We start from the raw sequence: 52,353 nt of genomic DNA, 5'->3' as shown, positions 1-52,353 counted from the left end.
TCGGTGACGGCGGCGGTCTCGGCGACCACGTCCGCGGTCCCGAAGGCCACGTGGTGCACGCCCTCGCCGTTCTTCTCCAGGAACTTGGCGATCGGCGACTCGGCGTGCAGCGGCTCGAGCAGCTGCAGGTAGGTCGAGCCGCCGTCGTCCGTGCCGTTGATCCGCAGCATGGCCTCACGCACGCCCTGCTGCTCGTTGACCTCCTGGTGGTACACCGTGAAACCGTAGGTCCGCTCGTAGAACGCGATGCTCGCGTCCAGGTCGCGGCAGGCGATACCGATGTGATCGACGCGGGTGATCATCTTGAGGTGCCCTTCCTGGCTTTGCTCGTTCGAGCTGGGGATAGGGTCCCCGGCACGGGTGTGTCGGAGATGACAGCTCTAGACCCTACTGGCGGGTAGCTCATTCGGCGATAGTGTGAAGTCACGTCCCCATACCTGAAATCTTGCGATGGGAGTCATCCGCATGACCACCTCCGTCATCGTCGCCGGAGCCCGAACCCCGATGGGTCGGCTGCTCGGTTCGCTCACGCCGTTCTCCGGCGCGGACCTGGGAGCGGCCGCCATCAAGGCGGCCCTGGAACGCGCCGGGATCACCGGCGACCAGGTCCAGTACGTGATCATGGGGCAGGTGTTGCAGGCCGGCACCGGTCAGATCCCGGCGCGCCAGGCCGCGGTCAAGGCCGGCATCCCGATGAGCGTGCCCGCGCTGACCGTCAACAAGGTCTGCCTCTCCGGCCTGGACGCGATCGCGCTGGCCGACCAGCTGATCCGGGCCGGCGAGTTCGAGATCGTGGTCGCGGGCGGCCAGGAGTCGATGACCAACGCCCCGCACCTGCTGCCGAAGTCGCGTGCCGGGTTCAAGTACGGCTCGATCGAGATGCTCGACGCGATGGCCTACGACGGGCTGACCGACGCCTTCGAGAACATCGCGATGGGCGAGTCCACCGAGAAGCACAACACCCGGCTCGGGCTCACCCGTGCCGAGCAGGACGAGGTCGCCGCGGCCTCGCACCAGCGCGCGGCGGCGGCGCAGAAGAACGGCCTGTTCGACGCGGAGATCGTGCCGGTGGAGATTCCGCAACGCAAGGGCGACCCGGTGGTCTTCGGCAAGGACGAGGGCATCCGCGCCGAGACGACCACGGAGACGCTCGGCAAGCTTCGTCCCGCGTTCAGCAAGGAGGGCACCATCACCGCGGGCTCTTCCTCGCAGATCTCGGACGGCGCGGCGGCGGTCGTGGTGATGAGCAGGGCCAAGGCCGAGGAGCTGGGCCTGACCTGGATCGCCGAGATCGGTGCGCACGGCAACGTCGCCGGCCCGGACAACTCGCTGCAGTCGCAGCCCTCGAACGCCATCCGGCACGCCCTCGGCAAGGAGGGCCTCGAGGTTGCGGACCTGGACCTGATCGAGATCAACGAGGCGTTCGCGGCGGTCGCGGTGCAGTCCGCCAAGGACCTCGGCCTGGACTTCGAGAAGATCAACGTCAACGGCGGCGCGATCGCACTCGGCCACCCGATCGGCATGTCCGGCGCGCGCATCGTGCTGCACCTCGCCCTCGAGCTCCGGCGGCGCGGCGGCGGCGTGGGCGCGGCGGCCCTGTGCGGCGGCGGCGGTCAGGGCGACGCGCTGATCATCCGCGTTCCGGCGGCCGGCTGAGCCGCGGCGCGCGGTCAGGACCCAGGCGGATCACGAGTAAGGGACCATAGGTAGCGTGCGTTCCGGAAACACGACCATCGATGTCCCCGACCTCGTCGACCGCGCGCGGGGCGGCGATCCGCGCGCGGTCGCCCGGCTGATCTCCCAGGTGGAGGACGGCTCGCCGCAACTGCGCGAGGTGCTCGCCGCGCTCTCGCCGTATGCGGGCACGGCGTACGTCGTCGGGCTGACCGGTTCGCCCGGCGTCGGCAAGAGCACCTCGACGAACGCGCTGGTCACCGAGTATCGGGCGCGCGGCAAGCGGATCGGCGTGCTCGCGGTGGACCCCTCGTCGCCGTTCTCCGGCGGCGCGCTGCTCGGCGACCGGGTGCGGATGCAGGATCACGCGACCGACCCCGAGGTGTTCATCCGCTCCATGGCCTCCCGCGGTCATCTCGGCGGCCTCGCCGCGGCCACTCCGCAGGCGGCCCGGGTGCTGGAGGCGGCGGGCTGCGAGGTGATCCTGATCGAGACGGTAGGCGTCGGCCAGTCCGAGATCGAGGTCGCCTCCGCCGCGGACACCACCGTCGTGCTGCTGGCCCCCGGCATGGGCGACGGCATCCAGGCGGCCAAGGCCGGAATCCTGGAGATCGGCGACGTCTACGTGGTCAACAAGGCCGACCGGGACGGCGCTGACGCCACCGCGCGCGAGCTGAACCACATGCTCGCGCTCGGCGAGCGCCGCAACCCGGGCGACTGGCGCCAGCCGATCGTCAAGACCGTGGCCGCGCGGAGCGAGGGCGTGGCGGAACTCGTCGAGGCGCTGGAGAAGCACCGCGCCTATCTCGCCGAGACCGGCCTGCTCGCGACCCGGCGAAGGGCCCGCGCGGCCGCCGAGATCGAGGCCATCGCCCTCGGCGTGCTGCGTTCCCGCTACGGCTCCGTGCACGGCGGCCCCGACAGCCCGCTGCGCCGGCTCGCCGAGCGCGTGGCCGCGGGCGAGATCGACCCCTTCACCGCCGCCGACGAACTGCTGGCGGAGAGCTAGTCCCCGTCCGGGTTCGCGGAATCCGGGCAAGCGCCCTCGGCGCCGTTTCGCTCCACCATCTCCGCCCGGGCGTTGGCGCAGCCGGTGGCCGGGTTCATGCCGATCTTGTCGGCGACGGCCCGCAGGCCGGCGGCGAGGGCGGCGACCTGCTGCTCGTCGAGGATGTCGAAGAACAGCTCGCGGACGTCCGAGACGTGGCCGGGCGCGGCCTCGCGCAGCACGGTCCAGCCCTGCTCGGTGAGCTCGGCCCACTGGCCGCGACGGTCGTCCGGGCACTGGGTGCGCACCACGAGACCCGCTCGCTCCATCCGGCCGATCTGATGCGACAGCCGGCTCTTGGACAGCTGCGTGCGGTGCGAGAGCTCGGTCATCCGCAGCCGGTGCTCGGCCGACTCGGACACCTCGACCAGCACCTGGTAGTCCGTCAGGGTCAGGTCATGCCGTTCGTGCAGCCGGTCCTCGAGGTGGTTGGGCAGCAGCCGCATCACCTCGAGCCAGGCGCGCCACGCCCCCTGCTCGTTCTCGTTCAGCCAGCGGGTAGTACTCATGTCTCCCAGTTTACGCGAGATTGTTTAAGCTTGAACAATTTCTTCGGGCGGCTCCCCGAGCGGCATCCGGACGGTCGGCTCGGCGACGCTCAGCGGGAGCGTGGCCGCGTTGTTCGTCAGGGTGTCGCTCGACAGGCCGTCGTCGGGCACGGTCCTGCTCGGCGCGCCGCCGCCCGGCACGCCGTTGTTCGACACGCCGTTGTTCGGCACGGCCCCGGTCGGCTTGGCCGGCCCGACCGGCTCGGTGGGCTCGTGCAGCAGCGACTCGCTGGTCAGCTCGGCCTCGTACGCCCTGCCGCCGCCGCGGACGCCGAACAGCCGCTTCGCCCAGACCAGGTAGACCACCGCGAGCACGTTGAGCGCGAACGTGGCGATCTTGAACTTGGTCGCGTGCTCGGTGAGCTCGTAGATCTCGACCGGCAGGAAGAGCGAGGTGGCCACCGCGGCGAAATACTCGCCCCAGCGCTTCGCCAGCCACAGGCCGATCGCCTCGATCAGCTCGATCACCGCGTACAGCGCCAGCGCCGCGGCCGCGAGGTCCAGCGAGGAATGCTTGTAGGTGAACAGCTTCCGGATCGTCGTGACGACCGAGGAGTTGTCCAGGTCGTAGCCGTAGTGCTGGGCCACCGGCTTGAATATCGTCAGATTCTTCTCGAAGAGCATCTGCACGGAGTGCTCCGAGTTCGAGAACTTCCACACCGCGTACGCGCCGAGGCCGACCAGCAGGAAACGGAAGATCCGCTCGACCGCCAGCAGCCGCATGATGAACCGCGACCGCAGCGCCTTGCCGCGCAACGGCATCGGCGCCTCGGCCACCGGTCCGCTCGCCGTCGGCACGTCGAGGACGAAGTCCCCGCAGCGCAGGCAGCGCCAGGCCGTGCCGATCCCCGTATCGGCCCTGACCTGGCCCTGATACTCCTTCTCCACCGGCTCATAGAGGACGTGCCCCCGCCGCGAGCATGCTCGCCTACTCCAATCCATGCGGTACAGCCTAGAGGCCCGCGCCGACAGTGTGACGAGACTTACGCCGCCGAACGCGGGGGTCGGTGCAATCTTCCCGACCGCGCGTCGGTAAGATATCGGGCATGACTTCTCGCGACACGTTCACCCGCCTGTTCATCCCCGTATCCCTCGCCGAGGGCGTCTCGTTCCTGATCCTTCTCGGCGTCGCCATGCCGCTGCAGATCGTCGGCCACCACCAGATGCCGGTGCAGATCTTCGGCATGCTGCACGGCCTGCTGTTCATCGCCTACGTGATGATCACCGCGTACGGGCACACGCAGCGCAAGTGGACCGGCAAGCGCCTCGCCTGGATCCTGGTCATGTCCGTGCTGCCGACCGGCGCTTTCTTCGCGGAGCGCTCGGTGAGGAACGAGGCCGCGGCCGGCGCCTCCGTCGAGCCCGCGGTCGCCTGACCCGCCGTTCCGTATCTTGAATGCCGGAACCGCTGTCCCGAGCGGCGGACGAGGTGGGAGACTTCTAGCAGTCGGCGGCGCTGCCGACAAGACGAGGCACCATCAGAAACGGAGTGATCCGCAATGCCGGCTCTGCGGTCCCGGACTTCGACCCACGGACGCAACATGGCGGGTGCGCGCGCACTCTGGCGCGCCACCGGCATGACGGACGCGGACTTCGGCAAGCCCATCGTCGCGATCGCCAACTCCTTCACCCAGTTCGTTCCCGGCCACGTGCACCTGCGCAACGTCGGCGAGATCGTCGCCGAGTCGGTGCACGCGGCCGGCGGGGTGGCCAAGGAGTTCAACACCATCGCCGTGGATGACGGCATCGCCATGGGCCACGGCGGCATGCTCTACTCGCTGCCCTCCCGCGAGCTGATCGCCGACGCCGTCGAGTACATGGTGAACGCGCACTGCGCCGACGTGCTGGTGTGCATCTCCAACTGCGACAAGATCACCCCGGGCATGCTGATGGCCGCGCTGCGCCTGAACATCCCGACCGTCTTCGTCTCCGGCGGCCCGATGGAGGCCGGCAAGGCGCACATCCGCGACGGCGTGGCCTACGACAAGCTCGACCTGATCGACGCGATGTCCGCCGCCGCCGACGAGAAGGTCTCCGACGACACCCTCGGCACCATCGAGCGCTCCGCCTGCCCGACCTGCGGCTCCTGCTCCGGCATGTTCACCGCCAACTCGATGAACTGCCTGGTCGAGGCGCTCGGCCTGGGCCTGCCCGGCAACGGCTCGGTGCTCGCCACGCACGGCAAGCGGCGCGCCCTGTTCGAGCGCGCCGGCTCGCTGGCCGTGGAGCTGGCGGAGCGCTACTACGCCAAGGACGACGAGTCGGTGCTGCCGCGCTCGATCGCCACCCCCGCGGCGTTCGGCAACGCCATGGCGATGGACGTGGCGATGGGCGGTTCGACGAACACCGTGCTGCACCTGCTCGCCGCGGCCCAGGAGGCGGGCGTCGGCTTCGGCCTCAAGGAGATCGACGAGACCTCGCGCCGCGTCCCGTGCATCGTCAAGGTCGCGCCGAACCGCGCGTCGGCCGACAAGACCTATTACATGGAGGACGTGCACCGCGCGGGCGGCATTCCGGCGATCCTCGGCGAGCTGCGCCGCGGCGGAGTGCTCGACGAGGGCGTGCACGCGGTGCACGCCGAGTCGCTCGGCGCGTGGCTGGACGAGTGGGACGTGCGCGCGGCCGATCCGTCGGCCGCCGCGGTCGAGCTCTTCCACGCGGCGCCCGGCGGCGTGCGCACGACCGAGCCGTTCTCCACGGAGAACCGCTGGGACAAGCTCGACCTGGACGGCGCGGGCGGGTGCATCCGCGGCCTCGAGCACGCGTACACGAAGGACGGCGGCCTCGCGGTGCTCTGGGGCAACCTCGCCGCGGACGGCGCGATCGTGAAGACCGCGGGCGTGGCCGAGGAGATCTGGACCTTCAGCGGCCCGGCACGCGTGTTCGAGAGCCAGGACCAGGCCGTCGAGGCGATCATGAACAACCGGGTCGTCGCCGGCGACGTCGTGGTGATCCGCTACGAGGGCCCGAAGGGCGGACCGGGCATGCAGGAGATGCTGTACCCGACCGCGTTCCTCAAGGGCAAGGGACTGGGCGCCAAGTGCGCGCTGATCACCGACGGGCGTTTCTCCGGCGGCACCTCGGGCCTGTCCATCGGGCACGTCTCCCCGGAGGCCGCGGCCGGCGGCCTGATCGCGCTGGTCGAGGAGGGCGACACGGTCTCGATCGACATCCGCACCCGCGCGCTGGAACTGGACGTCCCGGCCGAGGTGCTGGCCGAGCGCCGCGCCGCGCTGGAGTCCGGTCACGGCTACAAGCCGAAGGACCGCGACCGGCCCGTCTCGCTCGCGCTCAAGGCGTACGCGCTGCTGGCCACGTCCGCCGCCACCGGGGCGGTGCGCGACCGGGCCATGCTCGAGGGCTGAGACAGGTAGGAAGGGTAAGGGACTCGGGGTGCTCTCCTTCGATCCGGTCCAGCGGGCCTTCGAACTCTGGCAGGACCGCTGGGGCGAGTCGAGCTCGATGCGCGCGGTCACCTCGCTGATGCGCGCGCACCAGCTCGTCCTCGCCGAGGTGGACGCGATAGTGAAGCCGTACGGCCTGACGTTCGCGCGCTACGAGGCCCTGGTGCTGCTGGTCTTCAGCAAGAAGGGCTCCCTCCCGCTGTCGAAGATCGGCGAGCGCCTCCAGGTGCACCCGACGTCGGTGACGAACATCATCGACCGGCTGGAGAAGTCCGACCTGGTCACCCGCAGGCCCAACCCGAACGACGGCCGCGGCGTGCTCGCCGAGATCACCGAGCAGGGCCGCCGCGTGGCGGAGAAGGCGACGGCCGATCTGATGGCCGCCGAGTTCGGCCTCGGCGCCCTGAGCACCGAGCAGCACGACTCGCTCTTCGCCACGCTGCGGGATCTACGCCTGGCCTCCGGCGACTTTGCCGAGGGCTGACACGCTGGAGCCGGCACACGCTCCTCAGTTCGAGGTGATCTTGTTGGTGGCGCTGTCATAGGTGTAGGTCGCGGAGCACTTCTCGTCGGTGGCGTCGTCCTTGTTCCAGACGCAGATCTCCGCTGTGACTTTCCAGGTGCCGACATAGAAGCAGCCGTTGCAGCTGTTCGCGGAGGACTTACCGCCGTCCGAGGCCGAGAGGTCCGCGGTCGTGACGCTCTGGATGGATGAGCTGTAGGTGAATGTGCCCCCGCAACCGGCGGCGGAGCCCGCGGACACGTAGCCGTAGAAGATCGAACTGCTGTAGTCGATCCAGCCCGCGCAGTCGTTCACGGTGACCTCCGAGCCGCTGACCAGGCCCTCGCTGCTGCTCGGACCGGCCGCCGGGCCGCCTGCGGCGGTCGTCCTCGTCGTGGTCTTCGTCACCACCGTCCCGCCGCTCCCCGAGTTCGAGCCGCCTGTGCCGGACGAGCCGCTGCCGCTGCTCGTCGAATGGGAGTCGCTCGCAGCACTCGAATCAGCCGACGCCGATGCTGTTGCCGCCGCGGACGCCGAACTCGATGGATGCGCACTCTGCGACGCCGTGGGCCGAGCGGATGCCGAGGCTCCGGCCTTCGTGCCGGTGTGCGTGTTGGAAACCGAGAAAGTGGGATTGCCGCCGCCCGCCGACGATACGAAAGGCACGTTGTTCGTCGCGATCAGCGTCCCGGCCGTTCCCATGCCCAGGACCAGCGGCAGAATCAGCACCAGCCGCTTCCGCCTGCGATCCTTGCCGTGCGGATTTTCCTTCTCCCTCGCCTGCTTCTCCGCCTCGTCCACGTTCACCGGCTCGAACGCCACCGGCACCGTCTCGGCCTCGGCGTCCACCCCGGCCGACTCCTGCTGCTGCTCCTGTTCCGGCGCTGGTTGCTGTTCCCGCTCCGGCGGCTCGAACTCGGTGACTCCCTCGGCGTCGGCGTGGCTCACCCGGGTCGCGGCGGCGAACTCGGCGCGTATCGCGATCCGCTCCGCGATGACCGCGGGCCACCGCGGACGCCCCGGCGCGACGTGCCGCCCGGCGAGCTCCGCGAGTTCGGCGGCGGACGGCCGTTGCGCGGGGTCCTTCGCGAGACAGGACTCGACGACGTTCGCGAGCTCGCCGTCCAGCGCACGCAGCGCGTACAGATCCGGCGCCTCGTGCACGATGCGGAACAGCAGATCGGTGCCGGAGCCCGCGCCGAACGGCGGTTCGCCCGTCGCCGCGAACGCGATGACGCCGGCCAGGGAGAACACGTCCACCGCCGGAGTCATCGCCTTCACCGCGCGCGCCTGCTCCGGGGCCATGTAGGCGGGCGTGCCGACGATCATCCCGGTGGCCGTCACCGTGCTCTGATCCGCCGCGCGCGCCACCCCGAAGTCGATGAGCGTCACGCCGGAGCCGGTCAGCATCACGTTGGAGGGCTTCAGATCCCGGTGCACCATCTCCAGCGCGGCGACCGCCTTCAGCCGCGCGGCGAGCTCGCGCAGCAGCAGCCACACCGTCTCGATCGGCAGCGACCCGCCGTTCAGGTACACCGAATCGTGCAGCGTGACACCCGGGATGTACTCGGTCGCGAACCACGGCGGCCGCGCCGTCCGGTCCGCCGCCAGCAGCCGCGCGCTGACGCCGGAAGGCAGCCGCGCCTGATTGTCGAGCTCCTGCCCGAAGTGCCGCAGGAAGGTCTTGTCGTTGCTCAGGTAGGGCAGCACCCGCTTGACCGCGGCGTACCCCTCCGGCGCCGCACCGAGATAGACCCGCCCCATTCCTCCGGAGCCCAGTACGGCCTGGATCGGAAAGGCCCCGATCTGCGTCGGGTCCTCGGCCGCCAGCGGCTCGGCGCCGATGCTCGACAGGTCTAAGTGGGATGTCGTCCCCTCATGCGTCACGCGGAGCAGGCTAGTGAGGGCCCGCGGGGACCGGTCCTCAAGCTCGTTCGTACTGCTCAGCGGCCCCCGTCGACAGTTACTTGGACGTCCTAGTACTTTGGAGGCATGAGTAGAGAGCGGTGGCAGGCGGCCTACGAGGCCGCTCGGAAGACCGACCGGGACACCACCACCATCAGCGGTGAGCCCACAGAACCGGTGTACGGACCGGCTACGGACGAGGAAGCCGCAGGTCATCCGGGCTTCGAACGGATCGGCTGGCCGGGGCGGTACCCGTTCACCCGGGGCCTCTACCCGACCGGGTACCGCGGGCGGCCGTGGACGATCCGGCAGTTCGCCGGCTTCGGCAGCGCGGCGGACACCAACGAGCGGTTCCAGGCGATATTGGCGGCGGGCGGCGGAGGGCTCTCCGTCGCCTTCGACATGCCGACGCTGATGGGCCGCGACTCGGACGAGCCGCGCTCGCTCGGCGAGGTGGGGCACTGCGGCGTGGCGATCGACTCGGCGGCCGACATGGACGTGCTGTTCCGGGACATCCCGCTCGGCGACGTGACCACGTCGATGACCATCAGCGGCCCGGCCGTGCCGGTCTTCTGCATGTATGTGGTCGCGGCCGAGCGGCAGGGCTACTCACCTGCCCAGCTCAACGGCACTCTGCAGACGGACATCTTCAAGGAGTACATCGCGCAGAAGGAATGGCTGTTCCCGCCCGAGCCGCACCTGCGCCTGATCGGCGACCTGATGGAGTACTGCGCGAGCGAGATCCCCGCGTACAAGCCGCTGTCGGTCTCCGGGTACCACATCCGCGAGGCCGGGTCGACGGCCGCCCAGGAGCTCGCGTACACGCTGGCCGACGGCTTCGGGTACGTCGAGCTCGGCCTGTCCCGCGGCCTGGACATCGACGTGTTCGCGCCCGGCCTGTCCTTCTTCTTCGACGCGCACATCGACTTCTTCGAGGAGATCGCGAAGTTCCGCGCGGCCCGCCGGATCTGGGCCCGCTGGCTGCGCGACGTGTACGGCGCGAAGACCGACAAGGCGCAGTGGCTGCGCTTCCACACGCAGACGGCCGGCGTGTCCCTCACTGCTCAGCAGCCCGAGAACAACATCGTGCGCACGGCCATCGAGGCACTGTCCGCCGTCCTCGGCGGCACCAACTCGCTGCACACCAACGCGCTCGACGAGGTGCTCGCGCTGCCCTCCGCGAAGGCCGCCGAGATCGCGGTGCGGACGCAGCAGGTCATCCTCGAGGAGACCGGCGTCGCCAACGTCGCCGACCCTCTCGGCGGCTCGTGGTACGTCGAGGCGCTCACCGATCGCATCGAGGCGCAGGCCGAGGAGATCTTCCAGCGCATCAAGGACATCGGCGGCGACGGCACCATCACGTCCGGCCTGTTGCGCGGCATCGACGAGGGCTACTTCACCGGCGAGATCGCCGAGGCCTCATTCCGCTACCAGCAGGCGGTGGAGAAGGGGGAGAAGCGCATCGTCGGCGTCAACGCGCACACGGAGTCGATCGAGGAGCCCCTCGAGATCCTGCGCATCTCGCACGAGGTCGAACTCGCCCAGAACCGCGACCTCGCCGCCCGCCGCGAGCACCGCGACAACGCCGCCGTGCGGGCCGCCCTCGCCGAGCTCAAGCAGGGCGCCGAGGCCGAGGGCGTGAACCTCATCGCCCCGATGCTCGACGCCGTCCGCGCGGAGGCCAGCCTCGGCGAGATCTGCGGCGTCCTCAAGGACGTCTTCGGCACTTACACGGAGCCCGCGCGGTTCTAGCCGCGATGAGCTGACGACGGGCCCCCGGCGCGATCCGGGGGCCCGCGGTTCTTCTAGTACCCGGCGTTGTACGGGTTGCCGTACTGGTCGACCGGCTGGTTGCCGATGCCCTTCGGGTTCTCGCCGTACTTGTTCGGCCCCGGCTTGCTGTCCTGGCAGAGGAACACGATCAGGACGATGATGCCTATGCAGGTGAACACGATCAGGTTCCACCAGCCGCTGCGGCCCGTGTCGTGCAGCCGGCGCACGGACACCGCGAGGCCGGGCAGGAAGACCGCGAGGCCGTAGATCGTGTCGAGCAGCGGGAACTTCACAGCGGCGCCGATGAGCTCGACGACCAGGCTGATGACGAAGTTCACGAGCGTGAACTGCCAGTACTCCGCGCGTCGCGCCCGCCCCTCGAACCCGACGTAGTTTTTGAGCACGCCGGTGTAATAGTTGATCAAGTTCCCCTCCATGGGCATCAGAACGATGAAACCGCGCGGCAGCCGCGCGGTCGCATGAAGCTATTGGCCTGACGCCTTACGTGTCAACAGATACATGTGCACGTATTAGGGAACGTTCGGGGACGAATTCACCCACCCAGATACTTCTGTAGCGCCTCGCGCGCCCGTGCGCTCGACTCCGCGGTCTCGGCGATGCCTCTCGCCAGGGCGGAGATCCATTCGTCCAGGCCGACCTGCTGCCGGGAGAGCACGACGCCGCGCACCTCCTTGCAGATCTCGCCGACGGGTCGGCCGCGGTCCATGCGCAGGCTGAGCCGGACGTCGCCGAGGGATACGTCCAGCGACGTGACCGTGCCCTCGCGGCCGGCCACCCGGTCCGACATGCTGCGCTTGCGCTCCACCTGGACCGCGCCCTGCGGCAGGGACTCGACCAGGTTCACCGACAACACCTTGGCGTAGACGTCCAGGTCGGCGCTGTCCTGGCGCAGCGCGGCGGCCAGCAGTTCCACATCCATGCTGTCGGAGCCGGTCGGCTCCAGTTCTCCACCCATGGAACCCATGGTCTCAGTTGTCCAGCGACAGCACCATGGTGGGCCGGTCGATCACGTGGTCGGCACGCAGCGGGCGCACCGCGGTGCCGATCGCGAAGAACTCGGTGGTGTGGCCGCCCCAGGTGTGTGAGTGCTGCTTCAACTGCACGCCCACGATGCCCTCGGCGTGCAGCGTCTCGGCCTCCGCCTGCATCCGGCTCATCGCGAGCTCACGAGCGTCGTACAGCGCCTGGGTGTACTGCGGGATCTCCACGTTCCTGCCCATGTTGCCGAGCACCTGGCCGAAGCGCTGGTGGGCGATGTGGTACACGCACGAGCCCATCACCAGGTCCAGCGGCGCGTAGCCGGCCCGGATCAGCGTCCAGAAGTCCTGGCCGCTCAGGTCCGAGGTGAACGGCTTGCCCTTGTTGTTGCGCCAGCCGTGCGCGTGGTCGCCGTGGTCCACGCCGTCCTCCGCCTTCACCGCGGTGCCGATGGCGATGAACTCGGCGATGTCCGCGCCGAACTCCTTGAACTCGACGTCGAGGCGCACGCCGACGATGCCGTCCGCGCCGAGCGCGCTGGCCTCGGCCTCCATCCGGCTCATCGCCAGCTCCCGGGCGTGGTACATCGCCTGCGAGAGGACGTCCATCTCCTGGTTCTTCGACCAGCGGCCCAGCTGGATGCCCACGTGGTAGATGCTCGAGCCGAGCACCAGGCCGAGCGGCCGGAACCCGACCTCGCGCACCAGCAGGAACTCGTTGACCGTCAGGTCGGAGGTGAAGATGCCGCCCTTGCCGGGCTGCAGCTGCGACAGCCGGCGCATCGCGTCCTCGGGCACGCCCTCGTCGTGCAGGGTCTTCGCGGTGGTCTCGTCGGTCATCTCACAAACCTGCCGTCTTCTTGTAGTCGAGGCGCATGATGGTGAGGGCCTTGGGAGCGGGTTCCCGGTGGGAGCGCTCGAAGCGGGCGATGGACGTGCCGAGCAGGAAGGCCTCGGCGATGTGGTCGCGTCCCCCCTGGTAAGCCGGGCACTCGCGCTCCCCGATGCGCAGGTCCACCTCGTCCACCACGACGCCGTCGCCGCCGTGCTGGCGCGCGTCCTTCATCAGCTGGTTGCGCGCGTCGTGCCGGGCGTTGTTGATCAGCTGCGTGTAGCCGGGCACTTCCTGGTTGCCGGCCCAGCGGCTCAGCGCCGCGCGGGTGCGGTAGTCGTCGTGCCGGGAGGCGATCGAGATGCCGAGGACCAGTCCGGTCGGCACGTAGCCCGCGTGGATCAGCTTGGCGAACTCCTGGCCGGTCACGTGCGAGGTGAACGGCTTCTTGGGCCGCACCTTCCCGCGGGCCCGCACGGCCGTGCCGAGCGCGGTGAACTCCAGGCCGCCGGTCACGAAGCGCTGCACCTTGAGCGCCGCCCCGACGATGCCGTCCCCGCCGAGCGCCTGGCACTCGGCGACCGCCCTGCCGATCGCGGTCTGCCGGGCCGTGTACATGGCCTGCACCAGCGCGCTGAACGGGGCCCACGCGCGCGAGGAGACATCGGTCGACAGGCCCTGCCCGAGGTAGCCGCTCCAGGCGCCCGAGCAGCCGTATCCGCCCTGGTAGCCGATCTGGTACACGGCAGTACCGAGCACCTGGCCGACCGGGTCGAAGCCGACTCCCTTGATCGCGTTGAACTCCTGCGTGCTCAGCGCCGAGCCCCAGGTCGCCGTGTTCCGGATCTCGTGCATCCGGGCGCGCGCGGCTTCGGGTAGCCCACTCTCCCAGGTCTGCGCCATGATGCCTCCGGGTCGCTTCGGCGGGAACTGAGGTTATCTCCCGTCGCCCAGGGTATTGCATGGGGCGTCCCAGGCGAACGTAGGGAGTGTGCATTTTCATGGCTCGAACCGGGTCGCGGGCCTGGCCCGGGTCCTGGCGTCCGCTGGGTCTCAGCTTCGACGGCCAAGGGGTGAACGCCGCGCTGTGGGCGGCCGGGGCGAGCGGCGTTGACCTGTGCCTGTTCGAGGAGGACGGCACCGAGCACCGGGTCCCGCTGACCGAGTCCACCTTCCACGTCTGGCACGGCTACGTGCCCGGGGTGGAACCCGACCAACGTTACGGCTTTCGGGTGTACGGGCCCTGGGAGCCGGAGCTCGGCCACCGCTGGAACCCGGAGAAGGTGCTGCTCGACCCGTACGCCCGCGCGGTGACCGGCGACTTCGAGCTCGACGACGCCGTGTACGGTCAGAACCCCGGCGATTCGGCACCCTTCGTGCCCAAGGGCGTCGTGGTCGACGAGCGGGACGGCGCCGACACCGGACCCCGGCCGTTCACGCCGTGGTCGGAAACTGTTATTTACGAGGCGCACGTGCGCGGACTGACGATGCGTCACCCCGGAGTGCCCGAGGAGCTGCGCGGCACGTACGCGGGCCTGGCGCACCCGGCCGTGATCGACCACCTGGTCAACCTCGGCATCACGGCGGTCGAGCTGCTGCCGGTGCACCACTTCGTCTCCGAGCCGCACCTGCTCGAGCGCGGCCTGGTCAACTACTGGGGCTACAACTCGATCGGCTACTTCGCCCCGCACGCCGGCTACAGCGCCGCGGTACGGCGCGGCCGGCGCGGCGGTCAGGTGCGCGAGTTCCAGGAGATGGTCGCCGCACTGCACCACGCCGGGATCGAGGTCATCCTCGACGTCGTCTACAACCACACGGCCGAGGGCGGCGAGAACGGCCCGACGCTCTCCTTCCGCGGCATCGACAACGACTGTTACTACCGGCTCGGCGAAGACCCCGCGACGTACCAGGACTACACCGGCTGCGGCAACACGCTGAACGTGACCCAGCCGCACGTCATCCAGCTGATCACCGACTCGCTGCGGTACTGGGCCACGCAGATGGGCGTGGACGGCTTCCGCTTCGACCTCGCCTCGGCGCTCGCCCGCTCGATGCACGACGTGGACAAGCTCTCCTCCTTCCTCACCGTGATCTCGCAGGACCCGGTGCTGCAGGACGTGAAGCTGATCGCCGAGCCCTGGGACGTCGGGCAGGGCGGCTACCAGGTCGGCGAGTTCCCGCCGCTGTGGACCGAGTGGAACGACAAGTTCCGGGACACCGCCCGCGACTTCTGGCGCGGCGGCCGGCCCGACGTGCGCGATCTGGCCTACCGGATCTCGGGCTCGTCCGACCTCTACCAGGACGACGGCCGCCGCCCCTACGCGTCGATCAACTTCATCACCGCGCACGACGGCTTCACGATGCGCGACCTCGTCACCTACGAGCAGAAGCACAACGAGGCGCACGGCGAGGACAACCGGGACGGCAGCAACGACAACCGGTCCAGCAACTACGGTGTCGAGGGGGAGACCGACGACCTGAAGCTGAACCTGGTCCGCCGCCGTCAGATCCGCAACCTGCTGGGCATGATGCTGCTGGCCACGGGCGTGCCGATGCTGGTCGCCGGCGACGAGTTGGGCCGCACCCAGGGCGGCGACAACAACGCCTACTGCCTGGACGACGAGACCAGCTGGCTGGACTGGTCGCTGCTCAAGCATCCCGAGTGGCGCAGCCTGCTCGACCTGACGCGCCGCCTGATCCACCTGCGCAGACAGCATCCCGTGCTGCGGCAGCGCGTCTTCTTCAGCGGCCAGCCGGCGTTCCCCGGCGGGCTGCAGGACATCGCCTGGTTCCGTCCGGACGCCAAGGAGATGACCGACGCGGACTGGTTCGCCCCGGCAAGCGTGCTCGGGGTGTATCTGTCCGGCCAGGACATCCGCGGCCGCGGTCCGCACGGCGAGCGGATCACCGACGACAGCTTCCTCCTGGTGCTGCACGCGGGCGCCGAGGAGCTCGAATTCACCCTCCCGGGTGACCCGTGGGCCCGCTGGTACCAGGTCGTCGTCGACACCACGCTCGACGCCGACCCCGGAGCCCGGGACGACGACGTGCTCGGCGCCGGAACGCCCGTCATCCTGGCGCCGCGCTCCTTGCTGCTGCTCCGCGCCGACCACGAACTGTGGAACCCCACGTAGCCCGCGGCGGCTTCCCCGGCGAATCAGTATTCTTCATCGGCCGTTCATCGCGGCTTCATCTCCGCTGCGTACCGCTCATATGAGCTGTCCTTCACCGCACGGACATCGAACACCGGTACGGTCTTTTTCCGCGTACCGGCGTCTTGCCATCCGGACGCGTGTTGTACGCTGGCGGGTGCTTTCGGAGCGAAGGTCTCCCGGGCCGGCCGATCTACCCGGATTGCGCGGCTCGGTGGGTGATGTGGGCGATTGATCCACTACGCCCCGTGTTCTTCCATTTGCGGTGAGAACAACCTTATGGCCGAGTGATCACGGTTACGCAACGGAGCTCCGCCAGATCTTCCCAAATGCTGGACGCTGGGAGAGGCTTCACTCCGAAAACAGCTGGGACTTTGGCATCAAAACACCGGGCGCGGCGGTGATCCCTGCCGCGAAACGGTGGGAAAACGCCGGTCGAACCGACCAGAAGACAGGACACGACGCGATGACCTTGATCGAGGACGCGGGGGACGCGAGCTTCACGCCCGAAGTCGCGGCCGCCGCCGGTGTCGGCAAGATCGAGGGTCGCTCCCTCAGCCGCATCGCGTGGAACCGGTTCAAGAAGGACCGGGTCGCGGTCGTCAGCGGGATCTTCATCATCGTGCTGATCGTGGCGGCCATCGCGGCGCCGCTGCTCTCCGGCATCGAGGGCTCAGACCCCTACACACTGCACACCAACCTGATCGACCCGAACTACCAGGTCCCGATCGGCGGCGGCGGCGGCATATCCGGGACGCACTGGCTCGGCATCGACATGCCCGGCGGCCGCGACCTGTTCTCCCGCGTCATCTACGGCGCGCGCATCTCCCTGATGGTCGCCGGTGGTTCCACCGTGCTGGCCATCATCATCGGCGTGGCCATGGGCATGATCGCCGGCTACTTCGGCGGCTGGATCGACGCTGTGATCAGCCGCACGATGGACGTGCTGCTCGCCTTCCCGCTGCTGCTGTTCGCGATCTCGCTGGCCGTGGTGATCAACGAGAACCCCACGTTCCTCGGTTTCAGCGGCCTGACGCTCCAGGTCGGCATGCTCTGGGTGATCATCGGCTTCTTCTCCTGGCCGTACATGGGCCGCATCATCCGGGGCCAGGTGCTCGCCCTGCGCGAGCGCGAGTTCGTCGACGCGGCCCGGGTGCTCGGCGCCAAGCCGAGCCGGATCCTCGTCAAGGAGCTCCTGCCGAACCTCGTCGCGCCGATCATCATCTACGCCACGCTGCTGATCCCCACCAACATCCTGTTCGAGGCCGCGCTGTCCTTCCTCGGCGTGGGCATCCAGGAGCCGACCGCGTCCTGGGGACTGATGCTGGACCGGGCCATCAACTACTACCAGTCGGACCCCGAGTTCCTGCTCGTGCCCGGCATCGCGATCTTCCTCACCGTGCTGGCCTTCAACCTGCTCGGCGACGGATTGCGGGACGCCCTCGATCCGAAGGCCTCCCGGTGACTCTCCCAACTCTCGGCACCACGACGTGCTCGACCGTAGAAAAGGGGCTTTGGAGCGCAATGCGTAGAAAGCGAATAGTCGCGAGCTCCGCGATGGTGGCAGCTGTCGGCCTGACGCTCGCCGCCTGTGGAAACAGCTCAGGCGGTTCGAGCTCCGCGGGGGCCGGCTACAACGCCGCGTTGACCAGTGTGGTCAACGCCAGCAGCTCGACCACCGGAAACGTCGTACTGGAGGACGCCTCCGCGCTCCAGTCGGCGGACCCGAATGCCACGTATGACGCCACCGACTGGAACGTCTCGCGGCTCTGGGCGCGGACCATGCTCGCCTTCGACGAGCAGCCGGGCAAGGCGTCCAACAGCATCACCGAGGACCTTTCGACCGGCCTCGGCAAGTCCTCGAACAACAACCAGACATGGACCTACACGGTCCGCGACGGCGTCAAGTTCTCCAACGGAGACCCGGTCACCGCCCTGGACGTCGCGTACTCGATCTCCCGCTCCGGCGGTTGGGGCTCGATCATCACCGGTGGTCCGAGCTACTTCAAGGAGTACATCAACAACACGAACACCAAGGCGGGCACGCTGGAGACCAGCGCCAGCCAGGTGCCGAGCCTGCTGCCGTCGGGCATCACGGTCAGCGGCCAGACGATCACCTTCAAGCTGAACCAGCCGGTGTCGGACTTCGACTACCTGATGACGCTGCCGGAGACCGCTCCGTTCGACATCCAGGCCGGCGCCGACCAGGGCACCAGCTACGCGAACCACGTGATTTCCTCCAGCTCGTACGAGGTCCAGTCGTACTCGCCGGACAGCCAGATGGTTCTGGTCCCGAACCCGAACTACTCGTCCTCGACGGACCCGAACAATCTGCACAAGGTGCACGCGGCCAAGATCACGATCAAGGTCAACGTCTCGCAGACCACGATCGACCAGGACATCCTGCACAGCCGCGCGCAGGCTGACATCGGCGCCGTCGGCGTGGACACCTCCTCGCAGGGCACGATTCTGGGCAACCCGACCGACAAGGCCCTGGCCGACGACCCGGTGGACGGCTTCGAGGACTACCTCGCGCTGAACACCCAGGTCGCCCCGCTGGACAACCTCGACTGCCGCCAGGCGATCGAGTACGCCATCAACAAGGCGCAGGTCCAGTCAGTCGCGGGTGGCGCCATCGGCGCCGGCCAGATCGCCACGACGATCATCCCGCCGACCGTCAACGGCTACGTGGACACCAACGTCTACGCGACCGGCGGCAACATCGGCGACGTGAGCAAGGCGAAGGGCCTGGTCTCCTCCTGCCAGACGGCCGAGGGCTCCAAGTGGAACCCGACGGTGAACGTCAGCGCGTTCTCCGACCAGCCGAAGAACGTCGACATGAGCAACGCGATCGTCACCGAGCTCAACGCGATCGGCTTCACCTCCAGCGTGAAGCAGTTCAAGTTCTCCAACTGGGGTACCACGATCGGTAACTTCAGCTGGGAGAAGAGCAACCGCGTGCTGGTCGCCAACGCCGCGTGGGGTCCCGACTTCCCCGACGGCAACGGCTTCCTGCAGTTCATGGTCGGTTCCGCCGGTGTGAACTACTCGAGCAACGCGTCGAACTACTCGTACTGGTCCGACAACACCTTCATGGGCTACCTGAAGCAGGCCGAGGAGACCAGCGACTCGTCCGCTCGTAACGCGCTGTGGGCCAAGGCCGACGCGTACGCCCTGCAGCAGGCGGTCATCGTCCCGCTGCTGGACGCCACCGCGCTCGACGTCCGCTCGAAGAACGCGACCAACGTCTACTTCATGGACGCCTACGGCGCGTACGACTTCGCCGCGATCGGTGCCACCGGCTGACCTACCGGTCAACAGGCACCGAAGTACGAAGTAACAGCAGTATCCAGCACTAACTCGACCGCTCTTCCCTTAGAGAAGGCAGGTGAAGGCGGGTTAGGTGCGATCGGCCCGGTCCCCACCGGGATCGGGCCGATCGCACCGGCGCCGCATCAGTATGCTCATGTTCATTGTTCGGCGCCTTTTCGCCGCCGTGGGGCTCCTTCTTGTCGTCACCCTCGCGACGTTCTTCATCTTCTACATCCTGCCCCAGTGGGGCGGGGAGAGCATTCAGGAGATGGCGCGGCAGTATGTCGGCCGCAACACCTCCCCGGCCGCTCTGCAGGGCGTGATCGACCGGCTCGGCTTCGACAAGCCCTTCTTCGTGCAGTACTTCGACTACGTCAAGGGCATCGTCGTCGGCACGCAGTACAGCAACGGCACCAGCCTGGTGCAGTGCAACGCGCCGTGCCTCGGCTACTCCTTCCGCAACTACACGCAGGTGTGGCCGACGATCCTGCAGTACTTCCCGGTCACCCTCTCGCTCGCCATCGGCGGCGGCGTGCTCTGGCTCGGCTTCGGCGTCGTCTCCGGCGTGATCTCGGCTGTGCGCAAGGGCTCGTTCATGGACCGGTTCTTCATGGGCATCTCGCTCACCGGCGTCTCGCTGCCGGTCTACTTCGTCGGCCCGCTGCTCGCGCTGGTGCTGGCGTACAACAACAACATTCTTCAGGTGCCCTCGTACACGCCGATCACGCAGAACGCCGGGTCCTGGTTCGCCGGCCTGCTCATCCCGTGGTTCGCGCTGGCCTTCAGCTTCGCGGCCCTGTACACCCGGCTCACCCGCGGCGGCATGCTCGACGCGATGAACGAGGATTTCACCCGCACCGCGCGAGCCAAGGGCCTGCCCGAACGCACGGTCATCTTCAAACACGCGCTGCGCGCCGCGATCATCCCGATCGTCACCATCTTCGGCCTGGACCTCGGCAGCGTGCTCGGCGGTGCCGTGCTGGTGGAGAAGTCGCTGAGCCTCAACGGAATCGGCTCGCTGGCCATCACCTCGATCGGCAACCAGGACTTCCCGACGGTCGCGGGCATCACGCTGTTCGGCGCGTTCTTCATCATCATGGCGAACCTGATCGTGGACGTGCTGTACGCGTCGCTCGATCCGAGGGTGAGGGTCTCGTGACGCCGTCCCGTCATTCCGCCGACCGATCGAAGTCCACCCCGGGAGCACAGTCCATGAACACCGAAGACGCGCGGACCGGCGCGCGCCCCTTCCTCGACGTGCGTGATCTGCACGTGCACTTCGGCACCGAGGACGGCCTGGTCAAGTCCGTGGACGGGGTCAGCTTCTCGCTGGAGCGCGGCCAGACCCTCGGCATCGTGGGCGAGTCGGGTTCCGGCAAGTCCGTCACCTCGCTCTCCCTGCTCGGCCTGCACAAGCGGGCCGACCGCAAGGGCAAGGGCGGCGCCCGGATCACCGGCGAGATCCTGCTGGACGGCGAGGACCTGGTCTCCGCCGAGCCCGCGCGGGTGCAGGAGCTGCGCGGCAACAAGATGGCGATGATCTTCCAGGATCCGCTCTCCGCGCTGCACCCCTACTTCACCGTCGGCTCGCAGCTGACCGAGGCCTACCGGGTGCACAACAAGGTCTCGAAGTCGGCCGCGCGCAAGCGGGCGATCGAGATGCTCGACCGGGTCGGCATCCCGCAGCCGAACTCGCGGGTGGACGACTACCCGCACCAGTTCTCCGGCGGTATGCGGCAGCGCGCGATGATCGCCATGTCGCTGATGTGCGACCCGCAGCTGCTGATCGCCGACGAGCCGACCACGGCCCTGGACGTGACGGTGCAGGCGCAGATCCTCGACCTGATGCGGGACCTGCAGAAGGAGTTCGGCTCGGCGCTGATCATCATCACCCACGACCTCGGCGTGGTGGCGGAGCTCGCTGACGACATCATGGTCATGTACGGCGGCAAGGCGGTCGAATACGGACCGGCCAAGGCCGTGTTCAGCTCGCCGGAGCACCCGTACGCGTGGGGTCTGCTCGGCTCGATGCCGCGGCTCGACCGCCCGGTCCTCGACCGGCTGGTGCCGATCCCGGGCAACCCGCCGTCGCTGATCAACGTGCCCTCCGGCTGCTCCTTCCACCCGCGCTGCGGCTTCACCGAGCTGTGCGGACGGTACAGCGCGATCGGCCAGGACGTGTGCAGCACCACCGTTCCCGAGCTGGAGCCGACCGCGGGCGAGCCGGGCCACCTGGTCCGCTGCCACCTGCCGGTCGAGGTACGCCGGCAGACTTTCGACGAACAGATCAGGACTCACCTGTGAGCACGGACAACTTCGCGAACCCCGTGTCCGAGGCCGTGGTCGGCGGTACCACCGTGGCCGACCCCGACGCGCTGCTGAGCGTGTCCGGCCTGCAGATGCACTTCCCGGTGCGCCGCGGGCTGCTGCGCCGCACCGTCGGCGCGGTCCGGGCCGTGGACGGCGTGGACTTCAGCGTCCGCCCCGGCGAGACCCTGGGCCTGGTCGGCGAGTCCGGCTGCGGCAAGTCCACCACCGGACGGATGCTGACCCGGCTGCTCGAGCCCACCGGCGGCTCGATCAGCTTCCAGGGCCACGACATCACGCACCTGTCGCAGGGCCAGCTGCGCCCGCTGCGCCGGGACATCCAGATGGTCTTCCAGGACCCGCAGTCCTCGCTCAACCCGCGGCACACCATCGGCACGATCGTCGGCGCGCCCTACGAGATCCAGGGCGTCGAGACGCCGAACGGCACCAAGCGCGCCGTGCAGGACCTGCTCGAGCTCGTCGGCCTCTCGCCGGAGCACTACAACCGCTACCCGCACGAATTCTCCGGCGGCCAGCGCCAGCGCATCGGCATCGCCCGCGCCCTCGCGCTCAAGCCGAAGCTGCTGGTCGCGGACGAGCCGGTCTCCGCGCTCGACGTGTCGATCCAGGCGCAGGTCGTCAACCTCTTCGAGGACATCCAGAACGAGCTGGGCCTGGCGTACGTGTTCATCGCGCACGACCTGTCCGTCGTCCGGCACATCTCGGACCGGGTCGCGGTCATGTACCTCGGCAAGATCATGGAGATCGCCCCCCGCGACGACCTCTACGCCTCGGCCCGGCACCCGTACACCCAGGCGCTGCTCTCTGCGGTTCCGATCCCGGACCCGGAGCGCAAGAGCGAAGAGGCCAACCGCGAGCGGATCCTGCTGCAGGGCGACGTCCCCTCGCCGCTCAACCCGCCGTCCGGCTGCCGCTTCCGCACCCGCTGCTGGAAGGCCCAGGACATCTGCGCCAGCCAGGAGCCCCCGCTGCTCCAGATCGGCGGCATCCACCCGACCGGCGCCGAGCACAGGGTGGCCTGTCACTTCCCGGACTAGCACCGGCGCGGCGACCGGCGTCGGATCCGGCGCCGCACCTTATATAGGGCCCTGCTTCGCGAGAGGCGGGGCCCTCAGGCGTTCTGGCGACCGTGGCACGGCAGGCTCATCCGTGCGGTACGCGTGGGCAGCGCCACTCCGCCCAGCAGAACGCTCACCGCCGCCGACGCCAGCAGGCCCAGCAGCAGGGACGTGCCATTTCTGGTGACCGCGAAGGCCGCGCTCGTCTGGCTGAGCGCCGCTACCGACATGGCGATCAGCGACATCGCCGCGTTGACGCGTCCCAAGGCCCGCTCCGGTACGACCGCAACCGTGTGCGTGGAGATGACGGTGCGGAACGTCGGCGCGGTCGTCCACATGAGCGGCAGGACGATGCACGCGGCCCACACGCTTCTGACCGCGGCGAAGACGATGAAGGAACCTGCCCACACGACCGCATGGACGGCCGTTATGTCCGCGGGTGGGATTCGCGTGAACACACGCTTGGCGAAGACGGATCCGACGAGCAGCCCGACCGACTGCAGGCCCAGGATCACTCCGGCGAGAGACGCGTGGCCCTGTTGCACGGCTCGAAACAGCGTCAGGTAGACGCACACCTGAAGTCCGAAGTTGAGCACGCCCGTGCCGACTGTCAGCAGGAGGAGGGACCGCCTGGCCGATAGTGCGGAAAATCCCGCCGTCGCGGTACGCAGCCACGGCTCGCGTGCCGGGCTTTGCCGTGGTTCCGGTGCGGGGACTCGTACGGTGCGCAGGAATACGAACGAGATCAGGTAAGAAGCACTGTCGACCAGGAATGGGATCGCCGGGTGCTCCACGACGATCGCGGCGCTGATCATCGGAGCGAGCAGGGAGATCGCCGAGTCGCGCGTTGAGCTCATGGTCAGCGCTTGTGCGAAATCGTCGGCCTGGACGACTCTCGGACTCATCGCGCTGTCCGCGGCGCTGAACGCCGCGGAGAAGACGGCCACGAGCAGCACGGTCGCGTAGACCACCGTGATCGGCGGCAGATGTGGGCCGAGAAGGAGCAGGCCCAACGCGATCAGCAGCACGAAGCGGCCGCAGTCCGCGACGAGCATGATCGCGCGGTGCGGAACCCGATCGACGATCAGCCCGGCGACGATGCCGAATGCGATATTGCCGCCGTAGCCGCAGGCCGACACGATTCCGGCCGCGAGCGGGTCGCGGTAGTCGGCGAGTACGACGAGCGGCACGGCCGCGTACGTGAACTGAGAACCGATGACCGAAGACATCCGCGCGAAGTAGTACCTGCGGAAGCGCCGATTGCGCCGGAGCAGGTCGAGGCCGTCGCCGGGTATGAGCCGCTTCATCAGGCCGCAGAGAATATCAGCGGCGAAGTTTCAACGGCGCGGGATCGCCCGACTCAGCGGTGCTCGGAGGCGTCCAGGAGTTCGTCCACGTAGCGGGTGGCGGCGTCGCGGTGGGCGCGGGCCAGGCCGGCCTCGCGGTCGAGGCGCTTGAGGGCGCGGCAGATCTGGCCGGTCGGGCACTCGCCCGGGGTGCACGGCACGCGGGTTCCGGCGGCGCTCAGTCCGGGGAACGCTCCGCAGTACTCCGCGGGAGGCGCGGCCGGGGTCGTCTTCATGTTGAGCACATTACGTGATAGATCGCCCGCGTTCGGTGATCTGTCGTGGTTGGTGTGCGGTTGAGCGTGGCCGCGTGTCGCCGGACGCCGGTCGCCGGTCGTCGAGGGCTGGGGGCTGGGGCTGGGGGATCGCGCGACGATAGGTGACACGTGGCCACGCCCGGAATCAGGTGCCGTTGACGGCCTGGCATGCTCCCTGCGTGGAGCTAGAGCCGGAACTCGGTTGCGGTGAGGCGGTCAGCTGGTTGCCCGTGGCGTACGCGTCGACCGTGCCGGTCTGGTTCGGCTGCGCGCTGTCGCCGAATGCGGGGTCGACGTATCCGTCGTACCGGTAGCACTGGATGTTCGCCTTCGAGACGGCGTAGCTGTAGACCCAGGCCTCGCCGGCGACGTAGTTGTAGTAGTTCGGGTTCACGGCCTCGATCTGCAGCGTGCGGTGGACGATGACACGCTCGGTGTCCGACGGATTCGAGACCGGGCTGACCACGTAGACGAAGACGTAATCCGCCGTCAGAAGCGCGGTGTGGCCCTGTGATCCGGCGGCCGCCGACATCGAGCCGTTCACCTTGACCGTGTGGCCGACCAGGCGTGTCGTCGCGGGATTGAAGCGGGTGACCAGCTGGACCGGATCGTGCTCGTAGCTCGGCTGAGCCAGCCAGGAGTTCAGTTTCCTCGCCGTGCCGCTGGACGGATCGAGCAGCTTCGTGAAGTCGCTGACCGAGCCGCCGTCGAGGACGGTCGCGTCCAGGCCGCCCGCCTCCATCAGCTTCTCCAGCTCCTGATAGCCCTCCGCGATATAGCCGCTGCCGACGCCGTTGACCGCCGCCGCCTTGGGGAGGACGAAGCCGGCCTCGTTGTCCGCCCAGTTGAGCGCCGGGGAGCCGGTGAAGTACTGGTCGTCCTTGTTGGTGAAGGTCGGAGTCGGCGAGGCCGAAGCGGAGCGCGACGCGTCGGCCTTGGTGGCGGCTGCCGTCCACGGCGCGGCGGTGCCCGCGGGAGCCGCGTTCAGCGGGGTGGGGGAGTGGTGACGCGGCCAGAGGCCGAACGCGATCACGCCGACGAGCAGCAGCCCGACGAGCCACTTGGCCGAGGCCCGCGCCCGATCGCGCCGCTTCTTGCGCGGAGAGCCCCAGGGGTCCTGCGGATGCGTCGGATACGCGGATGGCTGCCGGCCCGTGTCCTTCGGCTCTTCGCCCTCGGGCCCCTCCCCGGACGGGTTAACCCTCTGACTCATTTGCGGATCAGGACTCGATTCTCTGCGCGCGCGGGAGGCGCGACCTCCCCCAAGGTGACATGGCTTCAGTACGGTATTGCCTCGCGCGCCACGGCACGCCCGGGCCGTGATAACCATCTGATAACAGGCAATGGCGATTCGGGTCCGAGTGGCTCTAATGGTGTGACCCAGCACACATTACTGAACGGTAGTTTCGTCGGCGATCCCCACTACGATGTCCGAAGAAGAGAGTTCGTTCCCCACGGAGGCTCCGGAGCATGAATATCGTCGTCCTGGTGAAGCAGGTGCCGGATACGGCCGCGGACAAGCGGCTGGACCCGGACACCCTGGCCGTGGACCGCGGCGCGGTCGACGGACTGATCAACGAGATGGACGAGTTCGCCGTCGAAGAGGCGCTGCAGCTCGTCGAGAAGCACGGCGGCGAGGTCACGGTCGTCTCGATGGGCCCGGAGGACGCCACCGACGCCTATAAGAAGGCGCTGCAGATGGGCGCCCACAAGGCCGTCTTCCTCACCGACCCCGCGCTGGCCGGCTCGGACGCGCTCGCCACCTCGGAGGCGCTCGCGAAGGTCCTCGGCACCCTCGAGTACGACCTGCTCATCTTCGGCTCCGAGGCCTCGGACGCGCGCACCTCGCTGGTGCCGGCGCTGCTGGCCGAGCGGCTCAGCCTGCCGCAGCTGACGTTCGCCGCCAAGGTCGAGGTGGACGACTCCGCCATCCGCATCAACCGGCTCACCGACTACGGGCACGACGTCGTCGAGGCCACGCTGCCCGCCGTCGTCTCCGTGGTCGAGAAGATCAACGAGCCGCGCTACCCCTCCTTCAAGGGCATCATGGCCGCGAAGAAGAAGCCGGTGGAGACGCTCGACCTGGCCGCTATCGGCCTCGACGCCGCTTCCGCGGGCTGGGCCGGCTCGCACACGAAGGTGGTCGACGCGACCGTGGCCCCGCCGCGCGCCAAGGGCACCATCGTCACCGACGAGGGCAACGGCGGCGTCGAGCTCGTCGAGTTCCTCGCCACCAAGAAGTTCGTCTAGGCCAGGGAAGGGAAACCGAATCACATGTCTGAGATCCTCGTCCTGGTCGAGCACACCGACGGCGACGTCAAGAAGGTCACCCTCGAGCTGCTGACCAAGGCCCGCGAGCTCGGCACGCCGAGCGCGGTGTTCGTCGGCGCCGGCTTCGAGAAGGCCAAGGACAAGCTCGGCGAGTACGGCGCGGCCAAGGTGTACGTCGGCGAGTCCGCCGAGCTGACCGGCTACGTCGTCGCCCCCAAGGCCGAACTGCTGGCCAAGCTGGTGGCCGACGCGTCGCCCGCCGCCGTGCTGGTCGCCGCGACCGCCGAGGGCAAGGAGATCGCCGGCCGGCTGGCGATCAAGACCGGCTCCGGCATCCTGACCGACGCGGTGGACCTGAAGCTGGAAGGCGGCACGTTCGTCGCCGAGCAGTCCATCTTCGGCGGCTCCTCGATCGTGCACTCGGCGGTGACCGCGGGCACCCCGATCGTGGCCATGCGGCCGAACGCCACTCCGCCTGCTCCGGAGACCGCCGCGGCCGAGCGGGTGGACGTCTCGGTGGAGCTGAGCGAGTCGGCGAAGCTGGCGAAGGTCGTCGAGAAGGTGGCCGTGGCCAAGGGCGACCGCCCCGAGCTGACCGAGGCCGCGATCGTGGTCTCCGGCGGCCGCGGCGTCGGCTCGGCCGAGAAGTTCTCCGTCATCGAGGCGCTCGCCGACCAGCTCGGCGCGGCCGTGGGCGCCTCGCGCGCCGCGGTGGACTCGGGCTGGTACCCGCACCAGTCGCAGGTCGGTCAGACCGGCAAGACGGTATCCCCGCAGCTCTACGTCGCCTGCGGCATCTCCGGCGCGATCCAGCACCGCGCGGGCATGCAGACCTCGAAGACCATCGTCGCGATCAACAAGGACCCGGAGGCGCCGATCTTCGAGCTCGTCGACTACGGCGTGGTCGGCGACCTGTTCAACGTGGTCCCGCAGGCCACCGAGGAGATCGCCAAGCGCAAGTAGCCGCGCGCCCGGCATTTCCTCGCGCGGACCCGTTCGAATCCGGCGCATACGTCCCCCTTCCGCCCTAGCCTGGTGGAGGGGGGACGTTCCGTTTTCCCGGCAATCTGGGCGCCGGGCCTGGTCGGCGCGGCGGCACACTAGAATCGACCTTGCCATGACCTACCTCGATCACGCCGCGACCACGCCCCTGCACCCCGACGCGATCGCCGCGCTGAACGCGCAGCTCGATCTCGTCGGCAATGCGAACTCGCTGCACGGCCCGGGGCGCGCCGCCCGCCGGGTCGTCGAGGAGTCGCGGGAGGCGATCGCCGCCGCCTTCGGCGCCCGGCCCAGCCACATCGTGTTCACCGGCGGCGGCACCGAGGCGGACAACCTGGCCGTCAAGGGCCTGTACTGGGCCCGCCGCGAGGAGGACCCGCGCCGGGTACGGATCGTGGCCGCGCGGATCGAGCACCACGCCGTGCTCGACGCGCTGTTCTGGCTCGAGCAGCACGAGGGCGCCGAAATCAGCTGGCTGCCCGTGCAGCCGGACGGCTCGGTGCGGCCGCAGGCGCTGGAGGAGGCGCTGGCCGCGGCGCCGGAGACCGTGGCGCTGGTCACCGTCATGTGGGCGAACAACGAGGTCGGCACCGTGTTGCCGATCGCCGAGCTGGCCGGGATAGCGCACCGGTACGACGTGCCGATCCACTCGGACGCGATCCAGGCGGCCGGGCACCTGCCGGTGGACTTCGCCGCGAGCGGCCTGGACGCGATGGCGATCACCGGCCACAAGCTCGGCGGCCCGATCGGCGTCGGCGCGCTGCTTCTCGGCCGGGAGACCAGGCTGACGGCGCTGCAGCACGGCGGCGGCCAGGAGCGCGACGTGCGCTCCGGCACCCTGGACACCCCCGCGATCGCCGCGTTCGCCGCCGCGGCCACCGCCGCGCACGCCGCCCAGCCCGCCGAGTTCGAGCGGCTGAGCGCCCTGCGCGACCGGCTCATCGAGGGCGTGCTCGCCACCGTCCCCGACGCGGTGCTCTCCGGCCCCCCGCTCGGCCAGGCCAAGCCCGGCGACGCCCCCGACCGGCTGCCCGGCATCGCGCACTTCTGCTTCCCCGGCTGCGAGGGCGACTCCCTGCTGCTGCTGCTCGACGCCCGCGGCATCTCCTGCTCGACCGGTTCGGCCTGCTCGGCGGGCATCGCCCAGCCCAGCCACGTCCTGCTCGCCATGGGCGCCGGCGAGGACCTCGCCCGCGGCTCGCTCCGCTTCTCCCTCGGCCGCACCTCCACCGACGCCGACGTCGACGCCGTGCTCGAGGCCCTGCCCGCCGTGGTGACGAGAGCGCGCGCGGCGGGGTTGAGCTGACGTCGCCAGGCCGCCGGTACGACAAACCGGTGTCGCGGCTCGCGTACCCTTGAGGTATGCGAGTTCTAGCAGCGATGTCCGGGGGAGTCGACTCGGCGGTGGCGGCTGCCCGGGCCGTGGCGGCTGGGCATGAGGTGACGGGGGTGCACTTGGCGCTGTCGCGGAATCCGCAGTCGTTCCGGACGGGGGCGCGGGGGTGCTGCACGATCGAGGACTCGCGGGACGCGCGGCGGGCGGCGGACGTGATCGGGATTCCGTTCTACGTCTGGGACATGGCCGAGCGCTTCCACGCGGACGTGGTGGACGACTTCGTCGCGGAGTACGCGGCCGGGCGCACGCCGAACCCGTGCCTGCGCTGCAACGAGAAGATCAAGTTCGCGGCCGTGCTCGACAAGGCGCGGGCGCTGGGCTTCGACGCCGTGTGCACCGGGCACTACGCGCGGATCGTGGATCGGGCGGACGGCGGGCGTGAGCTGCACCGCGCGGTCGATCCGGCGAAGGACCAGTCGTATGTGCTCGGGGTGCTGGACGCGGAGCAGCTGGCCAGCTCGCTGTTCCCGCTCGGCGACTCGCTCAAGACCGAGGTGCGGGCGGAGGCGGAGCGGCTCGGGCTGGCCGTGGCCGACAAGCCGGACTCGCACGACGTGTGCTTCATCGCGGACGGCGACACCCGGCGTTTTCTCGCGGATCGGCTCGGTTCCGCGCCGGGGCAGATCGTGGACAGCGCGGGCAAGGTGCTCGGCGAGCACGAGGGCGCCTACGGCTACACGATCGGGCAGCGCAAGGGCCTGCGGATCGGCGATCCGGCGGGCGACGGGCGTCCGCGCTATGTGCTCGACATCTCGCCGGTGACGAACACGGTGACCGTGGGCACGTCCGAGGAGCTGTCGGTGGACGCGCTGGAGGCGGCGCACGTGCGCTGGTGCGGGCCGGTCGGCGGCGAGACGGAGACAGCGGCAGAGACGAAGACAGTGCCGTTCGCCTGTTCGGTCCAGCTGCGGGCGCACGGTTCGCCCGTTCCGGCCGAGGCGCGGTACGACGAATCCGCCGGAACGGTGAATCTCGAGTTCGCCGAGACCGTGCGCGGGATCGCGCCGGGACAGACCGCGGTGCTCTACGACGGCACCCGCGTCATCGGCTCGGCGACGATCACCGTGACGCGGCGGGCGACGAGTTCCGCCACCGCCTGAGCGGGATTGATCAGAGCCCGGTCAGCGCACCATCAGCCTGGTCAGCGCACCATCAGCCCGGTCAGAACCCGAAGTAGGCGCGGGCGGCGCCCAGGGCGAGGGCGCCGCCCGTGTTGTGGTCGTTGATCTGGTGCACCGCCGAGGCGAAGAACAGCACCACCGCGATGATCCAGAGCACCGAGAGCGCGGTGAACACGATCCCGAGCACGAATCCGGCCGTGGCCAGCCCCATGCCCTGCTCGCCGGTGCGCCGTATCTGCCTGCGGGCGATCGCGCCCATGACGATCGCGGCCGGGGCGAAGACGAACGCGAACACCAGGGCCAGGATCGCCAGCGTGTTCGTGCCCATCTGCATCGGCGGGTACGGGTACCCGTACGGCCCGTACGGACCCGGCTGCGGTGCGCCGTAAGAGCCCTGAGGCGCCTCGGTCATGTGTGTCTCCCCCTGCTGCGGTCGGTCAGACGTCGAAGCGCACGTACACGCCGCGACATTCGCGGGTGGCCAGCTCCGAGAGCATAGCCAGGCCGCGCAGCAGACCGAAATAGCGCGCGGCGTCCCAGTCCACGCCCCAGGACCGCGCCTCCCAGCGCTCGGCCAGCTCGCGCAGCCGGGCGTCGTCGGCGCGGCGGCTCAGCTGCCGGTAGAGCGCCGTGCGCACGGTCAGCACGACCTGCTCCTCAGTGCCCTGAGCCAGCGCGCCGGGGGCCAGCGCCGCACCGACGCCGATCTCGCGGGCCGGGGTCAGCAGCGCCTCCCGGACGGTCACCGGGTCGTGCCCGGTGGTCAGGGTGTCCAGCTCGAGCAGCTGCGCCGGATCCAGGTCGGCCGCGTCCGCGTACGCCAGCCGCACGCCGGCCGCCCGCGCGTCCAGGCCGCAGCTCCACGCGCCGGCGAGACGGGCCAGCTCCCCGGCGGTGGCGGCGAAGAACATGGTCTGCACGCGGATCTCCCCTCTCACTGGTCCCGGTGTCGGCATTCTGGCCGTCGAATGCCAGAGTTTTGCATAACCCGGGGGGATCCGCCGCTGTTTTCACGCCAGATTCGCCTTTGCGGGTTAGCGCCATATTCTGCTGCCATGACTCAGGATCTTCGAGTGGGGGTGCCCGGACCGTTCGCCTCCGGGATCGGATCGTTGCCGGGCAGTGACATGGCCGCGGCGATTCGACTGGTGTTCGACGGTTTGGGCGGCGCTCCCGGCGTGCCGTATCTGCCCGAGCTGCCCGCGCGCGGGGTCGGCGCCGACATGACCGGGCGGGGTCTGGCGCTGCTGGCGGATCTCGTCGCGGAGGTGGCCCCCTCGGGCTGGCGCATCGCCGACGCGCCGGGGCGCGACCATGGACGTGCCCTGAGCCACCTGCGCCGCGACCTCGACGAACTGGAGGAGCAGACGCAGGGCTACCAGGGCGCGTTGAAGGTCCAGGCGGTCGGGCCGTGGACGCTGGCCGCGGCCGTGGAACTCAAGCACGGCGACAAGTTCCTCGCGGATCCGGGCGCCTGCCGCGATCTCGCGGAGTCGCTGGCGGAGGGCCTCAGGCTGCACGTGGCCGAACTGCGCCGCCGGGTGCCCGGCGCGAATCTCGTGCTCCAACTGGACGAACCGGCGCTGCCCGGCGTGTTGCGCGGCAGCGTCCCGACGGCCAGCGGCTTCGGCACGCTGCGCTCGGTCGAGGAGCAGATCGTGCGTCAGGCGCTGAGCCAGGTCATCGAACTCGTGGACGTCCCCGTCGTGATCCACTGCTGCGCGCCGGACGTGCCCTTCGGCACGCTGCGGGACGCGGGCGCGTCGGCCGTCGCGCTGAACTGGTCGCTGCTGACGACGCGTCAGGACGAGACGCTGGCCGAGCTGGTCGAGGCGGGGATCGGGCTCTACGCGGGCGTCGTGCCCTCGCTGGATCCGGCCGCGTCGGTCCCGCTCAAGTACCAGGACGTCGTCGACTCGGTCCTCACACTGCGCCGGGTCGGGCTGTCGGCGCGTCAACTCGCGGCCGTGGTGACCGTCACGACGCGCTGCGGCATGGCCGGCGCGAGCCCGCAGTGGGCCGGCCGGGCGCAGCGGCTCTGCATGGACGCCGCCCAGGCCCTCGCGGACCTGGATTAGCCCGTCTGAACGAGAACTGAAGAATCCCGCAACCGAACCCCCGGCTTCAGCATCTCTTCATGCATGACGGACATCGAACCGGCCCAGTGGACCCGCCGCGGCTTCGGCCGGTTCCTCGGCGGCGCGGCCGGACTGGCGACCCTGGGGTCCTTCGCGGCCGCCTGCACCGGCAGCGGGAACGGCACCGCGAACGCGGGAGACTTGGCGGCGAGCGGAAGCGCGGTGGCGGCCGGTGACGCGAGCGCGAGCCCGACGGCGAGCTCCAGCGGCGCCGACGGCAGCGGCGTGGACGCAGACCTGCTGATGCAGCGTTACGGGCTCAAGCCCTTCACCGCCCCGGCGACTCCCGCGACCAAGGCGATCGCGCTGGACCCGCAGAACCCGACGATCTTCGCCAAGGTGCCCACCAGCGAGAAGATCTGCTTCGTGACCGTCGACGACGGGATCGACAAGGACCCGGCGTTCATCCAGATGGTTAAGGACGTCCAGGTCCCGATCACGATCTCGCTGGCCGACACGCTGATCCGGGACGACTACGCCTACTTCGAGAAGCTGCACGAGACCGGATTCGTCTCGATCCAGAACCACACCGTCAACCACCCGCTGTCCATGCCGAGCATGGGCTACCAGGAGCAGTTCGACGAGATCGCCGGACAGCAGACGAAGCTGCACAAGGAGTACGGCGTCACGCCCTACATCTTCCGGCCACCGGGCGGCAACTACGACTCCGTCACCCGCGAGGCCTGCCGCGCCGCCGGCCTCAAGGGGATGATGCTGTGGAAGGAGGCCATGGAGATCCAGGACATGGAGTACCAGACCTCGGACCGGCACCTGCAGCCCGGCGACGTCATCCTGTGCCACTTCCGCGGCCCGGCCCAGCTCAAGGGCGAGACGATGGTCAAGATGATGACCCGCCTCTACAGTCACATCCAGGCGCAGGGCTTCACCGTCGCGGACGTCACGCGGTACGTCTGACCGGGGACGTCTGGCCTCGGCCGTCCGACCCGATACGTCGAACGCACGGTTTACGCCGAGTTTTCTTCGCGGCTGCTCGACGAAGCTACCGAAAGGTACACTCGCCGCATGGCCCATCACGAGAAGGAGCGAGGTGTCGGATGATGACCACGCGTCCCGACGTGAATAAGGTGACCTACACGGTCGAGGCTATGCAGACGCGCCACGAGCTGCCCGCCGAGCGCCAAGCCATGCTGGACCACGCCATGAAGGTGCTGGCCAAGGACCCGTTCCACAAGACGGCCACCGCCTCGATCGGCGCGAACGACAACTACCGCAAGGCCTACGTCGCGCCCGGTCTGATGCTGGAGTACACGGTCGTGCGCGAGATCCTCGTCGTGGTGCTGCTGGAAATATTCGACGAGAGCCGGTACCTGCTCGACCTCGAGGTGGACGAGGTTCCGTAGCCCGCGCCATCGCTGGTTTTGTCGGTGCCAGGCGGTAGCTTGTTGTCCATGGCAGAACCGCGTAAAACCCTCGCGACCAGCGATCCCGCAGTCGCCGCGTCTGAGCCCGCCGCCGTGGCGGCGCACCGCCACGCCGAGCTGACCGACACCATCGACGAGGCCCGGTTCCGCTATCACGTGCTCGACCGGCCCACGATGGCCGACGGCGAGTACGACGCGCTGATGCGGGAGCTGCAGGCCATCGAGGAGGAGCACCCGGAGCTGCGTACCCCGGACTCCCCGACGCAGAAGGTCGGCGCGGCGCTGTCCACCGACTTCGCCTCGGTCGAGCACCTGGAGCGGATGCTCTCGCTGGCCAACGCCTTCAACGCGCAGGACATGGCGGCGTGGAACGAGCGCGTCGTCAAGGAGATCGGCCGGGTTCCTGAATACCTGTGCGAGCTCAAGGTGGACGGCCTGGCCATCGCGCTGGTCTACGAGCGCGGCCGGCTGGTGCGCGGCGTGACCCGCGGCGACGGGCGCACCGGCGAGGACGTGACCGGGAACGTGCGCACCATCAAGGGCATCCCGACCACGCTCAGCGGATCCGCGGAGTATCCGGTCCCCGAGCTGGTCGAGGTGCGCGGCGAGATCTACTTCCCGTCCGCGCAGTTCGAGGAGTTCAACGCCTGGTCGATCGAGCACGAGGGCCGCTCGTACGCGAACCCGCGCAACACGGCCGCCGGCTCGCTGCGGCAGAAGGATCCGCGGATCACCGCCCAGCGTCCGCTGCGCATGGTGGTGCACGGCATCGGCGCGCGCCGCGGCTTCGACGTCAAGTCGCAGTCGCATGCGTACGAGCTGCTGCATGCCTGGGGCCTGCCGACCTCGGACCGGGTCAAGGTCGTCGACTCGCTCGATGAGGTGCTCGAGTTCATCGAGTACTACGGCAAGCACCGGCATGACGTGGAGCACGAGATCGACGGCGTCGTGGTCAAGGTGGACGACCTGGCGCTGCAGGGCCGGCTCGGCGCGACCTCGAAGGATCCGCGCTGGGCGATCGCGTACAAGTACCCGCCGGAGGAGGTCACCACCAAGCTCCTGGACATCCGGGTGCAGGTCGGTCGCACCGGCCGGGTGACGCCGTACGCGGTGATGGAGCCTGTCAAGGTCGCCGGATCCGTGGTCGCGCAGGCCACGCTGCACAACCAGGACGTGGTCAAGCGCAAGGGCGTGCTGATCGGCGACACGATCGTGCTGCGCAAGGCGGGCGACGTCATCCCCGAGGTCGTCGGCCCGGTCACCGAGCTGCGTTCCGGCGAGGAGCGCGAGTTCGTGATGCCGACGGAGTGCCCCTCCTGCGGCACCCCGATCGCCCCGCAGAAGGAGGGCGACGTGGACCTGCGCTGCCCGAACGCGCGCGGCTGCCCGGGCCAGCTCAAGGAGCGCATCGCCTACCTCGCCGGCCGCAGCGCGCTGGACATCGAGGCGCTCGGCTATGAGGGCGCCGCCGCGCTGACCCACCCGGACGCGGGCGAGGCCCCGGTCCGCATCGACGGCGACATCTTCGAGCTGACGTTGGAGCAGCTGGCGTCCCCTCAGATGTACCAGCAGGCCCGCGGCAAGGAGGCGGCCGAGGGCGCGCGCGAGCTGGTGCCGTACTTCTACACCAAGGGCACTGCCGCCAAGCCGTCCGCGCCGACCAAGACCACCCAGCAGCTGCTGGAGCAGATCGAGGCGGCCAAGACCAAGGATCTCTGGCGCTTCCTGGTCGCCCTGTCCATCCGGCACGTCGGCCCGAGCGCCGCCCGCGAGCTGGCCCGCGTCTTCCGTTCGCTGGAGGCGATCCGGGACGCGTCGGCCGAGGAGCTCGCCGCGGTCGAGGGCGTCGGCCCGACGATCGCCACCGCGGTGACCGAGTGGTTCGCGGTCGACTGGCACCGCGAGATCGTCGACCGCTGGCTCGCCGCCGGGGTGCGCCCGAGCGTGCCCGCGCAGGCCGAGGCCGGGGCCCAGCCGCTGACCGGGCTGACCGTCGTGATCACCGGCACGCTGGCCGGCTTCACCCGGGACGGCGCCAAGGAGTCCGCGCAGGCGGCCGGGGCTAAGGTGTCCGGTTCCGTCTCGAAGAAGACCTCGTATGTGATCGTCGGCGAGAATCCGGGCAGCAAGGCGGAGAAGGCCGAGCAGCTCGGCGTGCCGGTGCTGGACGAGGAGGGGTTCCGCGCGCTGCTGGCCGGGGAGCTCTCGGCGCCGGGGGAAGCAGCGGAGGCGGAGGCAGATCCGGCCGCGGAAGCCGCCGAAGAATCTGCTGATGGTACCTCAGATCAGGGCAAGATCAACTGAGGGATCGTCACGATCCGGCCAAACTTCCGCGCGATTTAGTGCTTTGCGAATACCCTGGAGCCTCAGCGCTCGCGGCGCTCGCGTGTTGTAGCCGCCGGTGCATCGGCTCCCAGGGGTACCGTACCGGACCGGCTCACGATCGACGCGGGAAAGTGGTGGCTGAGATGGCTCGATGGCGAGCGTTCTGGGCAGAGCCGACGCTCCGCGCCCGGGCCTACCTCACCGCGGTCATCTGCGCCGGGCTGTTCGCGCTCGTCGGCGCCGCCGTCACCAAGCTGGACGACGTCACCGTGCAGCATTCCCGGCTGCACATCCCGCCCTCGGTGATGTGGCTGCTGGTCGCGCTCGTCGTGCTCGGCGAGGCGCGCCCGGTGCTCTCCCGCCGCGGCACGGACGGGGCCAGCCTGGGCCTCGCCTTCGCCATCGCGATCTACGCCGTGGACTGCTGGCAGGACGCCGTGTTCGCGCAGGCCCTGGCGATGCTGATGTCCGAGGTCGGGCGTCGGCACGGCTGGACCAGGCTGTCGTTCAACGTGGCCCAGCAGTCCGTCTCCTACGCTCTCGGCGGGCTGCTCTTCTACGCGCTGACGGACCGTTACGACGCCGTCGTGCGGATCTCGAACGTGCTCGGTCCGGCGCGGGTGGTCGCGCTGATCGGCACCGCGGGCGTCGTGGTCGTGGTCAACCACGTGCTCGTCTGGCTGTGCGTGACGGCCGTGCGCGGTGTGCCCTTCGGCCTCCAGGTGCACCGGGACGGCTGGCGGCAGACGCGCGCCTCGGCCGCGATGGTCTGCCTCGCGCCGCTGGTCGTCGGCGCCACGATCTATCACGCCTGGCTGCTGCTGTGCCTGCTGCCCGCGGTCTACGTCGTGCACGGCAGCAGCACCGAGCGCTGGGAACGCGAGTGGGAGTCCAAGCACGACCTGCTCACCGGCCTGCCGAACAGCAGGCAGTTGCGCGCCGAGGGCGACCGCGCGCTCGAGGAGGCGGCGCGCACCCGCGGGAACGTCGCCGTGCTGCTGCTGGACCTCGACCGCTTCAAGGACGTCAACGACACGCTCGGCCATCTGACGGGCGATCAGCTGCTGCGGGTCGTGGCGAGCCGGCTGTCCGCCTGCGTGGGCAGCCAGGGCACGCTGGCCCGCTGGAGCGGCGACGAGTTCGTCGTGCTGCTGCCGCGGGTGCGCAGCGGGCAGGACGCCCTGGCCGCGGCGCACCGGATCGCCGAGTGCTTCACGATCCCGTTCCAGCTCGAGGCGTACACGCTGGACCTGGAGTGCTCGATCGGGGTCGCCGAGTATCCGCGGGACGCCGAGGACTTCGAGGAACTGCTGCAGCGCGCCGACGTGGCCATGTACCAGGCCAAGCGTTCGCGCGCGGGCATCGCCAGGTACGAGGCGGAGCGCGACCAGAACACCCCGGACCGGCTCGCGCTGCTCGGCGATCTGCGCCGCGCGCTGGCGGCCGGCGAGATCCAGCTGCACTACCAGCCGAAGGTCTCCTTCGCGGCCGGCCAGGTCGTCGGCTTCGAGGGCCTGGTGCGCTGGAACCACGCCACCCGCGGCTTCGTGAACCCGGAGGAGTTCGTCCAGCTCGCCGAGCAGACCGGGCTGATGTCGACGCTGACCTCGTACGTCGTCGAGCGGGCGCTGGCCCAGGCGGCCGTGTGGTGGCGCTCCGGCCTGTCCGTGCCGATCGCGGTGAACGTCTCGATGCGCGACATCCACGCGCCCAACTTCGTCAACTCGATCCAAGAGGGACTGGCCAAGCACGGCGTCCCGCCCGAGGCGCTGCAACTCGAGATCACCGAGCGGGTGCTGCTGCAGGATCCGCAGCGCGCGAAGGCCACGCTGGAGCGGCTCGACGCGCTGGGAGTGAACCTCTCGCTGGACGACTTCGGCACCGGCTACTCCTCGCTGGTGCTGCTGCGCAGCGTCCCGGTCCGCGAGATCAAGATCGACAAGTCCTTCGTGGCCAGGCTGGCGCACGACGCGGAGGACGCCGCGATCGTGCGCTCCACGGTGGATCTCGCGCACTCGCTGGGACTCAAGGTGGTCGCCGAGGGCGTCGAGGACGAGATCACCTGGCAGCGGCTGGCCGAGCTCGGCTGCGACGTGGCCCAGGGCTGGCTGCTCGCCAAGGCCCTGCCCGCGCACGAGGCCACCGCCTGGCTCAATCGCAGAGCACTCTCGGTGCCGCCCGCGCCCGGCCGTCCCGCCGCGCTGCCCGCGGCCAAGCCCCGACCCCAGGTGCGCACGACCCGGCCCTGAGCCCGTCGGACGAAAGCCGCGGGCCCAGGGCCGGGTCGAGTGGAGCCGGTTACTTGCTCGCGGACGGCGTCGGCGTGGCGGAGGCGTCGACGGTCGGGGCTCCGGCGACGGCGCTGGGGGCTCCGGCGGCCGCGGTCGGAGTGCTCGACGCGTCCACCGTCGGCATGGCGGCGGACGGGGTCGGCGTCGCCGTCGGGCCGGGCTCGCCGGGGACCGGGCTCGCCGTCGAGACCGGACCGCTCTGGGAAGAACCGGGCGTCGAGATCACGGTCGGCGACGCGCTGGGCGGAACCGGGGCCGGCGTCGCGCTCACGGTGCCGGGGTGGGCCGGGGTGGACACGCCGGTCGTCGAGGCCGCCGGTCCGACGTGCACCGGCGCCGGCGCGGCCGTGGCCAGGTTCACCCCGAAGCCGGTCACCACCGCGAGCGCGCCGGTGCCGATCACCGCCTGCCCGGCCCGGCGCCGGCGCAGCCGCCTGGTGCCCCGCGCCCGCAGACCCGCCGCGCCCTCCAGGGCCGAGCCGTGCCGGGCGTACTCGGCGATCCGCTGAAGCTGTTCGAACTGCTCAAACTGCTCAGGCATAGTCGTAGTCCCTCCTCGCTTGGTTTTCCTCGTCGCTGAACTCGGAGACGAGCGGCGCGAGCGACCTGCGCCCGCGGTGCAGCCAGGACTTGACCGTGCCCGGCGACGCCCCGGTCTCCGCGGCGATCTGCTCGACCGTCAGATCGGCCACGTAGTGCAGCACCAGCGCCCGCCGCTGCTTGTCCGGCAGCTGACGCATGGCGTGCACCAGCGTCAGCAGGTCCGGGCCGAGCTCGGGCGCCGTGTCCGGCCGCGCGGCCGCGCGCCGGTGCGCCGTGAGCCGGTTCTTGGCCCGCCACCAGGAGTTGATGCACAGCCGGAACGCGACGGTGCGCACCCAGGCCTCCGGGTTGTCGTACTCCCGCAGCTTCGGCCAGCGCTGCCAGGCGCGGATGTACGCCTCCTGGAGCGCGTCCTCGGCCTCGCCGAGGTCCCCGGTCATGGCGAAGACCTGACCGACCAGCCGGTGCGAGCTCGCCGCGTAGAACGCGTCGAATTCCGCCGGATCTCTCATGCACTGTCCCTTTCGCTCGACCCTCCACCTCGAAGCACAGCCGAGCGGCCGCTCCGGTTGCACCCGCTTTCAAATCGCGTGCCGGGCGGTCACCTCGGGCAACTAGGATGGAGCACGTCCTAAGTGCGCGCGGGGCCGCTGGCCCGCCCGAGCAGAGAAAGCAGGACCGATGTCCGCGATCACCCGCGAGGAGGTGGCCCACCTCGCCCGGCTGTCCCGGCTGGAGCTGAGCGAGGCCGAACTCGACCACTTCGCCGAGCAGCTCGACGCGATCGTCGGCGCGGTAGCCCGCGTCAGCGAGCTGCCGACCGAGGACGTGCCGCCGACCTCGCACGCGCTGCCGATGACGAACGTCTTCCGGCAGGACGTGGTCCGCCCCGCGGGCACCCCGATCCTCGACCGCGCCGAGGTGCTCGCCCAGGCCCCGGCCGCCGAGGACGACCGCTTCCGGGTTCCGCGCATCCTCGGGGAGGACTGATTCCGATGACCGACCCGACGCTGTACAAGCAGACCGCCGCCGAGACCGCCGCCGCCATCGCCGCGGGCGAGGTCTCCGCCGTCGAGGTCGCCGAGGCGCACCTGGACCGCATCGCCAAGGTGGACGACCGGATCAACGCGTTCCTGCACGTGGACACCGAGGGCGCGCTCGCCGCCGCCCGCGCCGTGGACGCCAAGCGCGCCGCGGGGGAGCGGCTGGGCCCGCTGGCCGGCGTCCCGCTCGCGCTCAAGGACCTGTTCACCACGCACGGCATCCCGACCACCTGCGGCTCGAAGATCCTCGAGGGCTGGCTCCCGCCGTACGACGCGACCGTCACCCGCAGGCTGCGCGAGGCCGACGTCGTCATCCTCGGCAAGTCCAACATGGACGAGTTCGCGATGGGCTCGTCGACCGAGAACTCGGCCTACGGCCCGACCCGCAACCCCTGGGACCTGGACCGGATCCCCGGCGGCTCCGGCGGCGGCTCGGCCGCGGCGCTGGCCAGCTTCCAGGCCCCGCTGGCCATCGGCACCGACACCGGCGGCTCGATCCGGCAGCCCGGCGCCGTCACCGGCACCGTGGGCGTGAAGCCGACGTACGGCGGCGTATCCCGCTTCGGCATGGTCGCCTTCTCCTCTTCGCTCGACCAGGCCGGCCCCTGCGCGCGCACGGTGCTGGACGCCGCCCTGCTGCACGAGGCGATCGCCGGCCACGACCCGCTCGACTCGACCTCGATCAACGCGGCGGTTCCGGCCGTCGTCGAGGCCGCCAAGCTCGGCGCCACGCAGGGCATCAAGGGCATGCGCGTCGGCGTGGTCAGGCAGTTCTCCGGCGAGGGCTACCAGGCGGGCGTGGTGCAGCGCTTCCAGGAGAGCGTGGAGCTGCTGCGCACTCTGGGCGCCGAGGTCGTCGAGATCGACTGCCCGTCCTTCGACTACGCGCTGCCCGCCTACTACCTGATCGCGCCGAGCGAGTGCTCCTCGAACCTGGCCAGGTTCGACGCGATGCGCTACGGCCTGCGCGTGGGCGACGACGGAAACCACAGCGCCGAGGAGGTCACCGCGCTCACCCGCGAGGCCGGCTTCGGCGCCGAGGTCAAGCGGCGCATCATGCTCGGCACGTACGCGCTCAGCTCCGGCTACTACGACGCGTACTACGGCCAGGCGCAGAAGGTGCGGACGCTGATCATCCGCGACTTCGAGGCCGCGTTCACTCAGGTGGACGTCCTGGTCTCGCCGACCACGCCGACCACCGCGTTCAAGATCGGCGAGCGCGTCGACGACCCGATGGCGATGTATCTCGCGGACCTGTGCACCATCCCGACCAACCTGGCCGGCAACGCGGGCATGTCGCTGCCCTGCGGCCTGGCGCCGGAGGACGGCCTCCCGGTCGGCCTGCAGATCCTCGCCCCCGCGATGGCCGACGACCGGCTCTACCGCGTGGGCGCGGCGCTGGAGGCCGCGTTGCTGGAACAGTGGGGTCGTCCGATCCTGGAGTCGGTCCCGGCGCTGTAGCCGGAGCCGGAGTCCGGCAGCCGATCCGCGACCGCGCGCGGAGTGAGGAGTGTGGCGAGATGAGCAAGAAGGAGCGTCCTCCCGTGAAGGTCCCCAAGGGGAAGATCGGCCGCATGGTCTTCGTCGGCGGCCAGGTCGCCGCCGCTCTCGCCGCCGTGCGCGCGGTCAAGGACGCCCGCACCAAGGGTGATCGGCTGGGGGTGCTGCACGGCGTGCTCACCGGCGCCCTCGTCGCGGTCACCGCCGTCGTCGCGCTGCGCACCGTGCGCGAACAGTCCGCCGAGTCCGCGGCCGCCGACGGCGAGCCCGCCGAGCCCAAGGCCCTCACTCCTGATGCCGCGAACTAGCGCGGGCACGGAGATCTGACGAAAGTGTTGAAGGAGCTGAACTTCCTATGAGCACCGCGACCACCGTCGAGCTCATGGACCTCGACGAGGCGCTGGCGCGCTTCGACCCGGTCATGGGGCTCGAGGTGCATGTCGAGCTGGGCACGAGCACGAAGATGTTCTGCTCGTGCCCGACCGAGTTCGGCGCCGAGCCCAATACGCAGGTGTGCCCGACCTGCCTGGGGCTGCCGGGGGCGCTTCCGGTGGTCAACGCCGTCGGGGTGGAGTCGGCGATCCGGATCGGGCTGGCGCTCAACTGCTCGATCGCCGAGTGGTGCCGGTTCGCGCGGAAGAACTACTTCTACCCGGACATGCCGAAGAACTTCCAGACCTCGCAGTACGACGAGCCGATCGCGTACAACGGGTACCTGGACGTCGAGGCGGAGGGGCAGACCTTCCGGATCGACATCGAGCGGGCGCACATGGAGGAGGACACCGGCAAGTCCACCCACGTGGGCGGCGCGACCGGGCGGATCCACGGTGCGGACTACTCGCTGGTGGACTACAACCGAGCCGGGATCCCGCTGATCGAGATCGTGACCAAGCCGATCCACGTCCCGGGGCACCTGGCGCCCGCGGTGGCCCGCGCCTACGTCGCCGAACTCAGGGAACTGATCGTCGCGCTCGGGGTCTCCGAGGCGCGGATGGAGCGCGGCCAGATGCGCTGCGACGTGAACCTCTCGCTCAAGCCGACCGGCACCACGAAGCTCGGCACCCGCTCCGAGACGAAGAACGTCAACTCCCTGCGTTCGGTGGAGCGCGCGGCCCGCTACGAGATCCAGCGGCACGGCGCGGTGCTCGCGTCCGGCGGCAAGATCGTGCAGGAGACGCGGCACTTCCACGAGGAGAACGGCAGCACCAGCTCGGGCCGGATCAAGGAGGAGGCGGAGGACTACCGCTACTTCCCCGAGCCCGACCTGGTTCCGGTCGCCCCGTCGCGCGAGTGGGTCGAGCAGCTGCGCACCACGCTGCCCGAGCTGCCGGGCGCCCGGCGCAAGCGACTCGCGGCGGACTGGGCCATCTCCGACTTCGACATGCAGTCCGTGGTCAACGCCGGTGCGCTGAACGTGATCGAGGCGACCGTCGCCGCGGGCGCGGACCCGGTCTCGGCGCGCAAGTGGTGGCTCGGCGAGCTGGCCCGCACCGCCAACGAGCGCGGCGTGGAGCTGGTCGAGCTGCCGATCACGCCGTCCCACGTCGCGCGCATCGTCGAGCTCGTATCCGCCGGTGATCTCAGCGACAAGCTGGCCCGCCAGGTCATCGAGGGCGTACTCGCGGGCGAGGGCGACCCGGACGCCGTCGTCAGCCGACGCGGCCTGAAGGTGGTCTCCGACGACGGCGCCCTGCTCGCCGCCATCGACGAGGCGATCGCCGCGAACCCGGCCGTGGCCGAGAAGATCCGCGGCGGCAACCCCAAGGCGGCCGGCGTCATCGTCGGCGCGGTCATGAAGGCCACCAGGGGCCAGGCCGACGCGGCGAGGGTGCAGGAACTGACGCTGTCCCGGCTGAGCTGAGGCGTCAGCCACTAGGCACTAGCCACGAGCGGCTGCGGACCCGGTGCTGGGTCCGCGGCCGCTCGTTCGTTGCCGGGAGCTATTGGAGCAGCTCGGCCTGGAGGTCGATCTCCTGCTCGAACGGCGCGACGCCGACCGACACCGGCGCCGTGTACTGGATCAGGAAGGCGATGTCGTACAGCTGGACCTGCCCGTAGTAGGTCGCGGTCGAGCCCTTGACCACGCGCACGTAGGTGGCCGCCGTCGCCTGGTTGATCTCGAGGGTCTCGGCGGTGGCGCCCTGTGCCGAGACGCTGTAGAACGAGTTGAGCGTGCTGTACGCGTCGTCGGTCGCTTCGCCGTCGATGAACTGGAGCAGCCAGATCTTCGTGTCCGCGCCGTCAGGGGTCTTCCACGCGACGCCCGCCGTGTGCCGCCATCCGTCGGTCCGCAGCTGATAGCTCGCCTGCGGATTGTCCAGGATCCCCACCGTCGCGGCGCGCGAGACCCAGCCGGACGCACCCGGCAGCGAGCGGTCGGCCGTCGCGCCCTCGGGCGGCGAGAGAAGCAGCTTCCTGATGTCGGAGACGTGCTGCTGCCCGTGGTTGGCGTCGGTGCCCGGCGCGGCCTGGCCGGGCGCCAGCGTGGGCAGCGTGAGCGGCGCGAATGTGTACCGGCCGTCGCCCGCCGTCTTCAGCCCGGGCAGATCGGTGCGCTGCGGCGCCAGCACGGCGAACGCGCAGCCGGTACCGACCGCGAGCATCGTGACCGCGGCCCCGGCCCACCGCCAGGGGAACTTCCGCCTCGCCTTGACCGGCGGCTCGACCGACTCCCCGACAGGTTCCCCGATCGACTCACCGATCGGCTCCCCGACGGGCTGCTCGGCAGGTTCCCCGGTCGGCTGCTCGGCAGGTTCCCCGATCGGCTCCCCGACCGACTCCTCGGCAGGTTCCTCGATCGGCTGCTCGGCCGGTTCCTCGGCAGCCTCGCCGATCGGCTCGCCGACTTCGAGGATCTCGCTTTCGCTCTTCCTCTCGATCTCACTCATTCTGGTCCCCCTGGTCCGGCGAGGTCGCCGTCAACGTCTGGTTCGACTTCAGCCGGTCCAACTGCTGCGCGACCATCCGCACCGTCGTGTTCTGATCCAGCGGCACCGCGCCCTCCGCCTGCACCATGACCTCCACGTCGCCGTACGAGGCGATGCAGACCATGGAGTCGAGCGTGTCGCTGCCCAGACCCGGCGGCAGCACGCAGCTGGCCGACGGGTATCCGGGCACTGACGCACCCTGCCGCCAACCCAGGCCGTCCACCAGCACGCTCAGCGACTTCTGGTCCGCGCTCGCCAGCTTCGGGTCCAGCTGCAGCAGTTGGACATCGAGCTGCAGCGCGTCGTCCGAGCTCAGCATCGATCGCACGGCGATGCCCTGCAGATGCAGGTCGGCGAGGGTGCTCTCGGTGCTGCCCAGATCCGACTTCGGCACGTCGAGCAGCGAGTTCTGCAGCTCCTTGTTGATCTGCGCGGCGCCGACGTAGTCGTTGTTCCCGACCAGGCCCACGTCCGGACCGAGCGACCAGCCGTCGGGCGTCGGCAGCAGGTACGCGAACAGCGAGCCGTAGTGCGAGCCGTCCGAACGGGCCCCGGAGTGCACCGGCGTACGCAGCTTGACGAGCTGTGCCGCGTCGGCCGCCTGGATCGCGGAGACCTCCCGCGCCCGGTTCGCGTCGCGGTTGTGGACCACGTACGCGCCCGCGCCGGCGCCGATCGCGACGGACGCCAGCGCGCCCGCGACAGCGAGGAGCGGCTTTCGTGTCGCCATGATCACAGCCTCCCCATCTGCTGAGTCATCAGATTGTCGATCAGCGACGTGTTCGGCACGGTGGTCGGCGAGGTCACCCAGAACTTGACCATGAGGTCGCCGTGCACGGCCCACGAGGTGTCGTCGTTGTCGCCGTACTTGTCGCGGAACTCGTATCCGGACCCGTTGATCCCGGACGGGATCGTGAACCCGCCCGTGTTGGAGTTTCCGTCCTGCGCCCACTGACGCGCGGTCCCCGAGGAACCCGCGGCGAAGCGGAAGATGCGGACCTCCATGTAGTAGCCGTTCTGGTCCCAGCTGGTGTCGGCGATGGCTTCCACGCCTTGGCTGAAGTCGTCGTGGAAGCAGGACACCGCGTTGGCGCACAGGTCGGAGTCCTGCTCGACGTCGATCGACTGGTCCTGCCAGGTCGACGGGTCGGCGTGCGCGCCGGCGGGCACCGGCAGCAGCAGCTTCGTCAGGTCGCCGTCGGTCAACGCCGCGTCGTCCTGCGCGGCCGGGAGCATCGCGGGCGCAATGCCCTGATACACGCCGGACGGCGCGTACCTCGGCTGCGTCCGGGTGAGCGGCGGCAGCGGCGTGGCCGGGCGGGCCGCCTGGATCGCGTAGCCGGTGCCGACGCCGCCGAGCACGCCGATCACGGCCGCGGCCCCGAAAAGTCTGGTGGTGCGCATGGTTCCCCCCTCAGCCCTTCGCCAGCCGCGAGTGCTCGGCGCTGATCAGCCGGCCGAGGACGGGCGCCGGGATCAGCTGCGTGCCGTAGGCCTGGATCTCGTAGAACGTGTCGCCCTCGCGGTAGAGGCCGACCAGCCGGTAGCCGCCGTCCTTCGCGTAGCTCCAGCCCTTGGCCCCGGAGACTCCGGGCACTGAGATGCTCGCGAAGCTCGCGCCGCTCAGGCCGAAGCTGTCCAGCCACTGCGCGGCGTCGGACGAGGAGTCGAACCGGATCAGCAGGATCGAGACGTTCGCGCCGATCGTCGTGTCCTGGTAGATCCGATCGCACGCCTCCTTGAAGCCCGCCTGCTGGAGGATCGAGCGCTGGCTCGAGTCGCCGTCGTACGAGGCGATCGTCTCGTCGAGCGTGTCCGAGTTGCCGTCCGGGTTGCCCTGCACCGAGCTCGGGCCCTGCGGCGGCGGGAGCAGGAAGTAGCGCAGGTCTCCGCTGTGCACTCCGTTGCTCACCGAGCCGGTCACGGTGGACTTCGGCGTCGGAGCCACGGTGGTGGTGGACGCGACGGCGCCGGCGGAGGCCGAAGCGCTCGCCTTCGTGCTCGCGTTCGTGCTCGTATTCGCGCTCGCCGGGACCGAGGTCGACGGCGCCGGAGCCGCGTACGCCGACGCGTCGACCGCGGTCACGTCCACCGGCGCGGGCGACTTGCCGGCGATGACGCCGAACGCGGTCCCCGCCGCCAGAACGACGTAGCCGAGACCGAGTGCGACGGCCCACGCGGTGCGTCGTCCGGACCGCTTGCCGACGGATGTCGGAATCTCGTTCGACGCCTCCGGCGACGCCGCGACGACCGCCGGTATGCCGTCGATCGCCGGATCGGCGAAGGATTGCGCGCCCCCGTCCGCCGGGTCCGGTTGTTGCTCGGACACGGGTTCCCCTCCCTCTATCGGTGATGTACGCCCTCGACTTTCCTGAGGGCCAGCTATATGTACACCCGCTCAGCTCCCTTTTGTCACATGGTTTAGACAACGATTGGATCACCGGGGGCCGTGCCGCGCGGCCGTCGCCCCCGCTTCGCTCCATACTTCGCCGCAGTCACTCACAAGGCCCCCTCCGGCGTGGCCATTTCCGCGCTACGCCTGCGGATCCTCACCGGGGGCGTCCGACCTATCGCGTAGAGTGACGGCCGTGCCAGTCATCCAGATCCGCCGCCGCGCGGCGCGCAGCCGGCTGCGGCCCGCGGCCCGCGCGGCGCTCGCCGTCGGGGCGGCCCTCGCCGCCACCGGGATCTTCGTGCTGGGCGCGATAGTCCACTGGGGAGCCGGGGACGGGGCGCACGCCAGCCACACGGTCTCCGACGTGATGGGCGACTTCGGGCTCGCGGCCGCCGCCGTGCTGGCCGCCGCGTCCAGCCTTCGCAGGGCCCTGCAACTGCGGGGCCGGTGGCGCGCCTCCTGGCTGCTGTTCGCCGGATCCGCGCTGGTGGCCGGGTTCGGCAACGCGGTCTGGGGCTGGTACGAGCTCGTGCTGCGCGAGTCGCCGCCCTTCCCGTCCATGGCGGACTGGGCCTTCCTCTGCTTCGCGCCCTTCGCCATAGCGGGCATGCTCATCCACCAGCGCGGGCTCGGCGGGCCGCTGGCCTGGATCCGGCTCTGCTTCGACGGGTTGCTGATCGGCGGGGCGCTGTTCACCGCGGGCTGGGGGATCGCGCTGTCCCGGGACGCCTTCAGCGACGGGCACTCCCCGGTCAAGGTGGCCTTCGAGCTCGCCTATCCGGTCTTCGACATCATGCTCGTCAGCCTCGTGCTCTCGCTGCGCACGAAGGGCCGCGGCCGGGACGGCGCCTCGATGGCCATGCTCGTGGCCGGATACACCGTCATCGTGGTCTTCGACGCGCTCTGGACGGTCCCGGACATCCGCGAGCACTACTCCTCCGGCGAACTGATGGACGCGGGCTGGTTCTTCGGCTACCTTCTGCTCGCCATCGCGCCCTGGACCTCGGCCTGGATCGGGCAGGCGGTCCGCCCGGACATCCAGCGGGCCTGGCGGATCAGCCTGGACGCCGGGGTCAAGCGCGCGCTCGACGTCGTCGGCATAGGGTTCCCCTATCTCGCCGGATCCACCTGCCTGGCCGCGATCCTGGCCGACGGGCTGCGCGGCTCGCACCACATCCACCCGGTGCCGCTGTGCACGGCGTGCGGCGTGCTGGCCGCGCTCGCCGCCCGGCAGGCCGTCACCATCGTGGAGAACTACCGCCTCACCAAGCAGTTGACACTGCGGGAGAACCATTTCCGCTCGCTCGTGCAGGGCGCCAGCGAGGTCATCATGACCCTGGAGCGCCCGGGCCGCCTCGGCTACATCTCACCCGCGGTGCGCGGCGTGCTCGGCTACGAACCGCAGCAGCTGATCGGCAGTTCGCTCTACGACCTGATCCACATCGAGGACCGGCGGCACGTGATCAGCACCGTGGACGGCTTCCTCGCCGGGGTCTCGCCCGCCGCCCTCGTCGAGTGCCGGGTCCGCGCCTCCCGCGCGCTGCCGCTGCCGACCGCGGGCGACGGCGCGCAGTCGATCTGGCGGCACGCCGAGGCCACGGTCACCCGGCACTACGGCGGCCTCGTGTTCACCATCCGGGACATCAGCGACCGGGTCGCGCTGCGGAACCAGTTGGCGCACAACGCGTACCACGACGCGCTCACCGGCCTGCCGAACCGCGCGCTGTTCACCGAGCGGCTCGAACAGGCCGTCAGCCAGCGTTCCGCCGCCGAGCACCCGCCGGCCGTCATCTTCCTGGACCTGGACTGGTTCAAGGAGGTCAACGACGCGCAGGGGCACGCGGCGGGCGACGCGCTGCTCGTCGAGGCGGCCGCCCGGCTGCGCACCGCGGTACGCACCGGGGACACCGTCGCGCGCTTCGGCGGGGACGAGTTCGCCGCGCTGGTGCACGGGGATCGGGACGGCAAGGCCGCGCCCGAGGTGGCCGACCGGCTGCACGCCGCGCTCACCCGGCCGTATGAACTCGCCTCCGGCCGCTTCGTCGTCGGGGCCTCGGTCGGCGTCGCGTACTGGCGGCCGGGAACCAGCGCCGCGCACCTGCTCCGGCAGGCCGACCTGGCGATGTACGAGGCCAAGAACGAGGGCAAGGGCCGCGTCGTGGTGCGCGAACGGGTCGGCACGCTGCTGCCAGGACTGCCCACCGTACCCAGGGTGAGAACCGCCCGTCCGCATGCCGAGACGCCCGGCGGGGAAACTTGACGTGATGGGGCGTACCGAGAGTACTGTTCGAGCCATGCAGATCCCCTCCGCGCGCAAGCGCGAGCTCGTACTCGGCCAGCGCGCCGGCTGAAGCCCTCCAGGGCCAAACGCCAGCGCGCTTCCCTCGGTTGCCCCTTCGGGCCCGAGGGTTTTTTGTTGCGCCGCAGTGGCGTAGAACGCGTTGTTGAGCCGGGCCGCCCGCCCGGAACCAAACCGAGAGAAGTCACCATGACGGAGCAGGGCAACAGCCACCGCGCGACGATGCTGACCGGAGCCCAGGCCCTCATCCGCGCCCTCGAGGAGCTCGGCGTGGACACCGTGTTCGGGATCCCGGGCGGCGCCATCCTTCCGGCCTACGACCCGATGCTCGACTCGAAGAAGCTGCACCACATCCTGGTGCGCCACGAGCAGGGCGCCGGGCACGCGGCGACCGGGTACGCGCAGGCCACCGGCAAGGTCGGCGTGTGCATCGCCACCTCGGGCCCGGGCGCGACCAACCTGGTCACCCCGATCGCCGACGCGTACATGGACTCGGTGCCGATGGTCGCCATCACCGGCCAGGTCGCCAGCGCCCAGATCGGCACCGACGGCTTCCAGGAGGCCGACATCTGCGGCATCACGATGCCGATCACCAAGCACAACTTCCTGGTGACCAGGACCGGGGACATCCCGCGCGCGGTCGCCGAGGCCTTCCACATCGCCGCCACCGGGCGTCCCGGCCCGGTCGTGGTGGACATCCCGAAGGACGTGCTGCAGTCCAGCGCGCCCTTCCACTGGCCGGTCGAGCTGAACCTGCCGGGCTACCGGCCGGTCTCCAAGCCGCACGGCAAGCAGATCCGCGAGGCCGCGCGGCTGATCACCCAGTCCAAGCGGCCGGTGCTCTACGTCGGCGGCGGCGTGCTGAAGGCCCGGGCCACCGAGGAGCTGCTGCAGCTGGCGGAGCTGACCGGCGCCCCCGTCGTCACCACCCTGATGGCCCGCGGCGCCTTCCCGGACAGCCACAAGCAGCACCTCGGCATGCCCGGCATGCACGGCTCGGTGGCCGCGGTGACCGCGCTGCAGAAGTCGGACCTGATCGTCGCGCTCGGCGCCCGCTTCGACGACCGGGTCACCGGCAAGCTCTCCTCCTTCGCCCCCGAGGCCAAGGTCGTGCACGCCGACATCGACCCGGCCGAGATCTCCAAGAACCGCATCGCCGACGTGCCGATCGTGGGCGACTGCCGCGAGGTGCTGACCGAACTGGCCGCGGCCGTGCGCGGCGAGCAGGCCGCCGGCCGCAAGGGCGACTACACCGCCTGGTGGGAGGCCCTGGACGACTGGCGCACCCGCTACCCGCTTGGCTACGAGACCGTGCCCGGCGAACTGGCCCCGCAGTACGTGATCGAGCGGATCGGCAAGATCGCCGGCCCGGACGCGATCTACACCACCGGCGTGGGCCAGCACCAGATGTGGGCCGCGCAGTTCATCTCCTACGAGAAGCCGTACACCTTCCTCAACTCCGGCGGCGCCGGGACGATGGGCTACGGCGTGCCCGCCGCGATGGGCGCGAAGGCCGGCCGGCCCGAGGCGACGGTCTGGTGCATCGACGGCGACGGCTGCTTCCAGATGACCAATCAGGAGCTGGCCACCTGCGCGCTGAACAACATCCCGATCAAGATCGCGGTGATCAACAACGGCGCGCTCGGCATGGTCCGGCAGTGGCAGACGCTGTTCTACAACCAGCGCTACTCCAACACGGACCTGCAGTCGCGGCGGATCCCGGACTTCGTGAAGCTCGCCGAGGCCTATGGTTGTGTCGGGCTGCGCTGCGAGAGCCCGGACCAGGTGGACGCGGTGATCGAGAAGGCCATGGCGATCAACGACGCACCGGTGGTCATCGACTTCGTGGTGCACGAGGACGCGATGGTCTGGCCGATGGTCCCGGCCGGGCTGTCCAACGACGAGATCCTGGCCGCGCGCGGCCAGCGGCCGGACTTCGACGAAGAAGGCGAGTGAAGATGTCCACCATCGCTCCGAGCCAGACGCACACGCTGTCGGTGCTCGTCGAGAACCGTCCCGGTGTGCTCGCGCGGGTCTCCGCGCTGTTCTCCCGGCGCGGCTTCAACATCGAGTCGCTCGCCGTCGGGCCGACCGAGCACAAGGAGATCTCCCGGATCACCCTCGTGGTCAACGTCGAGGACCACCCGCTCGAACAGGTCACCAAGCAGCTCAACAAGCTGGTCAACGTGCTGAAGATCGTGGAGCTGGAACCCGCCTCCTGCGTCCGGCGCGAACTGATCCTGGTCAAGGTGCGGGCCGACGCGAACGAGCGGCAGCACGTGCTGGCCACCCTCGAGCCCTTCGGCGCGCGGGTGGTGGACGTCGCCGTGGACAGCCTGGTGATCGAGGCGACCGGCGAGACGGCCAAGCTGGAGGCGCTGCTGCGGGTGCTCGAGCCCTTCGGCATCAAGGAACTGGTGCAGTCGGGCCTGCTGGCCGTCGGCCGCGGCTCGCGCTCCATCACCGACCGTTCGCTGCGCAGCGTCGAGCGCGCCGCCTGACCACGGTCAACGCGCGCCCGTCAGATCGCGCCCGTCAGATGCAGTAGTTCACACACGAGAAGGAACACGGAAAATCATGGCAGTAGAGATGTTCTACGACGACGACGCCGACCTCTCGGTCATCCAGGGCCGCAAGGTCGCCGTCCTCGGCTACGGCTCCCAGGGGCACGCGCACGCCCTGAGCCTGCGCGACTCGGGCGTGGACGTGCGGGTGGGCCTGAAGGCGGACTCGAAGTCGCGGGCCAAGGCCGAGGAGCAGGGCCTGCGCGTGGTCACCCCGTTCGAGGCCTGCGCCGAGGCCGACGTGATCATGATCCTGGTCCCGGACCCGGTGCAGCGCGCGGTGTACGAGGAGGCCGTGGCGCCGAACCTGAAGGACGGCGACGCGATCTTCTTCGGCCACGCGCTGAACATCCACTTCGAGCTGATCAAGCCGCCGGCGAACATCGACGTCGCGATGGTCGCGCCGAAGGGCCCCGGCCACCTGGTGCGCCGTCAGTTCGCCGACGGCTTCGGCGTGCCCTGCCTGATCGCGGTGGCGCAGGACTCCACCGGCAAGGGCCAGGAGCTGGCGCTGTCCTACGCCAAGGGCATCGGCGGCACCCGGGCCGGCGTCATCAAGACCACCTTCAAGGACGAGGTCGAGACCGACCTGTTCGGCGAGCAGGTCGTGCTCTGCGGCGGCGTCGAGGAGCTGGTCAAGGCCGGCTTCGAGACGCTGACCGAGGCGGGCTACGAGCCGGAGATCGCCTACTTCGAGTGCCTGCACGAGCTCAAGCTCATCGTGGACCTGATCTACGAGGGCGGCCTGACCAAGATGAACTGGTCGGTCTCCGAGACCGCCGAGTGGGGCGGCTACAGGAGCGGTCCGCGCATCATCACGCCGCAGACCAAGGCGGAGATGAAGAAGATCCTCTCCGAGATCCAGTCAGGACAGTTCGTGCGCGAGTGGATCGCCGAGTACGACGGCGGCCTGCAGGAGTACAAGAAGCTCTACGACGCCACCACCAACCACCCGATCGAGCAGGTCGGCAAGCAGTTGCGCGGCCTGATGTCCTGGGTCGACTCGGAGGCCTGATCCG

Annotated in this window: 47 protein-coding genes and 1 pseudogene; 29 read left to right on the top strand and 19 right to left on the bottom strand. The window is 69.8% G+C overall.

Annotation, left to right across the window (positions count from 1 at the left end):
• Nucleotides 1-302, bottom strand: a 302-nt coding sequence (locus VG296_RS20845; protein WP_325568109.1) for a VOC family protein, incomplete at its 3' end; no start/stop codon positions are given.
• 163 nt (nt 303-465) lie between these two features.
• On the opposite strand from VG296_RS20845, the gene VG296_RS20840 reads away from it, so the two are divergent.
• Together VG296_RS20840 and meaB are read left to right on the top strand one after the other, a co-directional pair.
• A complete protein-coding gene (locus tag VG296_RS20840) occupies nt 466-1,656 on the top strand; it encodes an acetyl-CoA C-acetyltransferase (RefSeq protein WP_325568107.1) in 1,191 nt (396 codons plus the stop codon).
• Between the two features lie 55 nt (nt 1,657-1,711).
• Complete coding sequence (gene meaB, locus VG296_RS20835) at nt 1,712-2,683, top strand: methylmalonyl Co-A mutase-associated GTPase MeaB (protein ID WP_325568105.1); 972 nt, start codon at nt 1,712-1,714, stop codon at nt 2,681-2,683.
• Here the strand turns inward: meaB and VG296_RS20830 are convergent.
• Together VG296_RS20830 and VG296_RS20825 are read right to left on the bottom strand one after the other, a co-directional pair.
• Nucleotides 2,680-3,231 (bottom strand): MarR family winged helix-turn-helix transcriptional regulator, encoded by a 552-nt coding sequence (locus tag VG296_RS20830; protein ID WP_325568104.1) that lies wholly within the window; start codon nt 3,229-3,231, stop codon nt 2,680-2,682. The genes meaB and VG296_RS20830 overlap by 4 nt on opposite strands.
• Nucleotides 3,232-3,255: 24 nt before the next feature.
• Nucleotides 3,256-4,212: a DUF2127 domain-containing protein gene (locus VG296_RS20825; protein ID WP_325568102.1), complete on the bottom strand. Its 957-nt coding sequence runs from the start codon at nt 4,210-4,212 to the stop codon at nt 3,256-3,258.
• Between the two features lie 104 nt (nt 4,213-4,316).
• On the opposite strand from VG296_RS20825, the gene VG296_RS20820 reads away from it, so the two are divergent.
• The 3 genes from VG296_RS20820 to VG296_RS20810 all read left to right on the top strand — a co-directional run bounded on the left by VG296_RS20820 (nt 4,317) and on the right by VG296_RS20810 (nt 7,158).
• Complete coding sequence (locus VG296_RS20820; protein WP_325568100.1) at nt 4,317-4,646, top strand: DUF3817 domain-containing protein; 330 nt, start codon at nt 4,317-4,319, stop codon at nt 4,644-4,646.
• Nucleotides 4,647-4,769: 123 nt separating this feature from the next.
• Nucleotides 4,770-6,635, top strand: coding sequence for a dihydroxy-acid dehydratase (gene ilvD, locus VG296_RS20815; protein WP_325568096.1), 1,866 nt, complete (start codon nt 4,770-4,772; stop codon nt 6,633-6,635).
• A 28-nt stretch (nt 6,636-6,663) separates the two neighbouring features.
• The gene (locus VG296_RS20810) at nt 6,664-7,158 is read left to right on the top strand and encodes a MarR family transcriptional regulator (RefSeq protein ID WP_325568094.1); all 495 of its coding nucleotides are present in this window, start codon (nt 6,664-6,666) and stop codon (nt 7,156-7,158) included.
• 24 nt (nt 7,159-7,182) lie between these two features.
• Here VG296_RS20810 and VG296_RS20805 read toward each other — a convergent pair whose 3' ends face one another.
• Nucleotides 7,183-9,063: a serine/threonine-protein kinase gene (locus tag VG296_RS20805; protein WP_325568092.1), complete on the bottom strand. Its 1,881-nt coding sequence runs from the start codon at nt 9,061-9,063 to the stop codon at nt 7,183-7,185.
• 105 nt (nt 9,064-9,168) lie between these two features.
• Between VG296_RS20805 and VG296_RS20800 the strand changes: the two genes are divergently transcribed.
• Nucleotides 9,169-10,833: an acyl-CoA mutase large subunit family protein gene (locus VG296_RS20800; RefSeq protein WP_325568090.1), complete on the top strand. Its 1,665-nt coding sequence runs from the start codon at nt 9,169-9,171 to the stop codon at nt 10,831-10,833.
• A gap of 53 nt (nt 10,834-10,886) precedes the next feature.
• Here the strand turns inward: VG296_RS20800 and VG296_RS20795 are convergent, their stop codons facing one another.
• The 4 genes from VG296_RS20795 to VG296_RS20780 all read right to left on the bottom strand — a co-directional run bounded on the left by VG296_RS20795 (nt 10,887) and on the right by VG296_RS20780 (nt 13,587).
• Nucleotides 10,887-11,276 (bottom strand): DUF805 domain-containing protein, encoded by a 390-nt coding sequence (locus VG296_RS20795; RefSeq protein WP_349259645.1) that lies wholly within the window; start codon nt 11,274-11,276, stop codon nt 10,887-10,889.
• Nucleotides 11,277-11,407: 131 nt separating this feature from the next.
• Nucleotides 11,408-11,830, bottom strand: coding sequence for a hypothetical protein (locus VG296_RS20790; RefSeq protein WP_325568086.1), 423 nt, complete (start codon nt 11,828-11,830; stop codon nt 11,408-11,410).
• 13 nt (nt 11,831-11,843) lie between these two features.
• The gene (locus VG296_RS20785; RefSeq protein ID WP_325568084.1) at nt 11,844-12,692 is read right to left on the bottom strand and encodes a heavy metal-binding domain-containing protein; all 849 of its coding nucleotides are present in this window, start codon (nt 12,690-12,692) and stop codon (nt 11,844-11,846) included.
• Between the two features lies 1 nt (nt 12,693).
• A complete protein-coding gene (locus tag VG296_RS20780) occupies nt 12,694-13,587 on the bottom strand; it encodes a heavy metal-binding domain-containing protein (RefSeq protein WP_325568082.1) in 894 nt (297 codons plus the stop codon).
• 98 nt (nt 13,588-13,685) lie between these two features.
• Here VG296_RS20780 and glgX point away from each other — a divergent pair, with 98 nt between their 5' ends.
• From glgX to VG296_RS20750, 6 genes are all read left to right on the top strand, one after another.
• Nucleotides 13,686-15,818, top strand: a complete 2,133-nt coding sequence (gene glgX / locus VG296_RS20775; protein ID WP_325568080.1) for a glycogen debranching protein GlgX — start codon at nt 13,686-13,688, stop codon at nt 15,816-15,818.
• A gap of 484 nt (nt 15,819-16,302) precedes the next feature.
• Nucleotides 16,303-17,301, top strand: a complete 999-nt coding sequence (locus VG296_RS20770) for an ABC transporter permease (protein WP_325568078.1) — start codon at nt 16,303-16,305, stop codon at nt 17,299-17,301.
• A 92-nt stretch (nt 17,302-17,393) separates the two neighbouring features.
• On the top strand, nt 17,394-19,142 hold the full coding sequence (locus tag VG296_RS20765; protein WP_325568076.1) for an ABC transporter substrate-binding protein: 1,749 nt from the start codon (nt 17,394-17,396) through the stop codon (nt 19,140-19,142).
• Nucleotides 19,143-19,296: 154 nt separating this feature from the next.
• On the top strand, nt 19,297-20,307 hold the full coding sequence (locus tag VG296_RS20760; protein ID WP_325568075.1) for an ABC transporter permease: 1,011 nt from the start codon (nt 19,297-19,299) through the stop codon (nt 20,305-20,307).
• A gap of 53 nt (nt 20,308-20,360) precedes the next feature.
• Nucleotides 20,361-21,452, top strand: coding sequence for an ABC transporter ATP-binding protein (locus VG296_RS20755; protein ID WP_325568073.1), 1,092 nt, complete (start codon nt 20,361-20,363; stop codon nt 21,450-21,452).
• Between the two features lie 23 nt (nt 21,453-21,475).
• Nucleotides 21,476-22,513 carry an ABC transporter ATP-binding protein gene (locus VG296_RS20750; RefSeq protein ID WP_414641115.1) on the top strand — a complete coding sequence of 346 codons (1,038 nt, stop codon included), beginning with the start codon at nt 21,476-21,478 and terminating at the stop codon, nt 22,511-22,513.
• Between the two features lie 74 nt (nt 22,514-22,587).
• On the opposite strand, the gene VG296_RS20745 is transcribed toward VG296_RS20750, so the two are convergent.
• The 3 genes from VG296_RS20745 to VG296_RS20735 form a co-directional block, all read right to left on the bottom strand.
• Nucleotides 22,588-23,841, bottom strand: coding sequence for an MFS transporter (locus tag VG296_RS20745; protein ID WP_325568071.1), 1,254 nt, complete (start codon nt 23,839-23,841; stop codon nt 22,588-22,590).
• Between the two features lie 53 nt (nt 23,842-23,894).
• The gene (locus VG296_RS20740) at nt 23,895-24,116 is read right to left on the bottom strand and encodes a hypothetical protein (protein ID WP_325568069.1); all 222 of its coding nucleotides are present in this window, start codon (nt 24,114-24,116) and stop codon (nt 23,895-23,897) included.
• A 166-nt stretch (nt 24,117-24,282) separates the two neighbouring features.
• A complete protein-coding gene (locus VG296_RS20735) occupies nt 24,283-25,350 on the bottom strand; it encodes a hypothetical protein (RefSeq protein ID WP_325568068.1) in 1,068 nt (355 codons plus the stop codon).
• Between the two features lie 257 nt (nt 25,351-25,607).
• Here VG296_RS20735 and VG296_RS20730 point away from each other — a divergent pair, with 257 nt between their 5' ends.
• The 4 genes from VG296_RS20730 to mnmA all read left to right on the top strand — a co-directional run bounded on the left by VG296_RS20730 (nt 25,608) and on the right by mnmA (nt 29,906).
• Nucleotides 25,608-26,387 carry an electron transfer flavoprotein subunit beta/FixA family protein gene (locus VG296_RS20730; RefSeq protein ID WP_325568066.1) on the top strand — a complete coding sequence of 260 codons (780 nt, stop codon included), beginning with the start codon at nt 25,608-25,610 and terminating at the stop codon, nt 26,385-26,387.
• 24 nt (nt 26,388-26,411) lie between these two features.
• Nucleotides 26,412-27,371 (top strand): electron transfer flavoprotein subunit alpha/FixB family protein, encoded by a 960-nt coding sequence (locus tag VG296_RS20725; RefSeq protein ID WP_325568064.1) that lies wholly within the window; start codon nt 26,412-26,414, stop codon nt 27,369-27,371.
• A 154-nt stretch (nt 27,372-27,525) separates the two neighbouring features.
• Entirely contained in the window at nt 27,526-28,716 is a 1,191-nt protein-coding gene (locus tag VG296_RS20720) for a cysteine desulfurase family protein (protein ID WP_325568062.1), read from the top strand.
• Between the two features lie 56 nt (nt 28,717-28,772).
• A complete protein-coding gene (gene mnmA, locus VG296_RS20715) occupies nt 28,773-29,906 on the top strand; it encodes a tRNA 2-thiouridine(34) synthase MnmA (protein WP_325568060.1) in 1,134 nt (377 codons plus the stop codon).
• Between the two features lie 61 nt (nt 29,907-29,967).
• Here the strand turns inward: mnmA and VG296_RS20710 are convergent, their stop codons facing one another.
• Nucleotides 29,968-30,339 (bottom strand): DUF4190 domain-containing protein, encoded by a 372-nt coding sequence (locus VG296_RS20710; protein WP_325568058.1) that lies wholly within the window; start codon nt 30,337-30,339, stop codon nt 29,968-29,970.
• 25 nt (nt 30,340-30,364) lie between these two features.
• The gene (locus VG296_RS20705) at nt 30,365-30,847 is read right to left on the bottom strand and encodes a hypothetical protein (RefSeq protein WP_325568056.1); all 483 of its coding nucleotides are present in this window, start codon (nt 30,845-30,847) and stop codon (nt 30,365-30,367) included.
• Nucleotides 30,848-30,982: 135 nt separating this feature from the next.
• On the opposite strand from VG296_RS20705, the gene VG296_RS20700 reads away from it, so the two are divergent.
• The 5 genes from VG296_RS20700 (at nt 30,983) to VG296_RS20680 (ending at nt 38,021) form a co-directional block, all read left to right on the top strand.
• A complete protein-coding gene (locus VG296_RS20700; RefSeq protein ID WP_325568054.1) occupies nt 30,983-32,005 on the top strand; it encodes a methionine synthase in 1,023 nt (340 codons plus the stop codon).
• Between the two features lie 63 nt (nt 32,006-32,068).
• On the top strand, nt 32,069-32,980 hold the full coding sequence (locus tag VG296_RS20695) for a polysaccharide deacetylase family protein (protein ID WP_325568052.1): 912 nt from the start codon (nt 32,069-32,071) through the stop codon (nt 32,978-32,980).
• 140 nt (nt 32,981-33,120) lie between these two features.
• Nucleotides 33,121-33,426 (top strand): hypothetical protein, encoded by a 306-nt coding sequence (locus VG296_RS20690; protein WP_325568050.1) that lies wholly within the window; start codon nt 33,121-33,123, stop codon nt 33,424-33,426.
• A 48-nt stretch (nt 33,427-33,474) separates the two neighbouring features.
• On the top strand, nt 33,475-35,751 hold the full coding sequence (ligA, locus tag VG296_RS20685) for an NAD-dependent DNA ligase LigA (RefSeq protein WP_325568048.1): 2,277 nt from the start codon (nt 33,475-33,477) through the stop codon (nt 35,749-35,751).
• 164 nt (nt 35,752-35,915) lie between these two features.
• Nucleotides 35,916-38,021, top strand: coding sequence for a putative bifunctional diguanylate cyclase/phosphodiesterase (locus tag VG296_RS20680; protein WP_325568046.1), 2,106 nt, complete (start codon nt 35,916-35,918; stop codon nt 38,019-38,021).
• 49 nt (nt 38,022-38,070) lie between these two features.
• Here VG296_RS20680 and VG296_RS20675 read toward each other — a convergent pair whose 3' ends face one another.
• The gene (locus VG296_RS20675; protein WP_325568044.1) at nt 38,071-38,604 is read right to left on the bottom strand and encodes a hypothetical protein; all 534 of its coding nucleotides are present in this window, start codon (nt 38,602-38,604) and stop codon (nt 38,071-38,073) included.
• Nucleotides 38,597-39,118 (bottom strand): SigE family RNA polymerase sigma factor, encoded by a 522-nt coding sequence (locus tag VG296_RS20670; RefSeq protein WP_325568042.1) that lies wholly within the window; start codon nt 39,116-39,118, stop codon nt 38,597-38,599. Before VG296_RS20670 ends, VG296_RS20675 begins: the two co-directional genes overlap by 8 nt.
• A gap of 169 nt (nt 39,119-39,287) precedes the next feature.
• Between VG296_RS20670 and gatC the strand changes: the two genes are divergently transcribed.
• The 4 genes from gatC to gatB are packed head-to-tail and all read left to right on the top strand — an operon-like array spanning nt 39,288 to nt 43,010.
• Nucleotides 39,288-39,596, top strand: coding sequence for an Asp-tRNA(Asn)/Glu-tRNA(Gln) amidotransferase subunit GatC (gene gatC / locus VG296_RS20665; RefSeq protein ID WP_212517967.1), 309 nt, complete (start codon nt 39,288-39,290; stop codon nt 39,594-39,596).
• 5 nt (nt 39,597-39,601) lie between these two features.
• On the top strand, nt 39,602-41,110 hold the full coding sequence (gatA, locus tag VG296_RS20660) for an Asp-tRNA(Asn)/Glu-tRNA(Gln) amidotransferase subunit GatA (protein ID WP_325568038.1): 1,509 nt from the start codon (nt 39,602-39,604) through the stop codon (nt 41,108-41,110).
• 59 nt (nt 41,111-41,169) lie between these two features.
• Nucleotides 41,170-41,457: a hypothetical protein gene (locus VG296_RS20655; protein WP_325568036.1), complete on the top strand. Its 288-nt coding sequence runs from the start codon at nt 41,170-41,172 to the stop codon at nt 41,455-41,457.
• Nucleotides 41,458-41,504: 47 nt separating this feature from the next.
• On the top strand, nt 41,505-43,010 hold the full coding sequence (gene gatB, locus VG296_RS20650) for an Asp-tRNA(Asn)/Glu-tRNA(Gln) amidotransferase subunit GatB (protein WP_325568035.1): 1,506 nt from the start codon (nt 41,505-41,507) through the stop codon (nt 43,008-43,010).
• Between the two features lie 79 nt (nt 43,011-43,089).
• Here the strand turns inward: gatB and VG296_RS20645 are convergent, their stop codons facing one another.
• From VG296_RS20645 to VG296_RS20630, 4 genes are read right to left on the bottom strand one after another with little or no spacing between them, the layout of a single operon-like run.
• Entirely contained in the window at nt 43,090-44,037 is a 948-nt protein-coding gene (locus VG296_RS20645; RefSeq protein ID WP_325568033.1) for a hypothetical protein, read from the bottom strand.
• Nucleotides 44,030-44,806 (bottom strand): hypothetical protein, encoded by a 777-nt coding sequence (locus VG296_RS20640; RefSeq protein WP_325568031.1) that lies wholly within the window; start codon nt 44,804-44,806, stop codon nt 44,030-44,032. Before VG296_RS20640 ends, VG296_RS20645 begins: the two co-directional genes overlap by 8 nt.
• A 2-nt stretch (nt 44,807-44,808) precedes the next feature.
• Nucleotides 44,809-45,480, bottom strand: a complete 672-nt coding sequence (locus VG296_RS20635) for a hypothetical protein (RefSeq protein WP_325568029.1) — start codon at nt 45,478-45,480, stop codon at nt 44,809-44,811.
• A gap of 10 nt (nt 45,481-45,490) precedes the next feature.
• Complete coding sequence (locus VG296_RS20630; protein ID WP_325568027.1) at nt 45,491-46,405, bottom strand: hypothetical protein; 915 nt, start codon at nt 46,403-46,405, stop codon at nt 45,491-45,493.
• Nucleotides 46,406-46,664: 259 nt separating this feature from the next.
• On the opposite strand from VG296_RS20630, the gene VG296_RS20625 reads away from it, so the two are divergent.
• The 4 genes and pseudogenes from VG296_RS20625 to ilvC form a co-directional block, all read left to right on the top strand.
• The gene (locus tag VG296_RS20625) at nt 46,665-48,731 is read left to right on the top strand and encodes a sensor domain-containing diguanylate cyclase (protein WP_325568025.1); all 2,067 of its coding nucleotides are present in this window, start codon (nt 46,665-46,667) and stop codon (nt 48,729-48,731) included.
• Nucleotides 48,732-48,959: 228 nt separating this feature from the next.
• The gene (locus tag VG296_RS20620) at nt 48,960-50,726 is read left to right on the top strand and encodes an acetolactate synthase large subunit (protein WP_325568023.1); all 1,767 of its coding nucleotides are present in this window, start codon (nt 48,960-48,962) and stop codon (nt 50,724-50,726) included.
• Nucleotides 50,727-50,728: 2 nt separating this feature from the next.
• Nucleotides 50,729-51,271 carry an acetolactate synthase small subunit gene (ilvN, locus tag VG296_RS20615; RefSeq protein WP_325568021.1) on the top strand — a complete coding sequence of 181 codons (543 nt, stop codon included), beginning with the start codon at nt 50,729-50,731 and terminating at the stop codon, nt 51,269-51,271.
• A gap of 70 nt (nt 51,272-51,341) precedes the next feature.
• Nucleotides 51,342-52,349: pseudogene (ilvC, locus tag VG296_RS20610) on the top strand (ketol-acid reductoisomerase); the annotation flags it as partial.
• Between the last annotated feature and the right edge of the window lie 4 nt (nt 52,350-52,353).

This window comes from Actinospica sp. (assembly GCF_035552695.1).
Classification (GTDB): Bacteria; Actinomycetota; Actinomycetes; order Streptomycetales; family Catenulisporaceae; genus Actinospica.
Note: the sequence above shows the minus strand (reverse complement) of the source record. Positions and strands in the feature narration are given on the sequence as shown.

Coding starts and splice junctions, on each gene's coding strand:
- VG296_RS20840 (WP_325568107.1), top strand. CDS start 466: ATGACCACCTCCGTCATCGTCGCCGGAGCCCGAACCCCGATGGGTCGG.
- VG296_RS20830 (WP_325568104.1), bottom strand. CDS start 3,231: ATGAGTACTACCCGCTGGCTGAACGAGAACGAGCAGGGGGCGTGGCGC.
- VG296_RS20825 (WP_325568102.1), bottom strand. CDS start 4,212: ATGGATTGGAGTAGGCGAGCATGCTCGCGGCGGGGGCACGTCCTCTAT.
- VG296_RS20820 (WP_325568100.1), top strand. CDS start 4,317: ATGACTTCTCGCGACACGTTCACCCGCCTGTTCATCCCCGTATCCCTC.
- ilvD (WP_325568096.1), top strand. CDS start 4,770: ATGCCGGCTCTGCGGTCCCGGACTTCGACCCACGGACGCAACATGGCG.
- VG296_RS20800 (WP_325568090.1), top strand. CDS start 9,169: ATGAGTAGAGAGCGGTGGCAGGCGGCCTACGAGGCCGCTCGGAAGACC.
- VG296_RS20790 (WP_325568086.1), bottom strand. CDS start 11,830: ATGGGTGGAGAACTGGAGCCGACCGGCTCCGACAGCATGGATGTGGAA.
- VG296_RS20785 (WP_325568084.1), bottom strand. CDS start 12,692: ATGACCGACGAGACCACCGCGAAGACCCTGCACGACGAGGGCGTGCCC.
- VG296_RS20780 (WP_325568082.1), bottom strand. CDS start 13,587: ATGGCGCAGACCTGGGAGAGTGGGCTACCCGAAGCCGCGCGCGCCCGG.
- glgX (WP_325568080.1), top strand. CDS start 13,686: ATGGCTCGAACCGGGTCGCGGGCCTGGCCCGGGTCCTGGCGTCCGCTG.
- VG296_RS20770 (WP_325568078.1), top strand. CDS start 16,303: ATGACCTTGATCGAGGACGCGGGGGACGCGAGCTTCACGCCCGAAGTC.
- VG296_RS20765 (WP_325568076.1), top strand. CDS start 17,394: ATGGTGGCAGCTGTCGGCCTGACGCTCGCCGCCTGTGGAAACAGCTCA.
- VG296_RS20760 (WP_325568075.1), top strand. CDS start 19,297: ATGCTCATGTTCATTGTTCGGCGCCTTTTCGCCGCCGTGGGGCTCCTT.
- VG296_RS20755 (WP_325568073.1), top strand. CDS start 20,361: ATGAACACCGAAGACGCGCGGACCGGCGCGCGCCCCTTCCTCGACGTG.
- VG296_RS20745 (WP_325568071.1), bottom strand. CDS start 23,841: ATGAAGCGGCTCATACCCGGCGACGGCCTCGACCTGCTCCGGCGCAAT.
- VG296_RS20740 (WP_325568069.1), bottom strand. CDS start 24,116: ATGAAGACGACCCCGGCCGCGCCTCCCGCGGAGTACTGCGGAGCGTTC.
- VG296_RS20735 (WP_325568068.1), bottom strand. CDS start 25,350: ATGAGTCAGAGGGTTAACCCGTCCGGGGAGGGGCCCGAGGGCGAAGAG.
- VG296_RS20730 (WP_325568066.1), top strand. CDS start 25,608: ATGAATATCGTCGTCCTGGTGAAGCAGGTGCCGGATACGGCCGCGGAC.
- VG296_RS20725 (WP_325568064.1), top strand. CDS start 26,412: ATGTCTGAGATCCTCGTCCTGGTCGAGCACACCGACGGCGACGTCAAG.
- VG296_RS20720 (WP_325568062.1), top strand. CDS start 27,526: ATGACCTACCTCGATCACGCCGCGACCACGCCCCTGCACCCCGACGCG.
- mnmA (WP_325568060.1), top strand. CDS start 28,773: ATGCGAGTTCTAGCAGCGATGTCCGGGGGAGTCGACTCGGCGGTGGCG.
- VG296_RS20710 (WP_325568058.1), bottom strand. CDS start 30,339: ATGACCGAGGCGCCTCAGGGCTCTTACGGCGCACCGCAGCCGGGTCCG.
- VG296_RS20700 (WP_325568054.1), top strand. CDS start 30,983: ATGACTCAGGATCTTCGAGTGGGGGTGCCCGGACCGTTCGCCTCCGGG.
- VG296_RS20695 (WP_325568052.1), top strand. CDS start 32,069: ATGACGGACATCGAACCGGCCCAGTGGACCCGCCGCGGCTTCGGCCGG.
- VG296_RS20690 (WP_325568050.1), top strand. CDS start 33,121: ATGATGACCACGCGTCCCGACGTGAATAAGGTGACCTACACGGTCGAG.
- ligA (WP_325568048.1), top strand. CDS start 33,475: ATGGCAGAACCGCGTAAAACCCTCGCGACCAGCGATCCCGCAGTCGCC.
- VG296_RS20680 (WP_325568046.1), top strand. CDS start 35,916: ATGGCTCGATGGCGAGCGTTCTGGGCAGAGCCGACGCTCCGCGCCCGG.
- VG296_RS20675 (WP_325568044.1), bottom strand. CDS start 38,604: ATGCCTGAGCAGTTTGAGCAGTTCGAACAGCTTCAGCGGATCGCCGAG.
- VG296_RS20670 (WP_325568042.1), bottom strand. CDS start 39,118: ATGAGAGATCCGGCGGAATTCGACGCGTTCTACGCGGCGAGCTCGCAC.
- gatC (WP_212517967.1), top strand. CDS start 39,288: ATGTCCGCGATCACCCGCGAGGAGGTGGCCCACCTCGCCCGGCTGTCC.
- gatA (WP_325568038.1), top strand. CDS start 39,602: ATGACCGACCCGACGCTGTACAAGCAGACCGCCGCCGAGACCGCCGCC.
- VG296_RS20655 (WP_325568036.1), top strand. CDS start 41,170: ATGAGCAAGAAGGAGCGTCCTCCCGTGAAGGTCCCCAAGGGGAAGATC.
- gatB (WP_325568035.1), top strand. CDS start 41,505: ATGAGCACCGCGACCACCGTCGAGCTCATGGACCTCGACGAGGCGCTG.
- VG296_RS20645 (WP_325568033.1), bottom strand. CDS start 44,037: ATGAGTGAGATCGAGAGGAAGAGCGAAAGCGAGATCCTCGAAGTCGGC.
- VG296_RS20640 (WP_325568031.1), bottom strand. CDS start 44,806: ATGGCGACACGAAAGCCGCTCCTCGCTGTCGCGGGCGCGCTGGCGTCC.
- VG296_RS20635 (WP_325568029.1), bottom strand. CDS start 45,480: ATGCGCACCACCAGACTTTTCGGGGCCGCGGCCGTGATCGGCGTGCTC.
- VG296_RS20620 (WP_325568023.1), top strand. CDS start 48,960: ATGACGGAGCAGGGCAACAGCCACCGCGCGACGATGCTGACCGGAGCC.
- ilvN (WP_325568021.1), top strand. CDS start 50,729: ATGTCCACCATCGCTCCGAGCCAGACGCACACGCTGTCGGTGCTCGTC.